Genomic DNA, 57671 nt, shown 5'->3' with positions numbered 1-57671 from the left:
TTACCGTGAATAATCGCCCCGGTGGTCACCATTTCGGTATAGAGCAACGTATTGCGGGAAAGCAGACGCAGGAAATAGCGGCAGTGTCTGTCCGTCCAGTCGAGCATAGGAGCAATCGAGAAACGGTGTGCGGGATAAGCGGTTTGTGATTCTGCTGACATGGCGATTTTTTAAGCATCCGGTGAATTTGGGGCGCTACTATAGCATAACGAATATGCGATCAGGCAATGTGACAGCTATGTCCCCTGTTCTCGGCGTTTAAGTGAGAACTATGGTAAAGTAAGGACATTCTTAACCCCACTTTGAGGTGCCCAATGGAAAAGACCACAACGCAGGAGTTATTAGCGCAGGCTGAGAAACTCTGTGCGCAGCGAAATGTGCGCCTGACCCCGCAGCGCCTGGAAGTGTTACGTTTGATGAGTCTGCAGGAAGGGGCAATCAGCGCCTACGATCTGCTTGATTTGCTGCGTGAAGCCGAGCCGCAAGCCAAGCCGCCAACGGTTTATCGCGCACTAGATTTTCTGCTTGAGCAGGGTTTTGTACATAAGGTGGAATCCACCAACAGCTATGTGCTCTGCCACCTGTTTGATCAACCAACTCATACCTCCGCAATGTTTATTTGCGATCGCTGCGGCGCAGTGAAAGAAGAGTGTGCGGAAGGTGTAGAAAACATCATGCATACACTGGCGGCAAAAATGGGTTTTGCCCTGCGGCATAATGTGATTGAAGCGCACGGATTATGTGCAGCGTGCGTGGAAGTAGAAGCGTGTCGCCATCATGATCAGTGCCAGCATGACCACTCTGTACAGGTGAAAAAGAAACCACGTTAAGAGGGCGTACGTCCTTGTACACATCGGGCAGGAGGGATTAATTACCAGCGGTAATCATGGCGTTTTTCCCAGCTATCAACCTCTTTCTCTGCCTGATCTTTCTGGTAACCGTAACGTTCCTGGATTTTACCCACTAACTGGTCACGTTTACCTTCAATGACCGTCATATCATCATCGGTCAGTTTTCCCCATTGCTCTTTCACTTTACCTTTGAACTGTTTCCAGTTACCGCCGACTTCGTCTTTATTCATATTCAAGTCCTCATCGTTAGGTGGTGAATGAGAGTACGCTCGCTTTTCTTCTGAACGTGGGATTAAGTGTAGTCAGGAATTTGGCTCAGGATTATTTATTCAGAATTTTTAACCATCACGTTTCAGCAAACCAGGTTCCATTGCGCCAATGACGCCGCCAGATAGCCGCCAGAGAAAGCCCGCGCAGAGCCAGAAAGACGGTTAATGCCAACCACAACCCATGATTACCCAACCACGGCAATGTGAGTAACGTAAGTGCAAAACCTGCCGCTGCCACTGCCATGCTGTTTCGCATTTCGGCGGCGCGCGTTGCGCCAATAAACATGCCATCCAGCAGATAACACCAGACTCCCACCAGCGGCAAAATGACCTGCCAGATAAGGTAACGCTCGGCCAGATTCTGAATTTGGGTTAACGAGGTCAGCAACGCGATAATGTGTTCCCCTGCCAGCAGATAAACTACAGAAAACAACAGTGCCACGACACCTGACTGGCGGCACGCTGCGCGCCAGATATCCAGCAATTGACTACCGTCACGCGCGCCATACGCCTGACCAGAATGCGCTTCAACGGCGTAGGCAAAGCCATCCAACGCATAGGCGGTGAAGGTGAGTAACGTCATCAGAACCGCGTTAACAGCGATAATATCGCTCCCCAGCCGCGCGCCAATAACCGTTATTGCGCCAAAGCAGAGTTGCAACAGCAATGAGCGAAGCATGATGTCGCGGTTAAGCGCCAGTAAGCGACGGAAGTTTCCTCGCCAGGCTGTTTTCAGCATTTCGCCGGAGATACCGCGCAGTTTGAGGATTTTACGTACCATGAGCAGACCAATCAGCAACGTCGCATATTCTGCAACAACCGTCGCCAGCGCTGCGCCCTGCACGTTCATATGCAGTCCCATCACCAGCCAGATATCCAGCACAATGTTGAGGATATTGCCAACCACTAACAAAATCACTGGCGCACGGGCATATTGCACACCGAGCAACCAGCCAAGCAGCACCAGATTCGCCAGCGACGCCGGGGCGCTTAGCCAACGGATTTCAAGAAAGCGCCGCGCCTGTTCCAGCACTGCTTCGCTACCACCAACAATATGCAGCGCCAGATCGATAATCGGCGTACGCAGTAGAGCAATCAACGCCCCAGCCCCCAACGCCAACAGCAACGGCTGCACCAGCGCCCGCGCTAATGCCTGAGGATTTTGAGCACCAAAAGCCTGTGCAGTAAGCCCGGTAGTACTCATACGCAAAAACAGCAACAGCATAAAGAGAAAGCTGGTCGCCGTTGCACCAACCGCCACGCCGCCCAGATAAACCGGACTATCAAGATGACCAATAACCGCCGTATCAACCAACCCCAGCAAAGGAACGGTAATATTGGAGAAGATCATGGGTAAGGCGAGATGCCAGAGCGCTTTATCAGATGAAGTGAGGAATGCCATGCCGACAAGCCTGATGAAGAGAGATGAAAAACAAACCGCGACGCCAGGCGGCATCGCGGTATCAGAGATATATTACAGCCAGTCGCCGTTGCGAATAACCCCAACTGCCAGCCCTTCAATAGTGAAGCTCTGCTGACGAAGGTCAACGACAATCGGTTTAAACTCACTGTTTTCTGGCAGCAGTTCGACTTTATTACCCTGCTTTTTCAGACGTTTAACGGTAACTTCGTCATCAATACGCGCGACAACGACCTGACCATTACGTACATCCTGGGTTTTATGCACTGCCAGCAGATCGCCATCCATAATGCCGATATCTTTCATCGACATCCCGCTGACGCGCAGCAGGAAATCGGCATTCGGTTTGAACAGGGAAGGATCGACCTGATAATGACCTTCAATATGCTGTTGCGCCAGAAGCGGTTCACCAGCAGCCACACGGCCTACCAGCGGCAGCCCTTCTTCCTCTTCATGCAACAGACGGATCCCGCGCGATGCGCCGGAAACAATTTCAATAACGCCTTTGCGTGCCAGCGCCTTCAGATGTTCTTCAGCCGCATTTGGGGAACGGAACCCCAAACGCTGCGCGATTTCCGCACGCGTCGGCGGCATACCTGTCTGGCTGATGTGATCACGAATGAGATCAAACACCTCTTGCTGCCTGGCCGTTAACGCTTTCATTCCGCCCCCTGGGTGTATATACAGTTATGCTGTGAGTATATACAGCAAAAGGTGATTTTGGAACCATAAACTGCACAATAAACCAGAGATTTATCGAATTCTGGAAGGGTTATCCAAAATGCGACCATAACAGGATGCACCAGGTAATCACTGCGACGATAATCGCGATCAACACCGCCGCGGACCCCATATCTTTCGCTCGCCCGGAAAGCTCATGGTATTCGGAGCCAATACGGTCAACTACGGCCTCGATGGCGCTATTGAGAATTTCTACGATCATGACCAACATGACGGAGCTAATAAGCAGTACGCGGGTTATCGCGTCCACATCCAGCCAGCAGGCGATGATCACCGCCAACAATACCGCAACGCCTTCCTGACGGAATGCCGCTTCGTTGATCCATGCTGCGCGTAACCCTTTCCAGGAATAGCCAGCAGCTTTGATAATTCGAGTGAATCCAGTGGTATTATTGGCCATTGAAAGAACCTTTTTACATTATGAGCGTCAATATCAGTGTACCGTTAAATCCGATGACTCGGGTTTGCATAACGCCGCGCGAAACATGAGCGGATACCACAGAATTTCCCATGACTTTCTGCTATCCTTGCCGCGCATTTGCATTATTAACCAGAGGCTTTACATCGTTTATGTCCGGCTGGCCACGAATTTACTACAAATTACTGAATTTACCATTAAGCATCCTGGTAAAAAGCAAGTCTATTCCGGCAGATCCTGCCCCGGAACTGGGACTCGATACCTCTCGTCCAATTATGTACGTTTTACCGTACAACTCAAAAGCGGATTTGCTGACGTTGCGCGCCCAGTGTCTGGCACATGATCTGCCCGACCCATTAGAGCCGCTGGAGATCGACGGCACGCTGCTGCCACGCTATGTGTTTATTCACGGCGGGCCGCGTGTTTTCACCTATTACACGCCAAAAGAAGAATCCATTAAGCTGTTCCACGATTATCTCGACCTGCACCGCAGCAACCCGAATCTGGATGTGCAGATGGTACCGGTATCGGTGATGTTTGGTCGTGCGCCGGGGCGCGAAAAAGGCGAAGTAAACCCACCGTTGCGTATACTCAACGGCGTGCAGAAATTTTTCGCCGTACTGTGGCTTGGTCGCGACAGTTTTGTGCGTTTCTCGCCGTCAGTTTCGCTGCGTCGCATGGCTGATGAACACGGCACGGATAAAATTATCGCCCAGAAACTGGCGCGCGTGGCACGTATGCACTTTGCCCGCCAGCGCCTTGCTGCCGTGGGTCCACGCCTGCCTGCCCGTCAGGACTTGTTCAATAAGCTACTTGCCTCCCGCGCCATTGCCAAAGCGGTAGAAGATGAAGCCCGCAGCAAAAAAATCTTCCATGAAAAAGCGCAGCAAAACGCTATTGCGCTGATGGAAGAGATTGCGGCGAACTTCTCTTACGAGATGATCCGCCTGACTGACCGTATTCTGGGCTTCACCTGGAACCGGCTTTATCAGGGCATCAACGTCCATAACGCCGAGCGCGTTCGCCAGTTGGCCCACGACGGTCATGAGCTGGTATATGTGCCTTGCCATCGCAGTCACATGGACTACCTGCTGCTCTCTTACGTGCTTTATCACCAGGGGCTGGTGCCGCCGCATATCGCCGCTGGGATCAACCTGAACTTCTGGCCTGCCGGGCCGATTTTCCGCCGTCTGGGTGCGTTCTTTATTCGCCGTACGTTTAAAGGCAATAAACTCTACTCCACAGTTTTCCGCGAATATCTCGGTGAACTGTTCAGCCGTGGTTATTCCGTTGAGTACTTTGTGGAGGGTGGGCGTTCGCGAACGGGGCGTCTGCTTGATCCAAAAACCGGCACCCTGTCGATGACCATTCAGGCGATGCTGCGTGGCGGTACACGCCCGATTACGCTGATTCCGATCTACATCGGTTATGAACACGTCATGGAAGTGGGGACTTACGCCAAAGAACTGCGCGGCGCGACGAAAGAGAAAGAGAGCCTGCCACAGATGCTGCGCGGCTTAAGCAAACTGCGTAATCTTGGACAGGGCTATGTCAACTTCGGTGAACCAATGCCGTTGATGACCTATCTCAACCAGCATGTGCCGGACTGGCGCGAATCAATCGACCCCATCGAAGCGGTGCGTCCAGCCTGGTTAACGCCGACGGTGAATAACATTGCCGCCGATCTGATGGTACGCATTAACAACGCAGGGGCGGCAAACGCCATGAACCTGTGCTGTACTGCGCTTCTGGCGTCACGTCAGCGCTCACTCACCCGCGAGCAGTTAACCGAACAACTCAACTGTTATCTCGATTTGATGCGCAACGTGCCTTACTCCGCGGATTCAACGGTGCCTTCAGCCAGCGCCAGTGAGCTTATCGATCACGCGCTGCAGATGAACAAGTTTGAAGTCGAGAAAGACACCATCGGTGACATCATCATTCTGCCGCGTGAGCAAGCGGTGCTGATGACCTACTATCGCAACAATATTGCGCATATGTTGGTTCTGCCTTCACTGATGGCGGCAATTGTAACGCAGCATCGCCACATCTCCCGCGACGTATTGATGGAGCACGTTAACGTGCTGTATCCAATGCTGAAAGCAGAGCTGTTCCTACGCTGGGATCGCGACGAATTACCGGGTGTGATTGATGCGCTGGCGAATGAAATGCAACGTCAGGGGCTGATTACGCTGCAAGATGATGAATTGCATATCAACCCGGCGCATTCCCGCACGCTTCAGTTGCTTGCCGCAGGTGCGCGCGAAACGCTGCAACGTTATGCCATCACTTTCTGGCTGCTGAGCGCCAACCCGTCAATCAACCGCGGTACGCTGGAAAAAGAGAGCCGCACCGTGGCACAACGTCTCTCTGTGCTACACGGCATCAACGCACCGGAGTTCTTCGACAAAGCGGTGTTCAGTTCTCTGGTGCTGACGCTGCGTGATGAAGGGTATATCAGCGACAGCGGCGACGCCGAACCGGCAGAGACGATGAAGGTGTACCAGTTGCTGGCGGAGTTGATTACATCCGATGTGCGTTTGACGATTGAGAGTGCGACGCAGGGCGAAGGGTAATTGGTGAGCGTTGCCGGATGCGGCGAAACCGCCTTATCTGGCCTACCATGACCTGCAAATTCAATAAATTGCGATGTGTTATGTAGAGCTGATAAGCGCAGCGCATCAGGCAGCTTTTCACAGAAAAAAGCCGGATAATGGACTGCACCCCAAAAGTTGGACACCCAACTGATTAAGGTGCAGTCCATAATCATCCGACTTTTTTTACATCATCAGAAATGCCAGTAACTCATTGCCAGCCCTAAAAATAGTACCAGGCCAACATAGTTATTATTCATAAACGCTTTAAAGCAGGCTTCACGCTCGCGGTTGGCAATCAGTTTTTGTTGATAAACAAACAGCGCGCCCGCTACCAGAATTGACCAGTAATATCCCCAGCCTAAGCCATTTAACTCGCCAATAATCGCCATCAGTACCAGTACGCCGACCTGCAAAATGCCGATAATCAACTTATCGTATTGACCAAACAAGATTGCCGTGGACTTAATGCCAATCTTTACGTCGTCGTCACGGTCAACCATCGCGTACTGAGTATCGTAAGCCACCGCCCAGAGAATATTGGCGAGGAACATCAGCCAGCAGCTTAACGGTACTGACTCACTCACTGCGGCAAAAGCCATTGGAATCGACCAGCCAAACGCCGCGCCCAGCACCACTTGCGGTAGATGGGTATAACGTTTCATAAATGGGTAAACCCATGCCAGCACCAGCGCAGCAATCGACAACAGAATGGTCATCGTATTCAGCGTCAGCACCAGTAAGAACGAAATTAGCACCAGCACCACAAACAGTGTGCGCGCCTCTTTCTCAGTCACCGCGCCACTGGGAAGCGGTCGGTTTGCCGTGCGCTTAACATGACCGTCAAACTTACGGTCAGCATAGTCATTCACTACACAACCGGCGGCGCGCATTAGCCAGACGCCAGCAACAAACACCGCCAGGATCCAGAGCTGGGGAACACCTGGTGTCGCCACCCACAGCGCCCACAAAGTTGGCCAGAGCAGCAGTAACGCGCCAATTGGCTTATCCGTACGCATTAAGCGGTGAAACGCCAGCAGCTTATTTTGCGTCAGACTCCACTCCATATTTTTTTCCTCTTAGTACAACGGTGATGCCGGTAAAAACAGTTCGGTCAGCAGCAGCGGTTTACCGCTTAATCGCAGGCGGGAACGTCGTCCCCACAGTCCGGCATCACGGCCTATCTCAATAAAGTCCCGGGTTAATGTCGATGATGTGAACAGATAGCGTCCTAACGGCGTTTTACCCAATTTTTGTAACGCCAGCTCAGGGCCACTTAACGTTGACACAGGAACGACGGTACGCCCGGCAAGCCAGGGTTCACCATCAGCACATAACAAAATTTCACGTAACCAGTAACGAGACTCTTTCGGCAGCAGCGGCAATTCTTCGGGGATTTCATTCTGCTCGACAAACCCTTCGCGGATCATCGTCACACTCACCGTTTTTCCCTGCTGTTCAAAACGTTTGGTCATGGAATCTTCCAGCAACAACCAGTCGAGCAGTTGCGGTTCCAGCGCAGGGATCTCTGCAAAATAGCGCAGCGCACGCAGTTGCGTTAACGCGGGGTGTGACATGCCGAACTCTCCGTTACATAACGTAAAGGCATTGTATCGCAGAAAAGCGTTAACGGGAGATGTAAAGCATATTAAGTGATCTAATACGCAACAATAACGCAACAATCACCAAGGGAGAGAAAAAAAAGGTGCATCAGAAGACGCACCAGTTGTTGCAAAATCAGCACTGTGGGGCGTAATTACCCCTTGCCTTTTACACTGCTGATAAAGGTGGAACGGGCAGATGTCGATCCCAGACGTTCAGCTTCATCAAGCAGTTTTAACGCCTTATCAACATCACCTTTCGCGACAGCGTTTTTGATCGCGGTATTAAAATAACTTTCCGTGTCGTTGAGCATAGGTTCGCTTTTCTTCGCTGACACTGGAGCAGGCGCAGCTACGGCTGGCGCTGCCGTGTTGCCTACCGTAACCGGAGCAGGAGCGGAAGAACCAAACAGCGGCCCTACCAACACGCTGGAGCTGGAGTTGGTCTTCACTTTCAGCTTCAGCAAGCCATCAGTGGTATGACGGGCAACCGGATCTGGAATATCCGGCACCGAGTTACCAACGCCTTTGGCATAGGCTTTTGCCGGGTCGAGCAGTTGGGTCGTCTGCTGGAGATCTTTTTCAGTGGTAAAGACCAGAACATAAAGTTTTTGCTGCCCCAGTGCTGGCGTCAGGCGCATAACCCCTTCCAGGCGATCGGCACTCATGACGCCGGGTTCCTGATAGGTGAAATAACTGCTGGGGAAGAAGGCCGATGGCGTCATGTTTTGATCAAGAATCAGCACATTCGGCGCAAATACGCTGGTTTGTTTGTTCACTTCACTGGTCAGCGTCAGAGTAAGCTCGCCAATATTGGCCGGAACGCTGTATGCGGCAACCGGGCCACTGATACCAGGGATGTTCAGTTGTTGGCCGCCGGTCGCCAGTTGGGTCGTCTGAGTCTTAGATTGGTCGACCGGTGTCCAGGTTAATTGTTGCAGCGCGGCAGATGGAATGGCTGGCGCGTCGCTGGTGTTTTGCGGTACGTAGTTGACGTTGGCCAGGCTGATTCCAGGCGCACTCGCCAGCACCCCTGCTGATAAACAGAGGGCGATGAGACTTTTATTCATTTTCATTGTTTTCACCTCAAAATCTGGAGTTCAGCGGTGGCCAGGCAATAGCGCGCTAAACCCGATAAACAGAGGGGCTTACGCCCTTTATAGATAATGACAACCTGTTTTTATGCCGGATGCGGTGCAAGCACCTTATCCGGCCTACATTCGGCTGCGGTTGTAGGCCTGATAAGACGCGACAGCGGCGCATCTGGCGTTGGTTGCCGGATGCGGTGCAAGCACTTTATCCGGCCTACATTCGGCTGCGGTTGTAGGCCTGATAAGACACGACAGCGTCGCATCAGGCATTGGTTGCCGGATGCGGTGCAAGCACCTTATCCGGCCTACATTCGACAGCGGTTGTAGGCCTGATAAGACGCGACAGCGTCGCATCAGGCGTTGGTTGCCGGATGCGGTGCAAGCACTTTATCCGGCCTACATTCGGCAGCGGTTGTAGGCCTGATAAGACGCGACAGCGTCGCATCAGGCGTTGGTTGCCGGATGCGGCGTAAACGCCTTATCCGGCCCAGGTTTTGCTATTACCACCAGATTTCCATCTGGGCACCGAAGGTCCACTCATCGCTATCGCCACGACCGAAACTACCGCCTTCGAAGTTCGCCGGAACAGCTTTGCCGTAGTTCGGGTTAGAAGAGGAACTACCGTTGTAGTCATAACCCCATTTCTCATCCCACTTGGCGTAGGTTGCGAAGACACGAATAGCCGGGCGTGACCAGATGCTGTCGCCAGCCTGCCATTGTTGTGCGAGGGTGATTTTGTACTGGTTGTTCTTGTCGCCAGTGCGCTGGGATTCGACGTTGTCGTAGCCGATCTCCATCAAGGTACTCATGATAGGCGTCCACTTGTACATCGGACGAATACCGACGGTCCACCATTTGGTGCCGTTGTCGTTATCCCAGTTGATGTCCTGATACATACCCACGTACATCATGTCCCAATTGTCACCCATAGAAATCGCACCGTGATCCAGGATACGCAGCAGGTGACCGTTGTTGTTGATGTTGTAAGCAAAGTGTTCGTTATCAAATGCGACGCCAGACCCTTGCGACAGCCCTTTGCCCTGTGAGGTCATAGAGTCTGTTGCGTACTGAACAACGAACTTGTTAAAGCCTTTCAGGATGCTCTGGGTATGCTCGGCAGTGAACATCCAGCCATCTTTCGATGCGCCATCAACCAGACGATAGTTATCACGCAGGTTGGCACGACCGTAGTCGACACCCAGCTCTAAGGTTCCGCCCGGGTTAATTTCCATCTGCGCTAAACGCACGTCAAAGACGTCGTTCGCTGTTTCGTTGGTATAGTCATAAATATTGTTGCTGGCGAAAGAGGAAGAACCGCCCGCTTCAGAAGAACGCGTTGCTGCCAGGGAAAGTTTACCGAAACCAACGTCGATGTTTTCCAGACCGGCACCAGGACCAGAAATATCCCAGTAGTAGAAGTCGATCATATGAACGTCATGACGCTGATAGAAACGTTTACCAGCCCAAATGGTGGCACCTGGCAGCCATTCAATCAGGTTTTTCCCCTGCACATTCGCTTCACGGAAAGCCGGATCGGTGGCCTCCCAGTCATTCTGTTGTGCTACGGAATAGGCCACGTTAGTGTCGAAATAGAAGCTCTTATCGCCCTCTTTCCACACTTCCTGACCCAATTTTAATTCAGCATAAGTTTCACATTCGTTGCCAAGACGGTATTTACTTTGAGCGCCAGTGGTCTGGAAACACTGTTGTTCACCGCCGCTCCCTGTCCAGCCGATACCGGAACGAGCGTAACCGTGGAAATCCACAGCCATTGCCTGAGCAGACATTACGCCCGCTGCGACGGCAACCGCCAGAGGAAGTTTGCGCAGAGTAATCATCATTCTATCTCCTGAGTCATTGCTTTTCTTTTTTCACATCACCTGTCACAGGCTCTGTGTCTTTTGTAGGATGCTTAAACGCCCGGTTCCTGATGCAGTCGACGACATGCAGTGCCATCCTCACGGAACAGATGGCAACGCTCTGGCGGCAGGCCGATAGCGAATGTGGCACCTTCTTCTACCAACACCACGTCAGACTGGCGGTACACCAGGTTTTGACGAATAGAAGGGATCTGGATATGAATTTGCGTTTCGTTGCCAAGCTGTTCGACCACCTGAACCTCACCCTCAAGGATGACGTCAGCGATATCGCTTGGCAGTAAATGTTCCGGGCGAATGCCCAGCGACATGTTGGCACCGACCTGAACATCGCGGCTTTCAACCGGAAGCCAGACTTGCTGGAGGTTTGGCATCGGCAGCTCAACCTGGACCTGATCGATTGCGGTAGCAGTTACTTTCACCGGCAGGAAGTTCATCTTCGGTGAACCAATAAAACCGGCGACAAAGCGGTCTGCCGGATAGTGATACAGTTCAAGAGGCTTCCCGACTTGCGCCACGCGACCGGCATCCAGCACCACGATTTTGTCGGCCAGCGTCATCGCTTCGACCTGATCGTGAGTGACGTAAATCATTGTGCGACCCAACCGTTTATGCAGACGGGAAATTTCGATACGCATCTGTACGCGCAGCGCTGCATCGAGGTTGGAAAGTGGTTCATCGAGTAAAAACACGCTTGGCTCGGCCACCAACGTACGACCAATCGCCACACGTTGACGCTGGCCACCGGAGAGCGCCTTCGGTTTGCGATCCAGCAAGTGCGCCAGTTGCAGCACTTCCGCTACCTGGTTAACACGCTGGTTGATGACCTCTTTCTTTGCGCCTGCTAATTTCAGGCCAAACGACATATTTTCTGCCACAGACAGATGGGGATAGAGCGCATAGGACTGGAACACCATGCCGACGCCGCGTTCTGCTGGCGGGGTGTCGTTCATTCGTTTTTCATCGATGAACAGGTCGCCGCTGGTGATCGTCTCAAGACCGGCAATCATGCGCAGTAAAGTGGATTTACCGCAGCCAGATGGTCCGACAAACACCACGAACTCACCTTCGTGGATGTCGAGATTGATATCTTTCGATACCACCACATCCCCCCAGGCCTTCGTTACATTTTGTAGCTGTACGCTCGCCATGCCCTTCTCCCTTCGTTACAACCTGTCATCGACAGCAACATTCATGATGCAGTGACTATGCGTCATCGGAAGATGGCTTAAATCCTCCACCCCCTGGCTTTTTTATGGGGGAGGAGGCGGGAGGATGAGAAGATGGTGTCTGCATACTAATCCGAGGAGAAGTAAGGAAATTCGTGATATTGCTTGCAAAAAACATGGCAATTTTGTGTGCGCCTCCCCGCAATACTGCTATTTCTGCGACGCAGATCACACAAAACGAGGGTGGGGCGTAGGGGCAAGGAGGATGGAAAGAGGTTGCCGTATAAAGAAACTAGAGTCCGTTCAGGCGTTTTCACAAGCACTTCACCAACAAGGACCAGAGATTATGAAAATAAAAACAGGTGCACGCATCCTCGCATTATCTGTTTTAACGACGATGATGTTTTCCGCCTCGGCTCTCGCCAAAATCGAAGAAGGTAAACTGGTTATCTGGATCAACGGCGATAAAGGCTACAACGGCCTCGCAGAAGTGGGTAAGAAATTCGAGAAAGATACCGGAATTAAAGTTACCGTTGAGCATCCAGATAAGTTGGAAGAGAAATTCCCCCAGGTTGCGGCAACTGGCGATGGTCCGGACATTATTTTCTGGGCGCACGACCGCTTTGGCGGCTATGCCCAATCTGGTCTGTTGGCTGAAATCTCCCCAGACAAAGCGTTACAGGACAAACTGTATCCTTTCACCTGGGATGCTGTTCGTTATAACGGCAAACTGATTGCTTATCCGATCGCAGTTGAAGCGTTATCGCTGATTTATAACAAAGACCTGCTGCCGAACCCACCGAAAACCTGGGAAGAAATCCCGGCTCTGGATAAAGAACTGAAAGCGAAAGGTAAGAGCGCGCTGATGTTCAACCTGCAAGAACCGTACTTCACCTGGCCACTGATTGCCGCCGACGGTGGTTATGCGTTCAAGTATGAAAACGATAAATACAACGTGAAAGACGTTGGTGTGGATAACGCTGGCGCGAAAGCGGGTCTGACCTTCCTGGTTGATCTGGTTAAAAACAAACACATGAATGCGGATACTGATTACTCCATCGCAGAGGCAGCCTTTAACAAAGGTGAAACTGCGATGACCATCAACGGTCCGTGGGCATGGTCCAACATCGATACCAGCAAAGTGAACTACGGCGTGACGCTGCTGCCGACCTTCAAGGGACAACCTTCCAAACCATTCGTTGGTGTTCTGAGTGCAGGCATTAACGCTGCCAGCCCGAACAAAGAACTGGCGAAAGAGTTCCTCGAAAACTACCTGCTGACCGACGAGGGTCTGGAAGCAGTGAATAAAGACAAACCGCTGGGTGCCGTGGCGCTGAAGTCTTACCAGGATCAGTTGGCGAAAGATCAACGCATTGCCGCCACCATGGATAACGCCAAAAACGGCGAAATCATGCCGAACATCCCGCAGATGTCCGCCTTCTGGTATGCCGTGCGTACCGCAGTGATCAACGCTGCCAGCGGTCGCCAGACTGTTGATGCCGCGCTGAAAGATGCACAGGGTCGTATCACCAAGTAATGCCGTTAAATGCCGGATGCGGCGTAAACGCCCTATCCGGCCAGGAAAACGAAACCTATGTAGGCCTGATAAGACGCGCCAGCGTCGCATCAGGCATTGATTGCCGGATGCGGCGTGAACGCCTTATCCGGCCTACGAAAACGAAACCTATGTAGGCCTGATAAGACGCGTCAGCGTCGCATCAGGCAGTTGTTGCCGGATGCGGCGTGAACGCCTTATCCGACCGAAAAAACGAAACCTATGTAGGCCTGATAAGACGCCTCAGTGTCGCATCAGGCAGTTGTTGCCGGATGCGGCGTAAACGCCTTATCCGACCGAAAAAACGAAACCTATGTAGGCCTGATAAGACGCACCAGCGTCGCATCAGGCAGTTGTTGCCGGATGCGGCGTAAACGCCTTATCCGACCGAAAAAACGAAACCTATGTAGGCCTGATAAGACGCCTTAGCGTCGCATCAGGCAGTTGTTGTCGGATGCGGCGTAAACGCCTTATCCGACCGAAAAAACGAAACGTATGTAGGCCTGATAAGACGCGCCAGCGTCGCATCAGGCAGTTGTTGCCGGATGCGGTGTAAACGCCTTATCCGACCTACGAAGCCGAAGCGTATGTAGGCCTGATAAGACGCGCCAGCGTCGCATCAGGCGGTTGTTGCCGGATGCGGTGTAATCATTTATCCGTCCTGGAATGAGGAAGAACCCCATGGATGTCATTAAAAAGAAACATTGGTGGCAAAGCGACGCGCTGAAATGGTCAGTGTTAGGTCTGCTTGGCCTGCTGGTGGGTTACCTTGTAGTTTTAATGTACGCACAAGGGGAATACCTGTTCGCCATTACCACGCTGATTTTGAGTTCAGCGGGGCTGTATATTTTCGCCAACCGTAAAGCCTATGCCTGGCGCTATGTCTATCCGGGAATGGCCGGAATGGGCTTATTCGTCCTCTTCCCTCTGGTCTGCACCATCGCCATCGCCTTCACCAACTACAGCAGCACCAACCAGCTTACTTTTGAACGCGCCCAGGAAGTTCTGTTGGATCGTTCCTGGCAAGCGGGAAAAACCTATAACTTCGGTCTTTATCCGGCAGGTGATGAGTGGCAACTGGCGCTTACCGATGGTGAAACCGGCAAGAATTATCTCTCCGACGCCTTTAAATTTGGCGGTGAGCAAAAACTACAGTTGAAAGAAAGCGCCACACTGCCTGAAGGCGAGCGCGCAAATCTGCGCGTGATTACCCAAAATCGTCAGGCACTGAGCAACATTACCGCCATTCTCCCGGATGACAACAAAGTGATGATGAGCTCCCTGCGCCAGTTCTCCGGTACGCAGCCGCTCTACACGCTGGGCGATGATGGTACGCTGACCAATAACCAGAGTGGTGTAAAGTATCGTCCGAATGACCAGACAGGCTTTTACCAGTCCATTACCGCCGACGGCAACTGGGGCGACGAAAAGTTAAGTCCGGGTTATACCGTAACCACCGGCTGGAAAAACTTTACCCGCGTCTTCACCGACGAAGGCATTCAGAAACCGTTCCTCGCGATTTTCGTCTGGACCGTGATGTTCTCACTGATCACTGTCTTTTTAACGGTGGCAGTCGGCATGGTGCTGGCTTGTCTGGTGCAATGGGAAGCGTTGCGCGGCAAAGCTATCTACCGCGTACTGCTGATTCTGCCCTACGCCGTCCCCTCATTTATTTCAATTTTGATTTTCAAAGGGTTGTTCAACCAGAGCTTCGGTGAAATCAACATGATGTTGAGCGCACTATTTGGCGTGAAGCCCGCCTGGTTCAGCGATCCAACCACTGCGCGGACGATGCTGATTATCGTCAACACCTGGCTGGGTTATCCGTACATGATGATCCTCTGCATGGGCTTGCTGAAAGCGATTCCAGACGATCTGTATGAAGCCTCTGCGATGGATGGCGCAGGCCCATTCCAGAACTTCTTTAAAATCACGCTGCCGCTGCTGATCAAGCCGCTAACACCGCTGATGATCGCCAGCTTCGCCTTTAACTTTAACAACTTCGTACTAATTCAACTGTTGACCAATGGCGGCCCGGATCGTCTTGGCACCACCACACCAGCCGGTTATACCGACCTGCTCGTTAACTACACCTACCGTATCGCCTTTGAAGGCGGCGGTGGTCAGGACTTCGGTCTGGCGGCAGCGATTGCCACGCTGATCTTCCTGCTGGTGGGTGCGTTGGCGATAGTGAACCTGAAAGCCACGCGAATGAAGTTTGATTAAGGGAGATAACAAAAATGGCAATGGTCCAACCGAAATCGCAAAAAGTACGTTTATTTATTACTCACCTGCTACTGCTACTTTTTATCGCGGCGATTATGTTCCCGCTGCTAATGGTCGTCGCCATCTCGCTGCGCCAGGGGAACTTCGCGACCGGCAGCCTGATCCCGGAGCAAATCTCGTGGGATCACTGGAAACTGGCGTTAGGTTTTAGCGTTGAACAGGCGGATGGTCGCGTTACGCCACCGCCGTTCCCGGTACTGCTATGGCTGTGGAACTCGGTGAAAGTCGCGGGGATTTCTGCGATAGGTATTGTGGCGCTCTCCACCACCTGCGCCTACGCCTTCGCCCGTATGCGCTTCCCTGGCAAAGCGACGCTGCTGAAAGGGATGCTGATTTTCCAGATGTTCCCGGCGGTACTCTCACTGGTCGCGTTGTATGCGTTATTTGACCGCCTGGGTGAGTACATTCCGTTCATCGGCCTGAATACCCACGGCGGCGTTATCTTTGCTTACCTGGGGGGGATTGCGCTGCACGTCTGGACGATCAAAGGTTATTTCGAAACTATCGATGGCTCGCTGGAAGAAGCGGCGGCGCTGGATGGCGCGACGCCGTGGCAGGCCTTCCGCCTCGTCCTGCTGCCGCTGTCAGTACCGATTCTGGCAGTGGTGTTCATCCTGTCATTTATCGCTGCTATTACTGAAGTTCCGGTCGCGTCGCTGTTACTGCGTGATGTGAACAGTTACACCCTGGCCGTGGGTATGCAGCAATACCTCAACCCACAAAACTACCTGTGGGGTGACTTTGCTGCCGCTGCTGTGATGTCTGCATTACCGATCACCCTCGTCTTCTTGCTGGCTCAACGCTGGCTGGTCAACGGCCTGACGGCGGGTGGTGTGAAAGGTTAAAGATGTTGTTATGCCAATGTTATGCCGCTGCACCCTCAACTTACGTTATCCTAACTTGTGACTGTTATTCGGCGCTCTTCGGAGCGCCTCTTTTTTACTCCCGCTTCAGCCGTTTCGAATTACACAGCCATAGAGTGATCACCAGTAACAGGATCGCTGCAGAGTAGATCAACACATCCAGTGGCGATTTATGATCGACGATGATCAAGCGCACAATGGCGGTGATCCCGATATAGACAAAGTAACGTAAGGGAAAGTGAAATCCGGACTGAAAATACTTCACAATCAGGGCGATAAATTCGAAATAGAGAAAGTAAACCACCAGCCCTTCCACCAGCTCATATTTGCTGGTTTGTTCTGGTGCGAACAGCACATCAGCCAGATGCACCGTTTCTTTGCCGAGAAAGACAACCAGAATCAAGCCCAGGCACAACAGGCCAAGATTGAGTACGGTCTGCAAAATAGTGGAGATAAACTCCACGCGGGGACGAGATAGCGACGTCATAACAGCCCTCCAACTCAGTGGCGAGCTTCCTGTATAACGTAAAAATGTGACGGAGATCTATATTTTTTGTGTATGTTTTGTTCAACCTGGATTTAGATGGCTCCTCCCGCCAGCGCCGGATGCGGCTCCCCGTAGGCCGGATAAACCGCGCCTGACTGTGCCTCCGGCAAGACACGCGCCCCCAAAAAATCACCCATTCAGGTGATTCCCAGCCACCAACAAAGCGCGAAAAATCGACAATGTTCCTCTGGAACAAATGAAACCTAACCTGATAAAGGTGGTAAAAATGAAGCCTTATTTTGCTGCTTTGTTGTTATCAGTCTCTGTTCTTCCTGCTTTTGCCGGTCCGCTCGGTACTGCTGATAAAGCCGACCTTCCGCAAAGCAATGTCTCCAGCCCAATGATGGCTCAGTCGCTCAGGCAACCAGACCTGCAACCTATATCGACGGACAGGAAGACAGAATGTTTTCGCCTTTACACACCAGATCGTAAACCGGGGGTGAACTGCGTTCCTGATGGCTCGACAGGCCATTAAGAATGAGGGTGCCAGTGATTGTGAAAGCTGGCACCTTTCCCATGACTTAACGGAAATTTACGCTACGATCGCTGGTCATATCATACAACTGGAACTTACGCCCAAGTTGCTGACCACCGTCGCGCGTCAGCGGTGTCCAACCAATTGCCGCACGACTGCGGGTCGGGCCGGACGAGAAGAGATCCAGCGGTACAGAGACATACACGCCTTTGGTGAAATCCCCTTCCCCGTACTCCTCTTTCGAAACGTTAGTGATCGTGGCATAGCCACCCACCACCACGCCGCTATCAAAACGTTTGGCAATCTCCAGCGTACCGCCTTTATCCCCTGCCAGATACTGCCCGACGCTCGCTTTGACTAACACATCCTGGGCGAAAGATGGCGTCCAGTACGCGGTCAGATGTCCGGTTTTCACGCTGTAATCGGTAAACTTCATCATATCTTTCGCGCTACGCCAGTCGCGCTGTTTCACATAGTTAGCATCCAGCCCAAACGCCCAGTTGCTATCCAGCGGACGATACAACACTTCTGCCCCCGCACCGCCAAACATGGTTTCGAGATAGCCGCCGTAGACCTGGCCATAGAAGCCGTTGCCCAGATGCTGGAAGTAGTTGGCTTGCAGGTTATTGACGTAAACATCGTTCTGCACATATTCACGAACATGAGTACGCACACGCGGCAGATGGGAGTCCTGCGGCGGGTTAGTGTAGTTAAACTTGTCGTAGTTATTCGCCAGGTTAGCAAACAGGCTGCCGGTAGTCAGCAGATGATCCGTTAGCCACAAATCCGCCGTCCCCATCACGCCAAGCTGGTACATATAGAAATTTTCCGGGCCACCAACTGACTGATTCAGTACTGGATCGATATGGAAATCAAAGCGCGATTTGTCAAAATACCAGCCTTGTTCAGTGGACTTCGGCACCACCGGTTCGACGCGTTTTTGCGCCAACGTTGTTTCATGACCCAGCGGCTCTCCGGCAAGATGATTTTTCAGGCTGGCGACATCCGTTTCGGTGGTCACCTGCGGCATATTAAGCCGATTTTCCGTTATACGGATCATGCGGATCCCATCCGGCAGATCGTTCATCACGATCCGATTGGCACGAATGATCCCTTCGCGCGAATCGCGATATTTCACCTGCTCGCCGGTAACATACAGCGTATCGCCTTTCACCTGGATCTGCGGATCGGCAAGCCCGGCGTTGTATTTCAACAGCGTTAACTGATTCGCCACCACCGAATGCTGCAAAATGGCATCCTGCGGCTGCGGCTGGTATTGCGGTCGGGCGTTATCGTTGTACGACGGGCGCAGATCGTTAAAGTTGGTGCGCAGCGTGACGCCAAACATAAAGGTGTTGCCACGTTCATAGCTAAGGTTAACGTCGGCCCAATCGGTAACGCGATAAATCGCCCCGACGTTAAACTTACTTTTTTGCTCCAGCTTCCCAGCAAAATCCTGCTGATAATTATTGCCTTCATACTCCAGTTTCAGGCGCAGCGGCTGCCAGGGCGTCTGGTATTCCACTCCCCCAAACAGCGAGGCCGGGCCGTGGAACATCTGGCTGCCGTCGATAGAACCCGCCTGTTTATAGCTGTTATCGCGATAGCAATATTTGTCACTGGCTGAACAGAGCGGATTTTTCACGTTACCGCTGGTGCCCAGATATCCCCACCCCAGGCCGAGCGTGAAATCGAACGGCCCCCAGGCTTTGCTGGCGACCAGATATTCCGCATCAAACAGCCCCGTACCGCCGATATCCCGCGCGCCAACAGCCACCTGCGGCATCCAGTAACTCTCTTCCCACAAACGCAGTTTAAGATCGAAGGCTTTATCTTTATACGTTTGGTCGCCAGAGAACGCTTCGACGCTGCTGTACTGTCTGGTACGCACGTCGGTATAGCGCAACGTCGTTTCCAGCCACGGGAAGAGTTGCACTGAAGCTGAGTAATAACGGTACTGATCATTATCGCGGTAGTTGAGACTAAGCTCCCCTTCCCGCGCCATACGGGCGGTGGGCGTTTGCAACAAACCGACGCCGCCGAAATCTGATTGCGACGGCCCGATAGGCGCAGGATACGTTTCGCCGTAGCAGGCCGCGCTAATGCCCAGCGCCAGTACGCTAAGCAGATGTCTTTTTTTCATTATTGGGGTATCCGCTGCGTCAGAATCTGAAGAATGTCGGCGTTCAGGGCGTCTGGCGTCTTACTCCAGACGGAGTCCGCCAGGCCAACATAAATAATGCTGCCGGGCATCGGCTCTACGTGACGCTTGTTCCAGTAAGCCACCGGCGCTTTTTGCGTGCGACCGTCTGGATAAATAACCCATGCGTAGCTGCGATCCGCACCACTAAGCAGGTTCTGACCGGAGAGGTAACTCGCCACGTCACGACCTGGGGTAAATGGCTGATTGCCTGGACGACTAATAAGCCCAAACAACGTGACCGTTGACGGCGGAGATCCGACCCACAGCGTGTAGTTGCCCTGCAACGGCGGGTTACCGCGTTCGGCAACGCGCACCATATCGGGATCAAGATTGATTTTTTGCCTGCCCGTCACTTTCAACGCCTGAATTTGCTGGCGTAAGGTGTTAATGGCGGCGGCATCATCACCGCTGGAATCTGCGGTCAACGCCGCCAGTCGTGCCAGCAACGCCTGCTGTTGACGCAATGCCGCCGCCGTTGCCAGCTCTTCGCTAATCACCGCACCGGGCCACCAGCTATTTGCCAGTCGTGGTTGCCCCACCAGATCGATTAAATACTCTGCGCCCGTCAGCGTTTTTGCCTCGCGACTACCATTGCTAAACACCTTGACGGTTCCCGCCGCCAAGACCGATGACATCCCTACGCTCAAAAGCAACGCTGCAATTGTTTGTTTAATCATTGTTTTGCTGCCTTGATGAGCGTGGTTTTCACCGGGAAATAATCTGCACCGAGATACTGTTCCGACTGGCGAATTTGTCCTTCGCTGTCGATCCAGTAACGGTTATGCCAGCACGCCTGATCGGTGGAGACTTCTTCATCCAGCACGCGAACCGGGGTTTCATCGCTGCCGACTTTGACGGTGTCAGTACCATCCCATTTAAAGACTGAACGAGCTGTGGCGTAGCGCACCTGCTGGTACTCGGTCCAGCCCATCGTGCGAGTCCAGGTTGTGCCATCAACGATTTGTGCGGGTTTGGTCAGCGGATCGGCAGCAAGATTATTTACTTCAATCAGGTTGTCGCCACCGAGCAGGGTTTTCACCAGACGACCATGTTGCGTAACGAGGGTGGCCTGATCCTGAGTAACCCATTTTTGTTGTCCGTCTTCAGCGAAGGCCAAAACGACAAATAACTGTGGACCGCCATTAAGCTGCATATACTGGCTGGCGTAGGGCATATTTTGAATATCATCGTCCGTAAGCTGAACGCCCGGCGTACCGAACAGGCTGTCCCACAGTGAGTTGCCCAGTTCTTGAGTAGTGGCTGAACAGGCCTGTAATAACAGGCAGATAAGAATGAGTGCAGGTCGCTTCACGACTCTTCTCCAGAGGGGCAGAATAACCACACCGGAGTGTGGTTATGGTAAATCCCTTCATACCTCAAGCCACAGATGCGATGACTCGAATTATTCTGGGGATACATACTTTATTACTGAGTACTGGTGGTCGTGGTTGTTGTGGTCCCGGTATTAGAACCATCACCGCCACCGGTTGCCGCGAGCGCGACGCCCACCGCCGAGCTTACGGTGCTGACGCTGGTCGCAGAGGAACTACCCGCTGAAACCGACGTTGCTGCTGACCCTGCCGCTTCGCCCACCTGTACAGGTGCAGCCCACGCAGAAGCCACCGCAAGCGCAGATATGGCAAAAATGCCATACAGAACTTTTTTCATAACAATTTCCCTTCATTGAATGAATGGAGATTTACCCAAAAACATTTCGGGCGGGATCGAGTATACACAACTAAAGCATGCGAATTACGCCGCGGGGAATTAGTGAAGGGGTTTTAGGATAATTGGAATGAATATCAACTATATATTTTTATAATATAAAAACAATCAGTTAAATCATTCAGTTAAAATAAATATAAAAATAAATTCCCTGCGTATTTTCTGAAATTAACACAGACTAAAAATATATTTTAGGATTAACCTCACGGTATGATTTTCGTTAAATCACCGGCAAGGGGATTTATCTGATAAAACAATGCCGACTTATAGTCGACATTGTTTTTAAGGCTATTTAGTCAATCGAGCTATGTATTAATTGCCGAATGCGATGTACATATCGGCATCGACCTGTAGGCCTGATAAGACGCGACCGCGTCGCATCAGGCACCGGTTGCCGGATGCGGCGTGAACGCCTTATCCGGCCTACATATCGGCATCAGAAATGCACGATGATTAACCGCGCCACGCTTTATAGCGGTTAATCAGACCATTGGTCGAGCTATCGTGGCTGCTGATTTCTTTATCATCTTTTAGCTCCGGCAGAATGCGGTTCGCCAGTTGTTTACCCAGCTCTACGCCCCACTGGTCAAAGGTGAAGATGTTCAGGATCACGCCCTGAGTAAAGATTTTGTGCTCATACAGCGCAATCAAGGCACCCAGACTGAACGGGGTGATTTCGCGCAGCAGAATGGAGTTGGTCGGGCGGTTGCCTTCGAACACTTTGAACGGCACAACATAATCGAGCGTCGCCGGATCTTTACCCTGATCACGGTATTCCTGCTCAACCACTTCGCGGGATTTACCAAACGCCAGAGCTTCGGTCTGAGCGAAGAAGTTAGACAGCAGTTTCTGGTGGTGATCAGAGAGCGGGTTATGGGTGATAGCCGGGGCGATGAAATCGCACGGCACCATTTTGGTTCCCTGGTGAATCAACTGGTAGAACGCGTGCTGACCGTTCGTACCTGGTTCACCCCAAATAATCGGGCCAGTCTGGTAATCCACCACGTTACCGTTACGGTCAACGTACTTACCGTTGGATTCCATATTGCCCTGCTGGAAGTACGCCGCAAAACGGTGCATATACTGGTCGTATGGCAGAATCGCTTCAGTTTCCGCGCCAAAGAAATTGTTGTACCAGATGCCGATCAGCGCCAGCAGTACAGGCAGGTTTTTCTCTGCCGGAGTAGTGGAGAAATGCTTGTCCATGGCGTGTGCACCGGAAAGCAGTTCAACGAAGTTATCAAAACCGATGGAGAGAACAATCGACAGACCAATCGCTGACCACAGAGAGTAACGACCGCCGACCCAATCCCAGAACTCGAACATGTTAGCGGTATCAATACCAAACTCGCCAACAGCTTTCGCGTTGGTGGAGAGCGCCGCAAAGTGTTTCGCAACGTGCTTCTCATCGCCAGCCGCTTTCAGGAACCAGTCACGCGCACTGTGGGCGTTGGTCATAGTTTCCTGAGTAGTGAAGGTTTTAGACGCCACCAGGAACAGGGTGGTTTCCGGATTCACTTTTTTCAGTACTTCTGCGATGTGAGTCCCATCGACGTTAGAAACGAAGTGCATGTTCAGGTGGTTTTTGTACGGGCGCAGCGCTTCAGTCACCATGTACGGACCAAGGTCAGAACCACCGATACCGATGTTTACCACGTCAGTGATTGCCTTGCCGGTATAACCTTTCCACTCACCAGAAATAATCGCTTCCGAGAAGGTTTTCATCTTCTCCAGCACCGCGTTGACTTCCGGCATCACGTCTTTGCCATCAACCAGAATCGGCGTATTGCTACGGTTACGCAGCGCCACGTGCAGTACAGCGCGGTTTTCGGTACGGTTGATCTTCTCGCCAGAGAACATCGACTTAATCGCGCCAGCCAGATCGCACTCTTTCGCCAGATCCTGTAATTTCGCCAGCGTCTCTTCAGTGATGCGGTTTTTGGAGTAATCCACCAGCATCTGATCGTCGAAGGTTGCGGAGAACTTAGAAAAACGATCGCCGTCTTTAGCAAAAAGCTCAGCGATCGTAACGTCTTTCATTTCATCGAAGTGTTTCTGTAGTGCCTGCCAGGCAGCGGTCTGCGTTGGATTGATATTTTTCATTAGCAATACTCTTCTGATATTGAGAATTGTGACTGTGGAAGATTGTAGCGCCAGTCACAGAAAAATGTGATGGTTTTAGTGTCTTTAGCTCGTTCAACCGCCGAAATGGATAAAACAGTATAGCTGTTATAAGCACAATTTCTGGCCACCAGCGCTGCATGAATAATCCGCATAATCCCAGCGTTGACACACTCCGCTACACCTTTTATTTATAAATACGGTCTGCGCCTGCACCGGTTTCTGTTTTGCCTTTGTGCCATGGTCGCTTCTTTCATTCCCTGACACGAGGTTGTTATGCCCGATATTGTTGTCTCCAAATTTGGTGGTACTAGCGTGGCTGATTTCGACGCCATGAACCGCAGCGCTGACATTGTGCTTTCTGATGTGAATGTGCGTTTAGTTGTGCTTTCCGCTTCCGCAGGGATCACCAATCTGCTGGTAGCACTAGCCGAAGGTCTGGAACCGGCTGAGCGTTTCGAAAAACTCGATGCCATTCGCAATATTCAGTTCGCTATTCTGGAACGCCTGCGTTACCCGAACGTCGTCCGTGAAGAGATTGAACGTCTACTGGAGAACATTACCATTCTGGCCGAAGCAGCGGCACTGGCAACCTCTCCGGCGTTAACAGATGAACTGGTCAGCCACGGCGAGCTGATGTCTACTCTGCTGTTTGTTGAGATCCTGCGCGAACGCAATGTTCAGGCACAGTGGTTTGATGTGCGTAAAGTGATGCGTACCAATGACCGATTTGGCCGTGCGGAGCCGGATGTTACTGCACTGGCGGAACTGGCTGCGTTGCAGTTGGCCCCACGACTCAGTGAAAGTTTAATCATCACTCAGGGATTTATTGGCAGAGAAAGTAAAGACCGTACCACAACACTTGGTCGTGGCGGCAGCGATTATACGGCAGCCTTGCTGGCGGAAGCTTTACACGCATCTCGTGTGGATATCTGGACTGACGTCCCCGGCATCTACACTACCGATCCGCGCGTGGTGCCCGCAGCAAAACGCATAGATGAAATTGCTTTTGAAGAGGCCGCTGAAATGGCGACCTTTGGCGCGAAAGTGCTGCATCCGGCAACGTTGTTGCCTGCAGTACGCAGCGATATTCCGGTATTTGTCGGCTCCAGCAAAGATCCGCGCGCTGGCGGTACGCTGGTGTGTAATACCACCGAAAATCCACCGCTATTTCGCGCCCTGGCCCTGCGCCGTAAACAAACGCTATTAACCCTACATAGCCTGAATATGCTGCATTCCCGCGGCTTCCTCGCGGAGGTTTTCGGCATCCTCGCGCGACATAATATTTCGGTAGATTTAATTACGACGTCAGAAGTAAGCGTGGCGTTAACTCTCGACACTACCGGATCAACATCTACCGGCGATACGTTGCTGACGCAATCCTTACTGATGGAGCTTTCGGCACTGTGCCGGGTAGAAGTGGAAGAAGGCCTGGCGCTGGTGGCACTGATTGGTAACGACCTGTCAAAAGCCTGCGGCGTCGGCAAAGAGGTCTTTGGCGTACTGGAACCGTTCAACATCCGCATGATTTGCTACGGCGCTTCCAGCCATAACCTGTGCTTCCTGGTGCCAGGCGCAGACGCCGATCAGGTGGTGCAGAAACTGCATAGTAATTTGTTTGAGTAAAAACAGTACGGCCCGGATGATATGCCCCGGGCCGTATTTATTTCCCCATCACTGTCGTCATCAACAGACGATCCAACTCCCTGACATCGCCTTCCCTGCTGTCCGGTAACACTGGTGGAATTTCCCCGCGCGCCAGTTCCGCACGAATAAACGCATGTAGCAATGGACGGCGCGGTCCATATTCCGCTTCTCCCGCGCGCTGTTTACGTTCCAGCAATTCATCTATTTCTGCACGTAAGGCCGCATCCAACTCACTTCCCGCCAGTAACTCAGCAAAGCACATTGGCGGTACGCCTTTACCCGCTTCAACCCAGCGCACGGCCAGCAGCGGGCGCAGCACGTAAAAATATTTTTTCAGCCGAACTTCGTCGCCCTGCAAATAGCCGCGGAAGTTTTTCTGCGCCATCGAATAGTAATGCCAGCGCGCACGTAGCGGAGAAAACCACTTCGGCACCATCGCCTTAAGCGCCGTTATCGTTTCTTCATCCTGCTGATAGACCACCGGCGAATCCAGCCATTCAATCAGCGTCGGGTTCGCGCCTTTCAATAATCCCAGCGCCTTGCGCCACTCCCAACCTGAAACATCCAGCTCGTCGTCGATGGGCAGTTCGATAACATCGCGTGGTGACTCTACCCGCAGATACCATTCCAGCGGGTGAACATACAAAAAACGCACATCGTAATCGCTGTCTGGCGAGGCAAATCCCCAGCCGCGACTCCCCGATTCGCAGGCGTACAGCACTTTCACGCCATACCGCCATTCAATTTCCTTTAACTGCTGCGATACCCGTTCACGCATCGCAGCACTGACTCCATTTAATGGCATTTGACTCATCCTTTGATATTAACTAACCCGCGCCAGACCACTGAAAACAGAAATGTTATCAATGCGATAGCGTTATTGCGAGAAACGAGCCAGAAATGGACCCTAAGATTTAACACCTTGAATAATAAAAGATTAATTAAATTTTAACAGTTACCAGTGAATTATTTCCGTTAAATTTTTATATGTATTTATCGCTAATTAGCTAAAAACATAAAAATAAAAGAGAACGCAAATGAATCTTATCGGTTCTGCTCGCAAATGAATTCCCGTACACTGAGCTATCCGATTAACAGAGGGCACCATCATGGCACTCCCCCGCATTACTCAAAAAGAGATGACTGAGCGTGAACAGCGCGAACTGAAGACGCTGCTGGATCGAGCGCGTATTGCACATGGCCGCATGCTGACCAACGCCGAAACCAACAGCATTAAGAAAGAGTACATCGATAAATTAATGGTTGAGCGTGAGGCTGAAGCGAAAAAAGCCCGCCAGTTGAAGAAAAAGCAGGCTTATAAACCGGATCCTGAAGCGTCATTCAGTTGGTCGGCAAATACGTCGACGCGTGGCAAACGCTGATTAACGACCTTTTTTCTTCCGCCCCGACGAGGCGAAACGCTTGCCGTTTGATGCCGGGCGGCCACCTTTTTCCGCTGTTTTCTCCACCTTCACCACCGGGCGTTTGATGCCTGCCGTTTTCGGTTTTGCCTTCGCTTTGGGCTTCGCCTCGGAAGAGGAATTTTCAATGAGTTTAAAGAGATCGATAAGCTCATCGTCGGTTAAATCACGCCATTCACCCAGCGGAATGCCGCTTAAGTTGACGTTCATAATGCGCGTACGTTCCAGCTTTTTCACTTCGTAGCCAAAATGTTCACACATACGACGGATCTGACGGTTCAACCCTTGCACCAGGGTAATACGAAAGACAAACGGCGCTTCTTTTTTAACTTTGCACTTTTTGGTCACTGTCCCGAGGATTGGCACCCCCGCACTCATGCTGCGAATAAACTCCTCGGTAATCGGTTTATCGACCGTCACCAGATATTCTTTTTCATGGTCGTTGCCAGCACGAAGGATCTTATTGACCAGATCGCCGTGATTAGTGAGGAAAATCAGCCCCTGGGAGTCTTTATCCAGGCGACCAATCGGGAACACGCGCTTGCTGTGATTGACGAAATCGACGATGTTATCGCGCTCGCCATCTTCCGTAGTGCTGACAATGCCCACGGGCTTATTCAGGGCGATAAGCACTAAATCTTCGGCTTCCCGCGGCTCGATCAACTGACCGTTTACTTTTACAACGTCACCGGGCTTTACCTGATCGCCAATAGTGGCACGCTTGCCATTAAGGAACACATTGCCTTGCTCGATATAGCGATCCGCTTCGCGGCGTGAGCAAATTCCGCTTTCGCTGATGTATTTATTTAAACGGACTGATGAGTCGGGCAGCATAAATTCTCCTCTGAAACGCGGAATATACCTTACCTCTTAGCGAGGAAAAACAGGGTTATGCGGCAACGTCGAAATTAAATGTGATCTGCCGCGCCTTTTATCACAAAAGTGTCGCCGCAAACCGGCTGCAATTTTGCGTGGTCAAAACCAGGATAATCAATGCATTACGAATTTCTGCACACCTGTGCTGATGACCGCTACACAGAGAAACAAATGTGCAAGATAAAGCGCCATTTCAGCCCAAACAAAGAGTGAAAAATCGCTTTTAAAGGCCACCATGATGGGGTTATATCAGATCAAGCGGTTAAAAAGCATATTTGCACAAATGTGCAAAATCAGGAGGCGGCGATGGAAAACAGTGACGATATCCGTTTGATTGTGAAGATTGCCCAACTCTATTACGAACAGGACATGACGCAGGCGCAAATTGCCCGCGAACTGGGTATTTATCGGACCACCATCAGCCGCTTACTTAAACGGGGCCGCGAGCAGGGTATTGTCACCATCGCTATCAACTATGACTACAACGAAAACCTCTGGCTGGAGCAGCAACTGAAGCAAAAGTTTGCCCTGAAAGAAGCCGTGGTGGTGTCGGGTCATGATGAAGAGGAAGATACACAACTGGCGGTGATGGGGTTACACGGCGCGCAGTTGCTGGATCATTTGCTGGAACCGGGTGATATTGTTGGTTTTTCCTGGGGCCGCGCGGTACGCGCACTGGTCGAAAATCTACCGCAGGCGGCGCAATCCCGGCAGTTAATCTGTGTGCCAATTATCGGTGGGCCATCCGGAAAACTTGAAAGCCGCTATCACGTGAACACATTAACCTACGGTGCGGCGGCGAAGCTGAAAGGGGAATCGCATCTCGCAGATTTTCCTGCCTTGCTGGATAACCCATTAATTCGTAATGGGATCATGCAGTCTCAGCACTTTAAAACCATCTCGGCCTACTGGGATAACCTGGATGTCGCCCTGGTAGGGATTGGTTCCCCGGCCATTCGCGATGGCGCTAACTGGCATGCATTTTATGGCGGCGAAGAGAGTGACGACCTGAATGCCCGCCAGGTCGCTGGCGATATTTGCTCGCGCTTTTATGATATTCACGGCGTAACGGTTGATACCAATATGAGTGAGAAAACGCTCTCAATCGAAATGAATAAATTAAAGCAGGCACGTTATTCCATCGGCATTGCCATGGGAGAAGAAAAATACAGCGGAATTATTGGCGCACTACGCGGAAAATATATTAATTGTCTGGTTACGAATAGCGACACAGCGGAACTGTTACTGAAATAAAAAATCTGCCCGACTTTTACCGTAATGAAAAATTACGGCGGGCCTCTGTTACCTAAAATCAGGAGTCTGTTATGCAAACGTGGTAAAATTTGCAGGATAAAACCATTATTGTCACCGGCGGCGCGTCCGGCATTGGCCTGGCAATTGTCGAAGAATTATTAGCACAAGGCGCAAACGTGCAGATGGCCGATATTCACGGTAGTGAGGGTCAATATAAAGGTCATAAAGGCTATCAGTTCTGGCCGACCGATATTTCCAGCGCCAAAGAGGTGAATCATACGGTAGCGGAAATTATTCAGCGCTTTGGACGCATCGACGGTCTGGTCAATAACGCTGGGGTCAATTTCCCGCGTCTGCTGGTCGATGAAAAAGCGCCTGCCGGGCAGTATGAACTTAACGAAGCCGCTTTCGAAAAAATGGTCAATATCAACCAGAAAGGCGTTTTTCTGATGTCTCAAGCAGTGGCGCGACTGATGGTCAAACAACACGATGGCGTGATTGTGAACGTCTCCTCGGAAAGCGGGCTGGAGGGTTCAGAGGGTCAGAGCTGCTACGCCGCCACCAAAGCTGCGCTCAATAGCTTCACGCGCTCCTGGTCGAAAGAGCTGGGTAAGCACGGTATCCGTGTGGTCGGCATCGCGCCGGGAATTCTGGAAAAAACCGGGCTGCGCACGCCGGAATATGAAGAAGCGCTGGCGTGGACGCGAAATATCACCGTTGAGCAACTGCGCGAAGGCTACACCAAAAATTCCATTCCTATTGGGCGTTGCGGAAGATTAGCGGAAGTAGCTGATTTTGTTTGTTATCTGCTGTCCGAACGCGCCAGCTACATCACCGGAGTAACCACTAACATTGCGGGCGGCAAAACGCGCGGCTAAGGAGGCTTTATGGTCAATGCCATTTTTTGCGCCCACGGCAAATTAGCCTGCGCCATGCTGGAATCAGTCCAGATGGTATACGGTGACGCCAGGGTCGAGGCAGTTGAATTTGTACCCGGCGAAAACGCCGGAGACATTGTGGCAAAGCTGGAAAAGTTAGTGAGTATTCACGGTCATTGCGAGTGGCTAATCGCCGTGGATTTACAGTACGGCAGCCCGTGGAATGCAGCAGCGACGCTTGCGATGCGCAATCCGCACCTGCGGGTGATCAGCGGCCTTTCCCTGCCACTGGCGCTCGAACTGGTCGATAACCAGGACAGCATGAATGTTGATGAACTGTGTGAACACCTGACGCAAATCGCCAGGCAAGCCTGCGTCGTCTGGAAACAACTGGCAACGGCAGAGGAGGATTTCTGATGAACATTACGCTCGCCCGCATTGATGACCGCCTGATCCACGGCCAGGTCACCACCGTCTGGTCGAAAGTGGCTAACGCCCAGCGCATTATTATCTGCAATGACGAAGTTTATAACGATGAAGTTCGCCGGACATTATTGCGCCAGGCCGCCCCGCCGGGAATGAAAGTTAACGTGGTCAATATTGAAAAAGCAGTCGCGGTGTATCACAACCCGCAATATCAGGACGAAACCGTTTTTTATCTTTTCACCCGACCTCAGGATGCCTTAGCGATGGTTCGCCAGGGCGTAAAAATCGGCACCCTGAATATTGGCGGAATGGCCTGGCGGCCCGGTAAAAAACAGTTAACCAAAGCGGTTTCATTAGATGACGATGATATTAACGCATTTCATGAGTTAAATAATCTTGGCGTCACGCTGGATTTACGCGTTGTCGCGTCAGATCCTTCAATCAATATTATTAACAAAATAAAAGAACACTTAGTCGCAAATTAAATAATAGCGCCTGTGTATATATGCTTTAACAGGCAGGGATGACGACACTTAAAAGGTGACACATAATGGAAATAAGTACCCTACAAATCATAGCCATATTTCTTTTTTCCTGTATTGCCGGAATGGGCAGCGTGCTGGATGAGTTTCAAACCCACCGCCCACTGATCGCCTGTACGGTTATCGGCTTAATACTCGGTGATTTAAAAACCGGCATTATGCTCGGCGGCACACTGGAGCTTATCGCGCTCGGCTGGATGAACGTCGGCGCGGCGCAGTCTCCGGATTCCGCGCTCGCCAGCATTATCTCCGCCATTCTGGTTATCGTTGGTCAGCAAAGCATCGCCACCGGAATCGCCATCGCGTTGCCTGTGGCTGCTGCAGGCCAGGTGCTGACGGTGTTTGCCCGCACCATCACCGTAGTGTTCCAACACGCGGCGGATAAAGCCGCGGAAGAGGCGCGGTTTCACACTCTCGATATTCTGCATGTCTCCGCGCTTGGCGTGCAGGCGCTGCGCGTCGCCATTCCGGCACTGATTGTCTCGCTGTTCGTCAGCGCCGATATGGTGAGCAATATGCTGAGCGCCATTCCCGAATTTGTAACCCGTGGATTGCAGATTGCTGGCGGTTTTATCGTGGTGGTCGGTTACGCCATGGTGCTTCGCATGATGGGCGTGAAATATTTGATGCCTTTCTTTTTCCTCGGTTTCCTCGCAGGTGGCTACCTCGATCTCAGTTTGCTGGCTTTCGGTGGCGTTGGCGTGATCATGGCCCTGCTCTACATCCAGCTAAATCCACAGTGGCGTAAAGCCGCACCGCAAACGCAGGTTACCTCTGCCACCGCCCTTGACCAGCTTGACGACTAACGGAGCCCATCATGGAACAGAGAAAAATTACACGCAGCGATCTGGTGAGCATGTTTCTGCGCTCCAACCTGCAACAGGCGTCCTTCAACTTTGAACGCATTCATGGGCTGGGCTTTTGCTACGACATGATCCCCGCCATCAAACGACTCTATCCATTAAAAGAGGATCAGGTTGCGGCGCTCAGGCGACACCTGGTGTTCTTCAATACCACGCCAGCCGTATGTGGTCCGGTCATCGGCGTGACCGCCGCCATGGAAGAAGCGCGGGCTAACGGTGCAGAAATTGATGACGGCACCATTAACGGCATCAAAGTCGGCTTGATGGGACCATTGGCAGGGGTTGGCGATCCACTGGTCTGGGGAACCCTGCGTCCGATTACCGCCGCGCTCGGCGCATCTCTGGCACTTTCGGGCAACATTCTCGGTCCGCTGCTGTTCTTCTTTATTTTCAACGCGGTGCGTCTGGCGATGAAGTGGTATGGCCTACAGCTCGGCTTTCGCAAAGGGGTGAATATCGTCAGCGATATGGGCGGGAATGTGCTGCAAAAACTCACTGAAGGCGCGTCGATTCTCGGACTGTTTGTGATGGGCGTGCTGGTCACCAAATGGACGTCGATCAACGTACCGTTGGTGGTTTCACAAACGCCTGCCGCCGATGGCTCCACCATCACCATGACCGTGCAGAACATTCTCGACCAACTTTGCCCTGGTTTGCTGGCGCTCGGTCTGACGCTGTTGATGGTGCGTCTGCTCAACAAAAAAATTAACCCCGTATGGCTGATCTTTGCCCTGTTTGGCTTAGGGATTATCGGCAATGCGCTGGGCTTCCTGTCCTGATTCTTCGCCCCGGCGCGGCTGCCGGGGCCATCGCTCAACATGAGGTGGTTTATGAAAACAACAGCTCTGCGTCTTTACGGTAAACGTGACCTGCGTCTGGAAACCTTTGACCTTCCTGAAATGCAGGAAGATGAAATTCTGGCGACAGTGGTCACCGACAGCCTGTGTCTTTCCTCCTGGAAAGAGACCAATCTGGGCGAAAACCACAAAAAAGTGCCCGACGATGTAGCAACCCATCCCATCATCATCGGCCATGAGTTTTGCGGCGATATTCTGGCCGTCGGTAAAAAATGGCAGCATAAGTTCCAGCCCGGCCAGCGCTATGTGATTCAGGCTAACCTGCAACTGCCGGATCGCCCGGACTGCCCCGGTTACTCCTTCCCGTGGGTGGGCGGCGAAGCCACACATGTGGTTATCCCAAATGAGGTTATGGAACAGGATTGCCTGCTGGCATACGACGGCGAAACCTACTTTGAAGGCTCGCTGGTTGAACCGCTTTCCTGCGTGATTGGCTCGTTCAACGCCAACTATCATCTTCAGGAAGGTAGTTATAACCACACAATGGGGATTCGCCCGCAAGGACGCTCGCTGATCCTCGGCGGCACCGGTCCAATGGGGCTGCTGGCGATTGATTATGCGCTGCATGGGCCGGTTAACCCGTCGCTGTTAATCGTCACCGATACCAATAACGACAAGCTGAGCTACGCGCGGAAACACTATCCGTCAGAGCCGCAAACGCTGATTCATTACCTCAATGCTGCCGACGCTTCGTATGAGACGCTAATGGCACTCAGCGGCGGGCAAGGTTTCGATGATATTTTCGTTTTCGTGCCCAATGAAGGGCTGGTTACCCTCGCCTCTTCGCTGCTGGCGGTCGACGGCTGTATGAACTTCTTCGCCGGGCCACAGGATAAACACTTCAGCGCGCCGATTAATTTCTACGATATGCATTACGCGTTTACCCACTACGTGGGCACGTCAGGCGGCAATACCGACAACATGCGCACGGCGGTCAAACTGATCGAAGAGAAAAAAGTGCAGGCCGCAAAAGTGGTAACACATATTCTTGGGCTGAATGCTGCGGGCAAAACCACGCTTGAATTGCCTGCCGTCGGCGGCGGGAAAAAGCTGGTGTATACCGGGAAATCTCTGCCGCTGACCTCACTCACGCAGATTCAGGATGAAGGACTGGCGGCGATTCTGGCGCGTCATCAGGGAGTCTGGTCCGGCGAGGCGGAGCAATACCTTCTCGCTCATGCAGAGGCGATTACCCATGATTAATCGCGAGACTCAACTGTGCATGTCGCTTGCCGGTCGCCCCGGCAACTTCGGCACGCGCTTTCACAATTATCTGTATGAAAAGCAGGGGCTGAATTTCATCTATAAAGCGTTCACTACCCAGGATATTGCAGCAGCGGTGAACGGCGTTCGCGCGTTGGGGATTCGCGGCTGCGCCGTGTCGATGCCGTTTAAAGAAAGCTGCATGCCCTTTCTCGATGCTATCGATCCGTCGGCAAAAGTCATTGATTCAGTGAATACTATTGTGAATGACGACGGCAGGCTGACCGGGTTTAACACCGACTACATCGCGGTGAAAAACCTGATTATTCACCACCAGCTTAATAGCGCCGCACGCGTGATGATTCGCGGCAGCGGCGGCATGGGCAAAGCGGTGATTGCCGCCTTTCGCGACGCGGGGTTTACGGATGTCGTCATCGCCGCCCGCAACTGCGAGAGCGGCCCGGCGCTGGCGAAGCAGTATGGGTTCCAGTGGCAGCCGCAACCGGAAGGTATCGCCTGCGACATTCTGGTTAACGTGCCCCCTGTCGGCATGAGCGGTGGTAAAGAGAGCCATGAGCTGGCCTTCAGCGAGGCAATGATCTCTACGGCAAGCGTCGTTTTTGACGTCGTGGCCTTGCCGCCGGAAACGCCACTCATTCGCCTGGCGCAACGGCTTGATAAGCAGACGATCAACGGCGCAGAGGTGATTGCTTTACAGGCCGTCGAGCAGTTCGCGATGTATACCGGTGTGCGACCTGATGCGCGGCTGATTACTGAAGCGGCACAATTTGCACGAGAAGGATAAGAAACATCAGCGCCTTAAGGGGCGCTCAGATTGGTGGCAAAGTGCACGTTGTTCATGCCGGATGCGGCGCAAACGCCTTATTCGGCCTACAAAATCGCGATAATTCAATATATTGCAATTATCTTGTAGGTCTGATAACCGTAGCGCATCAGGCAATGCTATGTTTGTCATCAGTCTCAGCGCCAGGTTCAATACGCGACATCGTGAGCCATGTCAGTAAGCGGTTAAATTCACAGTGGTAGCATGCCTTCCGTGATTTCTTACTAACCGGAGAAGTAATGGAACTGCTTTTATTGAGTAACTCGACGCTGCCGGGAAAAGCCTGGCTGGAACATGCGCTGCCGCTGATTGCTGAACAGTTGCAGGGTCGCCGTTCCGCGGTGTTTATTCCTTTCGCTGGCGTAACGCAAACCTGGGATGATTACACCGCCAAAACGGCTGCAGTTCTTGCCCCACTTGGCATTTCTGTCACCGGTATTCATAGCGTTGCCGATCCTGTTGCCGCGATTGAAAATGCGGAGATCGTGATTGTCGGCGGTGGCAACACTTTCCAGTTACTGAAAGAATGCCGTGTGCGCGGTCTGCTGGCACCGATTGTTGACGTAGTGAAACGCGGCGCTCTGTATATTGGCTGGAGCGCAGGCGCTAACCTCGCTTGCCCAACCATTCGCACGACCAACGATATGCCGATTGTCGATCCGCAGGGCTTCGATGCGCTGAATCTGTTCCCGCTGCAAATCAACCCGCACTTCACCAACGCGCTGCCGGAAGGTCACAAAGGTGAAACGCGCGAGCAGCGTATTCGCGAATTACTGGTGGTAGCGCCAGAACTGACGATTATTGGTCTGCCGGAAGGTAACTGGATCACCGTAAGTAAAGGTCACGCTACGCTTGGCGGCCCGAATACCACTTATGTGTTTAAGGCCGGTGAAGAAGCCGTGCCGCTGGAAGCGGGTCACCGTTTTTAAGTGAATTGCCGGATGCATGATCCGGCATCTTGTACATAGTGCCTGATGCGACGCTTAACGCGTCTTATCAGGCCTACAGGATTCACAATATTAATACTCGTCCCGTCCCTCATCTTCATCTGGCTGTTCCAGTACGCTGTAAGCCACCGAACAAAACAGCGAGTTCAGACGCAGCATATCTCCCAATAAACCTAAATGTAGCGAACTGGTTTCAATACTCTGCACGTTTTGCTGATGCAGGCGATCGACGTGGGCATGGGAATAGCGGCGATTAAGAATGCGAAAGCGATGCTTACTGCGACGTAAACGGCGAGCGCTGGTGACATCGCCAGAGAAGAACACCGACATTGCCAGTTTTAAATTGCTGAGCAATTGCTCATAGAGCGCATCCAGTTCCTTCAACCCATCAAGCGAAAACGCCCGCCGTGCTGCCAGTGATTTGTCGGCAATTTCGCTGCCCATGCGCTCGACAATATCGGAAGCCTGCTCAAGGTTGAGCGCCATTTCGATAATCTCCGCCCAGCGACGTGATTCTTCTTCCGCCAACTCTTCTTTTGGCATCCGCGCCAGATAAAGTTTAATCGCGGTGTAGAGGACGTTGATATCATCCGCCAGCTTGCGCAACTCCTTCTCTTCACGCGGTTCGCCGTGCATCACTTTATTCAGCCCTTCCATCATCTGTTCCATCGCGTCACCGATGCGCAGTGTTTCACGGGCGGCATTCGCCAGAGCAAGGGTCGGCGTATCCAGCGCGCTGACATCCAGATGTTTTGGTTTCAGATGGGCATCCAGTTCGGGTTCATCGCGAATAATGGTTTTGCAAAACCGTGCCATCGGGTCGACAAATGGCAGCATCGCCAGACAGCGCACAAGGTTATAGAAGACGTGGAAATAGATAACCAGTTCCGCTTTCGGCAAAGGCAGTTTATCCATTGATTCTGCCAGAACGTGGACAAACGGCAGGATAATCAGGCTCCCCACCAGCTTAAAAAGCAGGCTGCCCAACGCGACACGACGTGCGGCAGCATTAGCGGCGCTATTGTTGAGCATCGCCAGCAAGCCGGAACCAAGGTTAGCGCCAATAACCAGGCAGAGCGCCACCGGGAAAGAGATAATGCCCGCAGCAGTCAGAGTCGCAGTCAGCAGTACCGCGGCAAGGCTGGAGTAGCTGATAATGGCGAACATCGCGCCAATCAGCGCATCCAGCAGAATATCGCCGGTCAGCGAGGCAAAGATCACCTGAACACCGTTCGCCTGGGTGATCGGCGTTACGGCCTGCACAATCAACTCCAGTGCCAGCAAAATCAACCCAAGGCCAATACCGACGCGGCCCAGTTGCCCGGCGCGCGACTGCTTGCGTCCGAGGAAAAAAATTACGCCGATAAAAATAAGTAGCGGCGACAACCAGGATAAATCGAAGGTGAGAACCCGCGCCATCAGCGCCGTTCCGACGTCGGCCCCCAGCACAATCACCAGCGCAGGCGCGAGAGCAACCAGATCCTGGGCAACAAACGACGTCACCAGCATGGTGGTGGCATTACTGCTCTGCACCAGTGCCGTAACGCCAATCCCCGCACAGAAGGCGAGCGGCTTTTTTTCGACGCTCCGGCTAAGGACAGTACGCAGCCGTGCGCCAAAGACACGCATTACGCCTGTTCGAACAATATGCGTCCCCCAGACCAGCAGGGCGACGGCAGAAAGCAGGTGAAGCAGTGTTAACACGAGTTCAGGTTCTCCTTATCGTTATATGTGCCTGAAACAGTTCCGGAAGCGCTTTTCCGGTCTGATATAAGTCCAGTATATGTGTTTACTATCAATAAAGAGACAGATTTGTGAATCAGTCCGCGTCATACCCCAGATTCGGCGCCAGCCAGCGTTCAACATCAGAAACGCTCATACCTTTACGGCGGGCATAGTCTTCAACCTGATCGCGCTGAATTTGTGCCACTGCGTAGTACTTGCTGTCCGGATGGCTGAAGTACCAACCCGAAACTGATGCGCCAGGCCACATAGCGAAAGATTCCGTGAGTTTCATGCCGGTGTGTTTTTCCACTTCCAGCAGCTCCCAGATGGTGGCTTTTTCCGTATGTTCCGGGCAGGCCGGATATCCTGGTGCCGGGCGGATGCCCTGATAGTTTTCGCGGATCAGGTCTTCGTTGCTGAGATTTTCATTCGGCGCGTAGCCCCAGTAGACTTTACGCACGCGCTCATGAAGATATTCTGCAAAGGCTTCGGCTAAACGGTCGGCAAGCGCTTTCACCATGATTTTATTGTAATCATCGTGCTGCGCTTCGAAGGCATCAGCCAGCGCGTCCTCTTCCAGCCCGCCAGTTACGGCAAATGCACCGATGTAATCCGCTTTGCCGGAGAGTTTCGGTGCCACAAAATCAGCGAGGCAGTAGTTAGCAAAGCCGGTTTTTTCCGTCTGTTGGCGCAGATGGTGGCTGATATTAATCACATGCGTGCGTGTTTCATCACGATAGATTTCAATGTCGTCACCCACCCGGTTTGCCGGGAACAGACCAACCACGCCGCGCGGATTCAGCGATTTTTCAGCGCTTAATTTATCCAGCATGTCGTTAGCGTCTTTAAACAGGCGTTTTGCCTCTTCGCCCACCACTTCATCTTCCAGAATGCGCGGATACTTTCCGGCCAGCGACCAGGTCATAAAGAACGGCGTCCAGTCGATATAGTTACGCAGCGTTTCGATGCTGGCTTCGACTTCCTGCACGCCGAGACGGTGCGCTACAGGCGGCGTATAGGCCTGCCAGTCAAAAGCGAAATCGTTATCGCGCGCCACTTCCAGCGTGACCGGTGGCGTGCGCGGTTTCTTGCGCCCGTGCTGAATACGCACGGTTTCGTACTCTTTGCGGGTACGAGCGACAAAGTCGTCACGCTGAGTGTCGGAAAGCAGCGCCGCCACAACACCAACGGTGCGCGAGGCGTTTTGCACGTAAACCGTCGGGCCGCTGTAGTTTTGCTCGATTTTCACCGCTGTATGCGCTTTTGAGGTAGTCGCGCCGCCAATCAGTAGCGGAATGGTGAAGCCCTGACGCTCCATCTCTTTCGCCACGTTGACCATTTCGTCCAGCGACGGCGTGATCAGCCCCGAAAGACCAATCAAATCAGCATTCACCTCTTTGGCAGTGCGGAGGATTTTTTCCGCTGGCACCATCACGCCGAGATCAACAATTTCATAGTTGTTACATTGCAGCACCACACCAACAATATTTTTACCGATATCGTGCACGTCACCCTTCACGGTGGCGATCACCATCTTACCGTTGGTTTTACCCTGCTCTTTGCTGGCTTCAATATACGGTTCGAGATACGCCACCGCCTGCTTCATAACGCGTGCCGATTTCACCACCTGCGGCAAAAACATTTTCCCTTCACCAAACAGGTCACCGACGACGTTCATTCCGTCCATCAGCGGCCCTTCAATCACTTCAATCGGGCGAGCGGCTTGTTGACGAGCTTCTTCGGTGTCCTGTTCGATAAACTCAGTAATGCCTTTGACCAACGAGTACTCCAGGCGTTTCTTCACGTCCCACGAGCGCCACTCCGCCTGTTGGGCGTTGGCGGTGTCGTCGGTTTTACTGCCGCGATATTTTTCGGCAAGTTCCAGTAAACGCTCTGTACCATCGTCGCGACGGTTAAGGATCACATCTTCCACCGCGTCGCGCAGTTCCGCAGGCAGATCGTCGTAAATCGCCAGTTGTCCGGCGTTGACGATCCCCATATCCATACCGTTACGGATGGCGTAGTAGAGGAACACCGCGTGAATAGCTTCGCGCACCGGGTCGTTGCCACGGAACGAGAAGGAAACGTTGGAGACGCCACCGGAGATGAGTGCGTGCGGCAGTTCGCGTTTGATGTCTTCGCACGCGCCGATGAAATCCTGCGCGTAATTGTTATGCTCTTCAATCCCGGTGGCGACAGCGAAGATGTTCGGGTCGAAAATGATATCTTCCGGCGGGAAGCCGACTTCCTCGGTGAGGATTTTGTACGCCCGACGGCAAATCTCGATTTTCCGTGCGCGGGTATCGGCCTGGCCCTGTTCGTCAAAGGCCATTACCACCACTGCCGCACCGTAACGGCGTAATAATTTGGCATGATGGATAAAGGTTTCAACGCCCTCTTTCATCGAGATAGAGTTAACAATGCCTTTGCCCTGAATACACTTCAGTCCTTTTTCGATGACGTCCCATTTCGAAGAATCGATCATAATCGGCACGCGAGCGATATCCGGCTCGCCAGCAATCAGACTGAGGAAACGCACCATCGCCGCTTCGGCGTCGAGCATCCCTTCATCCATGTTGATATCGATAATCTGCGCGCCGTTTTCCACCTGCTGACGCGCCACGTCCAGCGCCTCGCTATATTTCTCTTCTTTGATCAGGCGTTTGAACTTAGCGGAACCGGTTACGTTAGTTCGTTCACCAACGTTAACAAACAAACTATCGTCGCCAATGTTCAGCGGCTCCAGTCCGGACAAACGGCAGGCTACGGGGATATCAGGCAGTTTGCGCGGTGCTAATCCTTCAACTGCACGGCTCATCGCAGCAATATGTTGTGGCGTCGTGCCACAGCAACCGCCGACAATATTCAGGAAACCCGATTCAGCCCATTCGCGAATCTGTTTCGCCATTGTGTCAGCATCGAGATCGTATTCACCAAAGGCGTTTGGCAGTCCGGCATTCGGGTGCGCGGTGACGTAGCATTCGGCAATACGCGAAAGTTCCTGCACGTACTGACGCAGTTCGTCTGGCCCCAGTGCGCAGTTGAGGCCAAAGGTCAGCGCTTCGGCATGCCGCAGGGAGTTGTAAAATGCCTCGGTTGTCTGACCGGAGAGCGTGCGCCCGGAGGCGTCGGTAATGGTGCCGGAAATCATAATCGGCAACTCCACACCCAGCGCTTCAAACTCGGTTTTCACCGCAAAGACCGCCGCTTTCGCGTTAAGAGTGTCGAAAACAGTTTCAATCAGAATCAGATCTACACCGCCTTCCACCAGCGCTTTGGTGGATTCACGATAAGCCGCCACCAGTTGGTCAAAGGTGATATTGCGAAATGCCGGATCGTTTACATCCGGAGAAATAGATGCTGTGCGATTGGTTGGGCCGAGAACACCAGCAACGTAGCGTGGTTTCCCCGGCGTGCGGGCGGTCCACTCGTCAGCGCAGGCACGTGCCAGTTTCGCTGCTGCAAAGTTGATTTCTGCTGACAGGGATTCCATCTGGTAATCCGCCATCGCAATAGTCGTGGAGTTGAAGGTGTTGGTTTCGATGATATCCGCGCCCGCTTCAAAGTAAGCGTTGTGGATCGCGGCAATCACATCAGGTTTACTGAGTACCAGCAGGTCGTTGTTGCCTTTTAGATCGCACGGCCAGTCGGCAAAACGCTCACCGCGAAAATCGGCTTCGTTCAGACGATAATTCTGGATCATGGTGCCCATACCGCCGTCCAGCACCAGAATACGTTCATTTAACTGCGCACGCAGTTGTTCAACTTTGCTGCTCACACTTGCTCCCGACACGCTCAACCCAGATTTAATAAAAATTCAACAAACCATACTGGCACAAACGCATCAGTGGTAAAAGCGACCACTACGCAACATGAGATTTGTTCAACATTAACTCATCGGATCAGTACAGCAACTGTTGCATTAGTTAACAATAAAAATGAAAATGATTTCCACAATACAGAAAAAGGAGGCTGTCATGGTCGCACCCATTCCCGCAAAACGCGGTAGAAAACCTGCCGCAACCAGCGCCCCCGCGACTGGGCAGGTTCAGTCTTTAACGCGTGGCCTGAAATTACTGGAGTGGATTGCCGAATCCAATGGCAGTGTGGCACTAACCGAACTGGCACAGCAAGCCGGATTACCCAATTCCACCACCCACCGTCTGCTAACCACTATGCAACAACAGGGCTTTGTGCGTCAGGTCGGTGAGCTGGGTCACTGGGCGATCGGCGCGCATGCATTTATGGTCGGTAGCAGTTTTCTCCAGAGCCGTAATTTGTTAGCTATTGTCCATCCTATACTGCGCGATCTGATGGAAGAATCTGGCGAAACGGTCAATATGGCGGTGCTCGATCAAAGCGATCACGAGGCGATTATTATCGATCAGGTGCAGTGTACGCATCTGATGCGAATGTCCGCCCCTATTGGCGGTAAATTGCCGATGCATGCTTCCGGTGCCGGTAAAGCCTTTTTGGCTCAACTGAGTGAAGAACAGGTGACAAAGCTGCTGCATCGCAAAGGGTTACATGCCTATACCCACGCGACGCTGGTTTCTCCTGTGCATTTAAAAGAAGACCTCGCGCAGACACGCAAACGCGGTTATTCATTTGATGATGAAGAACATGCGCTGGGACTGCGTTGCCTGGCTGCGTGTATTTTCGATGAACACCGCGAACCGTTTGCCGCAATTTCAATTTCCGGGCCGATTTCACGTATTACCGATGACCGCGTGACTGAGTTTGGCGCGATGGTAATTAAAGCGGCGAAGGAAGTGACGCTGGCGTATGGTGGAATGCGGTGACTTTTCGCCTCTGATTTATACAAACCGCACGCTAAACCGCTGTCTGCGCCGATATGCATAAACATCTTCCACATGTCCTTCGCGGATGCGGTTTTGTAGAGCGCGCCAGTAATCGGCGCGGAACAGGTCGGCGTGCATTTCCTCGAACAGTGGACCAATGCGTGGGTCGGCGCATAGCCAGTGGCGGAACTCTTCCGGGAAAACATCGCCCGGCGAGACGCTATACCACGGTTCGCTGGCGAGTTCGTCTTCCGGGTAGCGCAGCGGTGGGATGTCGCGGAAATTCACTTCCGTCATGTAGCAAATTTCATCGTAATCATAAAACACCACGCGCCCGTGTCGGGTGACGCCAAAGTTTTTAAACAGCATATCACCGGGGAAAATATTGGCGGCGGCAAGCTGGCGAATAGCGTTGCCGTACTCTTCTATAGCATCACGCAGTTGCTGACCCTCAACCTGTTCAAGCCAAATATTGAGAGGCACCATCCGCCGTTCGATATAGAGATGGCGAATCACAATTTGTTCGCCCAGATCGGTGATTTTTTCTGGCGCTTCCTGAAGCAGCAAATCCATTAATGACGGGGAAATATGTCGCTTCTCCAGTACAAAGTTTTCAAACTCCTGGGTATCCGCCATCCTTCCTACGCGATCGTGCTCTTTTACCAGTTGATAGCAGGCGCGGACGTGAGCCGCTGACATCTCTTTCTGCGGGGCGAATTTGTCTTTGATGACTTTGAATACCCGATCAAAGCCCGGCAGCGTGAACACCAGCATGACCATCCCACGAATGCCCGGCGCTTCAATAAACTGCTCATTACATCCTTGTAAATAAACGAGATATTCACGGTAACTTTCGGTTTTGGCATGCTTCTGGCAACCGATAGCCATATACAGTTCTGCGGTAGTTTTACCCGGCAGAATCTCCCGTAGCCACTCGACCAGTGCGGCAGGCAGCGGCGCGTAAACCATAAAATAGGATCGCGCGAAGCCAAAGACGATGCTCGCTTCGGCGGTCGTCGTCAGGCAGGTATCAATAAACAACTCGCCGTCGTCCGTCTGGTGGATCGGCAGCAAAAATGGCAACGTGCCGGAAGGCGTTATCAGTTTGCCCACCAGCCAGGCGGCTTTATTACGGTAAAACAGTTCGTTCGCCACCTGTAGATGACTTTCAGCGAGGTTATCTGTCCCCAGCGTTTCCGTCAGATGAAGAATGATATAGTTGATATCACGGCTTTTATTCTGCCAGCGCAGGCGTAGCGGCAAGTCGCTAATAACGCGCATCAGCAGTGATTCCCAGCCGTGATCGGGGTAAAAGTCTTTGGCCAGCGGGCGCGGAATGGTACGAAAGCGGCGTTCCGGCTGGGAGCTAAAGATAAAAAGCCGCTCGGGAGTAAGCGAGCGGTGGTCAAATAACCGACAGTATACGGAGTTGAAAAAACTCTCCGCAATCTCGAAGCGCGGGTAGTCCGGCAATAGCCGGGTGTAATGCTCTTTGACGTGCAGTAAAAATGCCGCATTCGTGCTTTGGCCGTTAGTAATGCAGCGTAACTGCTCCACCACCAGACCCACGTGATGATCGTAAAGATGGATACGATTTTTCATCGCCTGCTGGACAGCGTGCCAGTCGGCCTGTTCGAAACGCTGCTGCGCCCCGGAAGTCACTTCGAGGAATCGACCATACTGGGCATCGAAACCCTGCAAAATTGTTTGTGCAATCAGTAATTCCAGACCACGCGGCATTTGTTGCCCTCATCGGGAGCTGTGAATTGCCGGATAAGACGCACAAGCGTCACATCAGGCGTTGATTGCCGGATGCGGCGTAAACGCCTTATCCGGCCTACGCGTCTGCAACATTTGTAGGCCTGATAAGACGCGCAAGCGTCGCATCAGGCGCTCATTGCCGGATGCGGCGTAAACGCATTATCCGGTCTACGAGTCTGCAACATTTGTAGGCCTGATAAGACGCGTCAGCGTCGCATCAGGCGCTCATTGCCGGATGCGGCGTAAACGCATTATCCGGCCTACGCGTCTGCAACATTTGTAGGCCTGATAAGACGCGTCAGCGTCGCATCAGGCGCTCATTGCCGGATGCGGCGTGAACGCATTATCCGGTCTACAGCCAACAACAATTGTCGGTTGCTTAGAACTGCGATTCTTCGGTAGAGCCGGTCAGTGCGGTAACCGACGATGTGCCACCCTGAATAATGGTCGTCACTTTATCGAAATAACCCGTACCCACTTCCTGCTGGTGAGAAACGAAGGTGTAGCCATCTTTCGCAGCAGCAAATTCCGGCTGCTGCACTTTCTCAACATAATGCTTCATCCCCTCGCCCTGCGCATAGGCGTTTGCCAGGTCGAACATGTTGAACCACATGCTGTGGATACCCGCCAGGGTGATAAACTGGAATTTGTAACCCATATCCGACAATTGCTGCTGGAAGCTGGCAATAGTTTTGTCGTCGAGATTTTTCTGCCAGTTGAACGACGGCGAGCAGTTGTAGGCTAACATCTTGCCTGGATATTTCGCATGAATAGCGTCGGCAAAACGGCGCGCCAGTTCCAGATCTGGCGTAGAGGTTTCACACCAAACTAGGTCAGCATATGGCGCATAAGCCAGGCCACGGCTGATAGCTTGTTCAATGCCCGCATGGGTACGGAAGAAACCTTCATTAGTGCGTTCACCAGTGATGAATTCGCTGTCGTACGGATCGCAATCGGAGGTGATCAGATCCGCCGCATCGGCATCGGTACGAGCAACCAACAGGGTCGGAACTCCTGTAACATCCGCAGCCAGACGCGCCGCGACCAGTTTCTGGATCGCTTCCTGGGTTGGCACCAGCACTTTACCGCCCATGTGACCGCATTTTTTCACTGACGCCAACTGATCTTCGAAGTGAACTGCCGCTGCACCGGCTTCAATCATCGCTTTCATCAGCTCAAAAGCATTCAGGACACCACCAAAACCGGCTTCAGCATCGGCAACGATCGGCAGGAAATAATCAACATAACGCGGATCGCCCGGCTCAATACCTGCGGACCACTGGATCTGATCAGCTCGACGGAAGGTGTTATTGATCCGCTCCACTACCGCTGGCACTGAATTTGCCGGATAAAGTGACTGGTCCGGATACATGCTGGCCGCCAGGTTAGCATCCGCCGCTACCTGCCAGCCAGACAGGTAAACCGCTTCAATACCCGCTTTCGCCTGTTGCAGCGCCTGACCGCCAGTCAGTGCGCCGAGGCTGTTGATATAGCCTTTTTTCGATTCACCGTGCAGCAGTCGCCACATTTTTGCCGCGCCCAGTTGTGCCAGCGTGCATTCCGGATTGACCGAGCCGCGTAATTTCACCACGTCCTCCGCGCTGTATGGGCGGGTAATACCTTCCCAGCGCGGTTGAGTCCACTCTTTCTGTAATTCTTCAATTTGTTGTGTACGGGTTTTCATGTGCAGATGCTCCATAGTTATGTGGTGGTTTACGCTAACAGGCGGTAGCCTGGCAGGGTCAGGAAATCAATTAACTCATCGGAAGTGGTGATCTGTTCCATCAGGCGAGCAGCATCATCGAAGCGCCCACTATTGAAACGTTGTTCGCCCAATTCATGGGCAATCTCTTTCATCTCTTCAGCCAACATCTGGCGGAACAGTGCTTTGGTCACCGGTTTGCCATTGCTCAACGTTTTTTGATGGTGGATCCATTGCCAGATAGAGGTGCGGGAAATCTCTGCCGTTGCTGCGTCTTCCATCAGACCATAAATCGGCACACAGCCGTTGCCGGAGATCCATGCTTCGATGTACTGCACGGCCACACGAATATTGGCGCGCATGCCTTCTTCGGTGCGCTCACCGTCACAAGGAGCCAGCAGTTGTTCGGCAGTAACCGGTGCATCTTGCTCGCGCAGGACTTCTAACTGGTTTTTACGAGAGCCGAGGATGTCGTTAAATACCGCCATTGCGGTATCAGCAAGGCCTGGATGGGCGATCCACGTACTATCGTGACCGTTGTTGGCTTCTAGTGCTTTATCCGCTTTTACCTTGTTGAGCACCTGATTATTGCGCTCTTCATCTTTACTCGGGATAAAGGCCGCCATGCCGCCCATCGCGAATGCACCGCGTTTATGGCAGGTTTTAATCAGCAGACGTGAATAGGCACTGAGGAACGGTTTATCCATTGTCACTGCCTGGCGGTCTGGCAGGACGCGATCGGGATAGTTTTTTAATGTTTTGATATAGCTAAAGATGTAATCCCAGCGACCGCAGTTCAGACCGACAATATGGTCGCGCAGTGCGTGAAGGATTTCATCCATCTGGAATACAGCAGGCAAGGTTTCAATGAGTAACGTTGCCTTGATGGTGCCGCGCGGCAGGTTAAAGCGACCTTCTGCGTAAGTGAAGACTTCGCTCCACCATGCAGCTTCCTGCCAGGACTGAGTTTTTGGCAGATAAAAATAAGGACCACTGCCCTTTGCCAGCAGCGCCTGGTAGTTGTGGAAGAAGTAGAGAGCAAAATCAAACAGGCTGCCAGGGATTGCTTCACCACGCCAGGTAACATGTTTTTCCGGCAAGTGCAGGCCGCGTACCCGACAAATCAAAACCGCCGGATTGGGCTTGAGTTGATAAATTTTACCTGCTTCGTTGGTGTAACTGATGGTGCCGTTAACCGCATCGCGCAGGTTAATTTGCCCGTCGATCACTTTGTTCCAGTCCGGGGCCAGTGAATCCTCGAAGTCAGCCATGAAGACTTTCACATTAGCGTTTAGCGCGTTAATCACCATCTTGCGCTCAACGGGTCCGGTTATCTCTACCCGGCGATCTTGTAAGTCCGCAGGAATTCCGCGAATCTTCCAATTACTTTCTCGAATGGAAGTTGTTTCCGAAATAAAATCAGGCAACGTCCCGTTATCGATATCCTGCTGTTGCTGAATGCGCGCTGCCAGAAGTTTATTGCGTTGTGGCGTAAAATGCGTCACCAGCTCAGTCAGAAATTCTACCGCTTCGGCGGTGAGAACTTGCTTCTCCTGCTCGCCATACGGCCTTATGAAAGCCAGTTCATCGGTTGTTGTTGCCTGTTGAGTCATCGTGCAGCTCCTCGTCATGGATCCGAATACTTCCCCACTGTGAACGAAGGATCGTTGTGCGCTTTTCGTTCAGCACAACTAAGACTACTCATTTAAAATGCAAAATCAAAAACAATTTCCATTTTTAATTTAATTATCAATTAACCTATTGATAACAATAATAATAAAATTAATTCACTTGATGAGTGACGTTTCAGAAATAAAAAAGGCACCCGAAGGTGCCTGATGTAATGTGCTGAATCGCTTAACGATCGATCGCCGCAGAAGATTAATCCAGCGTTGGATTCATGTGGCGTAGATCGTATGGCGTAATCTGGTAGACGTAATAGTTGAGCCAGTTGGTAAACAGCAAATTACCGTGACTACGCCAGCTCGCACACGGTTTGTTTTGCGGATCGTTATGCGGGAAATAGTTATACGGTACATCCGGAGTTAGTCCGGCTTCTACATCGCGGAAATATTCCTGCGCCAGTGTTTGCGCATCGTATTCGGGATGGCCCGTCACAAAGGCAATGCGCTTGTCTTTGCTGGCAAACAAATACGCATCCCCTTCTTCTGTCTCTGCCAGAATCTCCAGATCGGTGTAATCACGAATCAACGCTGCCGGAAAGTCTGCATATCGCGAATGCGGTGCCAGAAATGAATCATCAAATCCACGCGTCAGAAGCGCATGAGGATGGAGAATGTGGTGCTCGTATACACCCGAAAGTTTGTCGGTGCGGGTTTGCTTGGGTATACCGTAGAGAATATTAAGCGCGGCCTGAACCGCCCAACAGACAAATAATGTCGAGGTGACGTGATCTCTCGACCACTCCAATACCTGTTTGATCTGCGGCCAGTAAGCGACGTCATTAAACTCCACCAGACCCAGCGGCGCGCCAGTTACAATCAGACCATCAAAGTTCTGTTCCTGTATATCTTCAAAGTTGCAGTAGAAGTTGTTCAGATGCTCTGCAGGCGTGTTGCGCGACTCGCGAGAATCGATGCGCAACAACTGAATATCGACCTGCAAAGGAGAGTTTGAAAGCAGGCGTAAAAACTGATTTTCAGTTTCGATCTTCTTCGGCATCAGGTTAAGGATAAGCACCTTTAGCGGACGAATTTCCTGACCAGACGCGCGCGAAGTTGTCATCACAAAGACGTTTTCTTCACGCAAGAAATTGACGGCGGGTAGCTCGTCCGGCACACGAATCGGCATAACCTGATTACCTCACTACATACGTTTAAACGTTTAGACATCCAGATAGCTGAAGATAACCAGAAAATTCGCCAATGTCGAGCCTGCATGTTCAAGGTGAGAAAGTTTCAAGAAAAAGGCTGAGTTAGAATATAAGTATGAATAAAAGGAGTGGAAATGGTTATTAGAATTCGCCGTTCACGGCATGAGGAAGGGGAAAAACTGGTTTCGATCTGGTGTCGTTCTGTCGATGCTACCCACCATTTTTTGTCTGCAGACTATCGGGTCGAACTGGAAGAGCTGGTAAGTTCGTTTCTGCCAGAAGCACCGCTGTGGGTTGCGGTTAATGAGCGGGATCAACCGATTGGTTTATGTTGCTAAGCGGGCAGCATATGGATGCGCTATTTGTCGATTCTGATGCGCGCGGGTATGGCGTAGGTCGACTACTGGTGGAACATGCTCTCTCGATGGCCACGGAACTGACAACCAACGTTAATGAGCAAAATGAGCAAGCAGTAGGATTCTATAAGAAGATGGGATTTAACGTTACCGGGCGTTCGGAAGTCGACGAGCTGGGGAAACCGTATCCGCTACTGAATCTGGCGTATGTGGGGGAATAATGCGCTGCTGACCCCTACCGTAACCCTGCGCAGGACAGATAAGGCTCGCCAGCATCGCATCCGGCATTTTTTCCGCACCAGCGCAAAAAGGCCATCCTTACGGATGGCCTTTCGCTTTATTTGATGCCTGGCAGTTCCCTACTCTCGCATGGGGAGACCCCACACTACCATCGGCGCTACGGCGTTTCACTTCTGAGTTCGGCATGGGGTCAGGTGGGACCACCGCGCTATCTCCGCCAGGCAAATTCTGTTTATTAACCCGCTTTCGCCGGCTAATCTAATCTGTATCAGGCTGAAAATCTTCTCTCATCCGCCAAAACATCTTCGGCGTTGTAAGGTTAAGCCTCACGGTTCATTAGTACCGGTTAGCTCAACGCATCGCTGCGCTTACACACCCGGCCTATCAACGTCGTCGTCTTCAACGTTCCTTCAGGAGACTTAAAGTCTCAGGGAGAACTCATCTCGGGGCAAGTTTCGTGCTTAGATGCTTTCAGCACTTATCTCTTCCGCATTTAGCTACCGGGCAGTGCCATTGGCATGACAACCCGAACACCAGTGATGCGTCCACTCCGGTCCTCTCGTACTAGGAGCAGCCCCCCTCAGTTCTCCAGCGCCCACGGCAGATAGGGACCGAACTGTCTCACGACGTTCTAAACCCAGCTCGCGTACCACTTTAAATGGCGAACAGCCATACCCTTGGGACCTACTTCAGCCCCAGGATGTGATGAGCCGACATCGAGGTGCCAAACACCGCCGTCGATATGAACTCTTGGGCGGTATCAGCCTGTTATCCCCGGAGTACCTTTTATCCGTTGAGCGATGGCCCTTCCATTCAGAACCACCGGATCACTATGACCTGCTTTCGCACCTGCTCGCGCCGTCACGCTCGCAGTCAAGCTGGCTTATGCCATTGCACTAACCTCCTGATGTCCGACCAGGATTAGCCAACCTTCGTGCTCCTCCGTTACTCTTTAGGAGGAGACCGCCCCAGTCAAACTACCCACCAGACACTGTCCGCAACCCGGATCACGGGTCAACGTTAGAACATCAAACATTAAAGGGTGGTATTTCAAGGTCGGCTCCATGCAGACTGGCGTCCACACTTCAAAGCCTCCCACCTATCCTACACATCAAGGCTCAATGTTCAGTGTCAAGCTATAGTAAAGGTTCACGGGGTCTTTCCGTCTTGCCGCGGGTACACTGCATCTTCACAGCGAGTTCAATTTCACTGAGTCTCGGGTGGAGACAGCCTGGCCATCATTACGCCATTCGTGCAGGTCGGAACTTACCCGACAAGGAATTTCGCTACCTTAGGACCGTTATAGTTACGGCCGCCGTTTACCGGGGCTTCGATCAAGAGCTTCGCCTTGCGGCTGACCCCATCAATTAACCTTCCGGCACCGGGCAGGCGTCACACCGTATACGTCCACTTTCGTGTTTGCACAGTGCTGTGTTTTTAATAAACAGTTGCAGCCAGCTGGTATCTTCGACTGATTTCAGCTCCACGAGCAAGTCGCTTCACCTACATATCAGCGTGCCTTCTCCCGAAGTTACGGCACCATTTTGCCTAGTTCCTTCACCCGAGTTCTCTCAAGCGCCTTGGTATTCTCTACCTGACCACCTGTGTCGGTTTGGGGTACGATTTGATGTTACCTGATGCTTAGAGGCTTTTCCTGGAAGCAGGGCATTTGTTGCTTCAGCACCGTAGTGCCTCGTCATCACGCCTCAGCCTTGATTCTCCGGATTTGCCTGGAAAATCAGCCTACACGCTTAAACCGGGACAACCGTCGCCCGGCCAACATAGCCTTCTCCGTCCCCCCTTCGCAGTAACACCAAGTACAGGAATATTAACCTGTTTCCCATCGACTACGCCTTTCGGCCTCGCCTTAGGGGTCGACTCACCCTGCCCCGATTAACGTTGGACAGGAACCCTTGGTCTTCCGGCGAGCGGGCTTTTCACCCGCTTTATCGTTACTTATGTCAGCATTCGCACTTCTGATACCTCCAGCATGCCTCACAGCACACCTTCAACGGCTTACAGAACGCTCCCCTACCCAACAACACATAGTGTCGCTGCCGCAGCTTCGGTGCATGGTTTAGCCCCGTTACATCTTCCGCGCAGGCCGACTCGACCAGTGAGCTATTACGCTTTCTTTAAATGATGGCTGCTTCTAAGCCAACATCCTGGCTGTCTGGGCCTTCCCACATCGTTTCCCACTTAACCATGACTTTGGGACCTTAGCTGGCGGTCTGGGTTGTTTCCCTCTTCACGACGGACGTTAGCACCCGCCGTGTGTCTCCCGTGATAACATTCTCCGGTATTCGCAGTTTGCATCGGGTTGGTAAGTCGGGATGACCCCCTTGCCGAAACAGTGCTCTACCCCCGGAGATGAATTCACGAGGCGCTACCTAAATAGCTTTCGGGGAGAACCAGCTATCTCCCGGTTTGATTGGCCTTTCACCCCCAGCCACAAGTCATCCGCTAATTTTTCAACATTAGTCGGTTCGGTCCTCCAGTTAGTGTTACCCAACCTTCAACCTGCCCATGGCTAGATCACCGGGTTTCGGGTCTATACCCTGCAACTTAACGCCCAGTTAAGACTCGGTTTCCCTTCGGCTCCCCTATTCGGTTAACCTTGCTACAGAATATAAGTCGCTGACCCATTATACAAAAGGTACGCAGTCACCCCATTAAAGAGGCTCCCACTGCTTGTACGTACACGGTTTCAGGTTCTTTTTCACTCCCCTCGCCGGGGTTCTTTTCGCCTTTCCCTCACGGTACTGGTTCACTATCGGTCAGTCAGGAGTATTTAGCCTTGGAGGATGGTCCCCCCATATTCAGACAGGATACCACGTGTCCCGCCCTACTCATCGAGCTCACAGCATGTGCATTTTTGTGTACGGGGCTGTCACCCTGTATCGCACGCCTTTCCAGACGCTTCCACTAACACACACACTGATTCAGGCTCTGGGCTCCTCCCCGTTCGCTCGCCGCTACTGGGGGAATCTCGGTTGATTTCTTTTCCTCGGGGTACTTAGATGTTTCAGTTCCCCCGGTTCGCCTCATTAACCTATGGATTCAGTTAATGATAGTGTGACGAATCACACTGGGTTTCCCCATTCGGAAATCGCCGGTTATAACGGTTCATATCACCTTACCGACGCTTATCGCAGATTAGCACGTCCTTCATCGCCTCTGACTGCCAGGGCATCCACCGTGTACGCTTAGTCGCTTAACCTCACAACCCGAAGATGTTTCTTTCGAACCATCATCGTGTTGCGAAAATTTGAGAGACTCACGAATAATCTTTCGACTATTCAGTGTTTCAATTTTCAGCTTGATCCAGATTTTTAAAGAGCAAATATCTCAAACATCACTCGTAAGTGAGTTTTGAGATACAGTGGCCGGCGACTTTCACTCACAAACCAGCAAGTGGCGTCCCCTAGGGGATTCGAACCCCTGTTACCGCCGTGAAAGGGCGGTGTCCTGGGCCTCTAGACGAAGGGGACGTATCAGTCTGCTTCGCAAGACGCCTTGCTTTTCACTTTCTATCAGACAATCTGTGTGAGCACTTCAAAGAACGCTTCTTTAAGGTAAGGAGGTGATCCAACCGCAGGTTCCCCTACGGTTACCTTGTTACGACTTCACCCCAGTCATGAATCACAAAGTGGTAAGCGCCCTCCCGAAGGTTAAGCTACCTACTTCTTTTGCAACCCACTCCCATGGTGTGACGGGCGGTGTGTACAAGGCCCGGGAACGTATTCACCGTGGCATTCTGATCCACGATTACTAGCGATTCCGACTTCATGGAGTCGAGTTGCAGACTCCAATCCGGACTACGACGCACTTTATGAGGTCCGCTTGCTCTCGCGAGGTCGCTTCTCTTTGTATGCGCCATTGTAGCACGTGTGTAGCCCTGGTCGTAAGGGCCATGATGACTTGACGTCATCCCCACCTTCCTCCAGTTTATCACTGGCAGTCTCCTTTGAGTTCCCGGCCGGACCGCTGGCAACAAAGGATAAGGGTTGCGCTCGTTGCGGGACTTAACCCAACATTTCACAACACGAGCTGACGACAGCCATGCAGCACCTGTCTCACAGTTCCCGAAGGCACCATCCCATCTCTGGAATGTTCTGTGGATGTCAAGACCAGGTAAGGTTCTTCGCGTTGCATCGAATTAAACCACATGCTCCACCGCTTGTGCGGGCCCCCGTCAATTCATTTGAGTTTTAACCTTGCGGCCGTACTCCCCAGGCGGTCGACTTAACGCGTTAGCTCCGGAAGCCACGCCTCAAGGGCACAACCTCCAAGTCGACATCGTTTACGGCGTGGACTACCAGGGTATCTAATCCTGTTTGCTCCCCACGCTTTCGCACCTGAGCGTCAGTCTTCGTCCAGGGGGCCGCCTTCGCCACCGGTATTCCTCCAGATCTCTACGCATTTCACCGCTACACCTGGAATTCTACCCCCCTCTACGAGACTCAAGCTTGCCAGTATCAGATGCAGTTCCCAGGTTGAGCCCGGGGATTTCACATCTGACTTAACAAACCGCCTGCGTGCGCTTTACGCCCAGTAATTCCGATTAACGCTTGCACCCTCCGTATTACCGCGGCTGCTGGCACGGAGTTAGCCGGTGCTTCTTCTGCGGGTAACGTCAATGAGCAAAGGTATTAACTTTACTCCCTTCCTCCCAGCTGAAAGTACTTTACAACCCGAAGGCCTTCTTCATACACGCGGCATGGCTGCATCAGGCTTGCGCCCATTGTGCAATATTCCCCACTGCTGCCTCCCGTAGGAGTCTGGACCGTGTCTCAGTTCCAGTGTGGCTGGTCATCCTCTCAGACCAGCTAGAGATCGTCGCCTAGGTGGGCCGTTACCCCGCCTACTAGCTAATCCCATCTGGGCACATCCGATGGCAAGAGGCCCGAAGGTCCCCCTCTTTGGTCTTGCGACGTTATGCGGTATTAGCTACCGTTTCCAGTAGTTATCCCCCTCCATCGGGCAGTTTCCCAGACATTACTCACCCGTCCGCCACTCGTCAGCAAAGAAGCAAGCTTCTTTCTGTTACCGTTCGACTTGCATGTGTTAGGCCTGCCGCCAGCGTTCAATCTGAGCCATGATCAAACTCTTCAATTTAAAAGTTTGATGCTCAAAGAATTAAACTTCGTAATGAATTACGTGTTCACTCTTGAGACTTGGTATTCATTTAGCGTCTTGCGACGTTAAGAATCCGTATCTTCGAGTGCCCACACAGATTGTCTGATAAATTGTTAAAGAGCAGTTGCGACGCAGCTTTCAGCTCACTGTCGCGAGGTGGCGTATATTACGCTTTCCTCTTTCAGAGTCAACCCTGAATTTCAGGATTTTTTCTCTTCAACCGAACCGGCTGTTTGTGTGAAGTGATTCACATCCGCCGTGTCGATGGAGGCGCATTATAGGGTGTTCTCCGTAGGCCGCAATAGAAAAATTGCAAAAAAATGACTGACTGCTGCATTCCCCAGCAAAACCCCGCTTTATACCTTTTTACACACAGAGTTATCCACAATCATCAGCGTTATTTCTGTATTCCTGAACCGCTAATGGCAATCAAAATCGAGATCACCATCGAAACAAAAAAATTCGCGAGCGTTGCGCAAACGTTTTCGTTACAATGCGGGCGAAAAATAAAGATGCCCCGTTAGGGGCGTTAGCTGAGTTTTTTGCGAAAAATTCAGCTAACGCTCTCTGTAATAGTCAAATCCAGGGGATTTACCATGCAACAACGTCGTCCAGTCCGCCGCGCTCTGCTCAGTGTTTCTGACAAAGCCGGTATCGTCGAATTCGCCCAGGCACTTTCTGCACGCGGTGTGGAGCTGCTGTCTACAGGGGGCACTGCCCGTCTGTTAGCAGAAAAAGGCCTGCCGGTGACCGAAGTTTCCGATTACACCGGTTTCCCGGAGATGATGGATGGACGCGTGAAGACCCTGCATCCAAAAGTGCACGGCGGTATTCTGGGCCGTCGCGGTCAGGACTATGCCATTATGGAAGAACATCAGATCCAACCTATCGATATGGTGGTCGTTAACCTGTACCCATTCGCCCAGACCGTGGCCCGTGAAGGCTGCTCACTGGAAGATGCGGTTGAGAACATCGATATCGGCGGCCCAACCATGGTGCGCTCCGCCGCCAAGAATCATAGAGATGTCGCTATCGTTGTTAAGAGCAGCGACTATGACGCTATTATTGAAGAGATGGATGCCAACGAAGGTTCTCTGACTCTCAATACCCGTTTCGACCTCGCCATCAAAGCCTTCGAACATACCGCCGCCTATGACAGCATGATCGCCAACTACTTCGGTAGCATGGTTCCGGCTTATCACGGCGAGAGTAAAGAAGCGGCTGGCCGCTTCCCGCGCACACTTAACCTGAACTTCATTAAGAAGCAGGATATGCGCTACGGTGAAAACAGCCACCAGCAAGCTGCCTTCTATATAGAAGAGAATGTGAAAGAAGCCTCCGTTGCCACCGCAATCCAGGTTCAGGGTAAAGCCCTTTCCTATAACAACATCGCTGATACCGATGCGGCGCTGGAATGCGTGAAAGAATTTGCGGAGCCAGCCTGTGTGATTGTGAAGCACGCTAACCCCTGCGGTGTCGCCATCAGCAGCACGATCCTTGATGCTTACGATCGCGCGTATAAAACCGACCCAACCTCCGCATTCGGCGGCATTATCGCTTTTAACCGTGAGCTGGATGCTGAAACCGCGCAGGCTATTATCTCCCGTCAGTTTGTTGAAGTGATCATTGCGCCGTCCGCCAGCGAAGAAGCCCTGAAAATCACCGCCGCCAAACAGAACGTGCGCGTCCTGACCTGTGGTCAGTGGGGCGAGCGTGTTCCGGGCCTCGATTTCAAACGCGTGAATGGCGGTTTGCTGGTTCAGGATCGCGATCTGGGCATGGTTGGCGCAGAAGAACTGCGCGTGGTGACTAAACGCCAGCCGACCGAGCAGGAACTACGTGATGCGCTGTTCTGCTGGAAGGTGGCGAAGTTCGTGAAATCCAACGCCATCGTCTATGCCAAAAACAATATGACCATCGGGATTGGCGCGGGCCAGATGAGCCGCGTGTACTCCGCGAAAATCGCCGGTATTAAAGCCGCCGATGAAGGTCTGGAAGTGAAAGGTTCCTCGATGGCTTCTGACGCGTTCTTCCCGTTCCGCGACGGTATTGATGCCGCCGCCGCTGCGGGCGTGACCTGCGTAATCCAGCCTGGCGGTTCTATCCGTGATGACGAAGTGATTGCTGCCGCCGACGAGCACGGTATTGCGATGCTCTTCACCGACATGCGCCACTTCCGCCATTAATGGAGCGACAGATGAAAGTATTAGTGATTGGTAACGGCGGGCGCGAACACGCGCTGGCCTGGAAAGCGGCGCAATCGCCGCTGGTTGAGACCGTATTTGTCGCACCAGGTAATGCGGGAACGGCGCTGGAACCTGCGCTGCAAAACGTCGCTATCGGCGTGACCGATATCCCGGCGCTGCTGGATTTCGCGCAAAACGAAAAGATCGACCTAACCATCGTCGGCCCGGAAGCACCGCTGGTGAAAGGCGTGGTTGATACCTTCCGCGCCGCTGGGCTGAAAATCTTCGGCCCAACCGCAGGTGCCGCACAACTGGAAGGCTCGAAAGCATTTACTAAAGATTTCCTGGCCCGCCATAAGATCCCTACGGCGGAATACCAGAACTTCACCGAAGTAGAACCTGCATTAGCGTATCTGCGTGAGAAAGGCGCACCGATCGTTATCAAAGCGGACGGTCTGGCCGCCGGGAAAGGTGTTATCGTGGCGATGACACTGGAAGAAGCTGAAGCGGCTGTTCACGATATGCTGGCGGGCAACGCTTTTGGCGACGCGGGTCATCGCATTGTGATCGAAGAGTTCCTCGACGGCGAAGAAGCGAGCTTTATCGTGATGGTGGACGGCGAACATGTGCTGCCAATGGCCACCAGCCAGGATCACAAACGCGTAAGCGATAAAGATACCGGGCCGAACACCGGCGGGATGGGTGCTTACTCTCCTGCGCCAGTGGTGACCGATGAAGTTCATCAGCGCACGATGGAACGCATCATCTGGCCAACCGTAAAAGGCATGGCGGCGGAAGGCAACACCTACACCGGTTTTCTCTACGCGGGTTTGATGATCGACAAACAGGGTAATCCGAAGGTTATCGAGTTTAACTGCCGCTTTGGCGATCCGGAAACCCAGCCGATTATGCTGCGCATGAAGTCCGATCTGGTTGAACTCTGCCTGGCGGCCTGTGAAGGCAAGCTGGACGAGAAAACGTCCGAGTGGGATGAACGTGCTTCTCTCGGCGTGGTGATGGCTGCGGGTGGATATCCAGGGGATTACCGCACCGGCGATGTGATCCACGGCCTGCCGCTGGAAGAAGTGGAAGACGGCAAAGTGTTCCATGCGGGTACGAAACTGGCAGATGACGAGCAGGTGATCACCAGCGGCGGGCGCGTACTGTGCGTCACCGCGCTGGGTCATACCGTGGCAGAAGCGCAGAAACGCGCTTATGCCTTAATGACCGATATCCACTGGGATGATTGCTTCTGCCGGAAAGATATCGGCTGGCGCGCCATCGAACGCGAGCAGAACTAACGCGACAGTTTTGCCAATAGCGTTTTGCGCGTGATCCCTAACTGGCGGGCGGCTTCGGTTTT

Annotated in this window: 45 protein-coding genes, 1 tRNA gene, 3 rRNA genes and 1 pseudogene (2 of these 50 running past the window's edge); 21 read left to right on the top strand and 29 right to left on the bottom strand. The window is 52.4% G+C overall.

Translation table 11 applies throughout. The annotated features are described in order from the left end of the window. Positions 1-161, bottom strand: partial view of a tRNA dihydrouridine(20/20a) synthase DusA gene (gene dusA, locus C1192_RS18560; protein WP_038355655.1) — the beginning only. Its footprint begins 835 nt before the window's first position; the window shows 161 of its 996 coding nt (coding positions 1-161); its start codon is at positions 159-161; its stop codon lies beyond the left edge, outside the window. Between the two features lie 153 nt (positions 162-314). Here dusA and zur point away from each other — a divergent pair, with 153 nt between their 5' ends. Continuing rightward, the gene (gene zur, locus C1192_RS18555; protein ID WP_038355654.1) at positions 315-830 is read left to right on the top strand and encodes a zinc uptake transcriptional repressor Zur; all 516 of its coding nucleotides are present in this window, start codon (positions 315-317) and stop codon (positions 828-830) included. Between the two features lie 41 nt (positions 831-871). On the opposite strand, the gene C1192_RS18550 is transcribed toward zur, so the two are convergent. The 4 genes from C1192_RS18550 to dgkA all read right to left on the bottom strand — a co-directional run bounded on the left by C1192_RS18550 (position 872) and on the right by dgkA (position 3681). Further along, positions 872-1081, bottom strand: coding sequence for a CsbD family protein (locus C1192_RS18550; protein WP_001030602.1), 210 nt, complete (start codon positions 1079-1081; stop codon positions 872-874). Between the two features lie 115 nt (positions 1082-1196). Beyond that, on the bottom strand, positions 1197-2522 hold the full coding sequence (dinF, locus tag C1192_RS18545) for an MATE family efflux transporter DinF (protein ID WP_038355653.1): 1326 nt from the start codon (positions 2520-2522) through the stop codon (positions 1197-1199). A 72-nt stretch (positions 2523-2594) separates the two neighbouring features. Beyond that, positions 2595-3203: a transcriptional repressor LexA gene (gene lexA / locus C1192_RS18540; protein WP_000646076.1), complete on the bottom strand. Its 609-nt coding sequence runs from the start codon at positions 3201-3203 to the stop codon at positions 2595-2597. 109 nt (positions 3204-3312) lie between these two features. Further along, complete coding sequence (gene dgkA, locus C1192_RS18535) at positions 3313-3681, bottom strand: diacylglycerol kinase (protein WP_000002905.1); 369 nt, start codon at positions 3679-3681, stop codon at positions 3313-3315. Positions 3682-3851: 170 nt separating this feature from the next. Here dgkA and plsB point away from each other — a divergent pair, with 170 nt between their 5' ends. Next, a complete protein-coding gene (plsB, locus tag C1192_RS18530; protein ID WP_038355652.1) occupies positions 3852-6275 on the top strand; it encodes a glycerol-3-phosphate 1-O-acyltransferase PlsB in 2424 nt (807 codons plus the stop codon). A gap of 212 nt (positions 6276-6487) precedes the next feature. Here plsB and ubiA read toward each other — a convergent pair whose 3' ends face one another. The 5 genes from ubiA to malK all read right to left on the bottom strand — a co-directional run bounded on the left by ubiA (position 6488) and on the right by malK (position 12013). Next, on the bottom strand, positions 6488-7360 hold the full coding sequence (gene ubiA / locus C1192_RS18525) for a 4-hydroxybenzoate octaprenyltransferase (protein ID WP_000455236.1): 873 nt from the start codon (positions 7358-7360) through the stop codon (positions 6488-6490). 12 nt (positions 7361-7372) lie between these two features. Beyond that, a complete protein-coding gene (gene ubiC, locus C1192_RS18520) occupies positions 7373-7870 on the bottom strand; it encodes a chorismate lyase (RefSeq protein ID WP_000019214.1) in 498 nt (165 codons plus the stop codon). 179 nt (positions 7871-8049) lie between these two features. After that, positions 8050-8970, bottom strand: a complete 921-nt coding sequence (gene malM / locus C1192_RS18515; RefSeq protein WP_001517567.1) for a maltose operon protein MalM — start codon at positions 8968-8970, stop codon at positions 8050-8052. Positions 8971-9485: 515 nt separating this feature from the next. Continuing rightward, positions 9486-10826: a maltoporin LamB gene (gene lamB / locus C1192_RS18510; protein ID WP_001517566.1), complete on the bottom strand. Its 1341-nt coding sequence runs from the start codon at positions 10824-10826 to the stop codon at positions 9486-9488. Positions 10827-10897: 71 nt separating this feature from the next. Further along, a complete protein-coding gene (gene malK, locus C1192_RS18505) occupies positions 10898-12013 on the bottom strand; it encodes a maltose/maltodextrin ABC transporter ATP-binding protein MalK (protein WP_000179158.1) in 1116 nt (371 codons plus the stop codon). A gap of 364 nt (positions 12014-12377) precedes the next feature. On the opposite strand from malK, the gene malE reads away from it, so the two are divergent. The 3 genes from malE (at position 12378) to malG (ending at position 16717) form a co-directional block, all read left to right on the top strand. Then, positions 12378-13568 (top strand): maltose/maltodextrin ABC transporter substrate-binding protein MalE, encoded by a 1191-nt coding sequence (gene malE / locus C1192_RS18495; RefSeq protein ID WP_000695404.1) that lies wholly within the window; start codon positions 12378-12380, stop codon positions 13566-13568. A 699-nt stretch (positions 13569-14267) separates the two neighbouring features. Next, a complete protein-coding gene (gene malF / locus C1192_RS18490; protein ID WP_001517565.1) occupies positions 14268-15812 on the top strand; it encodes a maltose ABC transporter permease MalF in 1545 nt (514 codons plus the stop codon). A gap of 14 nt (positions 15813-15826) precedes the next feature. Then, the gene (malG, locus tag C1192_RS18485) at positions 15827-16717 is read left to right on the top strand and encodes a maltose ABC transporter permease MalG (protein WP_001252091.1); all 891 of its coding nucleotides are present in this window, start codon (positions 15827-15829) and stop codon (positions 16715-16717) included. A 94-nt stretch (positions 16718-16811) separates the two neighbouring features. On the opposite strand, the gene psiE is transcribed toward malG, so the two are convergent. Beyond that, positions 16812-17222 carry a phosphate-starvation-inducible protein PsiE gene (gene psiE, locus C1192_RS18480; RefSeq protein WP_000202902.1) on the bottom strand — a complete coding sequence of 137 codons (411 nt, stop codon included), beginning with the start codon at positions 17220-17222 and terminating at the stop codon, positions 16812-16814. Positions 17223-17478: 256 nt separating this feature from the next. Between psiE and C1192_RS18475 the strand changes: the two genes are divergently transcribed. After that, positions 17479-17757 (top strand): hypothetical protein, encoded by a 279-nt coding sequence (locus C1192_RS18475; RefSeq protein WP_000804022.1) that lies wholly within the window; start codon positions 17479-17481, stop codon positions 17755-17757. Between the two features lie 46 nt (positions 17758-17803). On the opposite strand, the gene C1192_RS18470 is transcribed toward C1192_RS18475, so the two are convergent. The 5 genes from C1192_RS18470 to pgi all read right to left on the bottom strand — a co-directional run bounded on the left by C1192_RS18470 (position 17804) and on the right by pgi (position 23788). Continuing rightward, a complete protein-coding gene (locus tag C1192_RS18470) occupies positions 17804-19900 on the bottom strand; it encodes a YjbH domain-containing protein (protein WP_001517556.1) in 2097 nt (698 codons plus the stop codon). After that, positions 19900-20637: a capsule biosynthesis GfcC family protein gene (locus C1192_RS18465; protein ID WP_038355651.1), complete on the bottom strand. Its 738-nt coding sequence runs from the start codon at positions 20635-20637 to the stop codon at positions 19900-19902. The genes C1192_RS18470 and C1192_RS18465 overlap by 1 nt, the downstream gene beginning before the upstream one ends. Continuing rightward, positions 20634-21272, bottom strand: a complete 639-nt coding sequence (locus tag C1192_RS18460; protein ID WP_001517554.1) for a YjbF family lipoprotein — start codon at positions 21270-21272, stop codon at positions 20634-20636. The genes C1192_RS18465 and C1192_RS18460 overlap by 4 nt, the downstream gene beginning before the upstream one ends. 113 nt (positions 21273-21385) lie before the next feature. Beyond that, a complete protein-coding gene (gene yjbE, locus C1192_RS18455) occupies positions 21386-21628 on the bottom strand; it encodes an exopolysaccharide production protein YjbE (RefSeq protein ID WP_038355650.1) in 243 nt (80 codons plus the stop codon). Between the two features lie 510 nt (positions 21629-22138). Continuing rightward, on the bottom strand, positions 22139-23788 hold the full coding sequence (pgi, locus tag C1192_RS18450) for a glucose-6-phosphate isomerase (RefSeq protein WP_000790017.1): 1650 nt from the start codon (positions 23786-23788) through the stop codon (positions 22139-22141). 294 nt (positions 23789-24082) lie between these two features. Between pgi and lysC the strand changes: the two genes are divergently transcribed. Then, complete coding sequence (gene lysC, locus C1192_RS18445; RefSeq protein ID WP_038355649.1) at positions 24083-25432, top strand: lysine-sensitive aspartokinase 3; 1350 nt, start codon at positions 24083-24085, stop codon at positions 25430-25432. 37 nt (positions 25433-25469) lie between these two features. Here the strand turns inward: lysC and C1192_RS18440 are convergent, their stop codons facing one another. Then, on the bottom strand, positions 25470-26258 hold the full coding sequence (locus C1192_RS18440; protein ID WP_038355648.1) for a nucleotidyltransferase domain-containing protein: 789 nt from the start codon (positions 26256-26258) through the stop codon (positions 25470-25472). Between the two features lie 304 nt (positions 26259-26562). Between C1192_RS18440 and C1192_RS18435 the strand changes: the two genes are divergently transcribed. After that, positions 26563-26835 carry a YjbD family protein gene (locus tag C1192_RS18435; protein WP_038355647.1) on the top strand — a complete coding sequence of 91 codons (273 nt, stop codon included), beginning with the start codon at positions 26563-26565 and terminating at the stop codon, positions 26833-26835. On the opposite strand, the gene rluF is transcribed toward C1192_RS18435, so the two are convergent. Further along, positions 26836-27708, bottom strand: coding sequence for a 23S rRNA pseudouridine(2604) synthase RluF (gene rluF, locus C1192_RS18430; protein ID WP_038355646.1), 873 nt, complete (start codon positions 27706-27708; stop codon positions 26836-26838). 348 nt (positions 27709-28056) lie between these two features. Between rluF and C1192_RS18425 the strand changes: the two genes are divergently transcribed. The 9 genes from C1192_RS18425 to pepE all read left to right on the top strand — a co-directional run bounded on the left by C1192_RS18425 (position 28057) and on the right by pepE (position 35546). Beyond that, entirely contained in the window at positions 28057-29004 is a 948-nt protein-coding gene (locus tag C1192_RS18425; protein WP_038355645.1) for a sugar-binding transcriptional regulator, read from the top strand. An 89-nt stretch (positions 29005-29093) separates the two neighbouring features. Continuing rightward, entirely contained in the window at positions 29094-29882 is a 789-nt protein-coding gene (locus tag C1192_RS18420) for an SDR family oxidoreductase (protein WP_038355644.1), read from the top strand. A 9-nt stretch (positions 29883-29891) separates the two neighbouring features. Then, entirely contained in the window at positions 29892-30299 is a 408-nt protein-coding gene (locus tag C1192_RS18415; RefSeq protein WP_038355643.1) for a mannose/fructose/sorbose PTS transporter subunit IIA, read from the top strand. Beyond that, positions 30299-30793, top strand: a complete 495-nt coding sequence (locus C1192_RS18410; RefSeq protein ID WP_038355642.1) for a PTS sugar transporter subunit IIB — start codon at positions 30299-30301, stop codon at positions 30791-30793. The genes C1192_RS18415 and C1192_RS18410 overlap by 1 nt, the downstream gene beginning before the upstream one ends. 65 nt (positions 30794-30858) lie before the next feature. Continuing rightward, complete coding sequence (locus C1192_RS18405; RefSeq protein ID WP_038355641.1) at positions 30859-31656, top strand: PTS mannose/fructose/sorbose transporter subunit IIC; 798 nt, start codon at positions 30859-30861, stop codon at positions 31654-31656. A gap of 11 nt (positions 31657-31667) precedes the next feature. Continuing rightward, the gene (locus tag C1192_RS18400) at positions 31668-32492 is read left to right on the top strand and encodes a PTS system mannose/fructose/sorbose family transporter subunit IID (protein WP_038355640.1); all 825 of its coding nucleotides are present in this window, start codon (positions 31668-31670) and stop codon (positions 32490-32492) included. A 51-nt stretch (positions 32493-32543) separates the two neighbouring features. Beyond that, the gene (gene sorE / locus C1192_RS18395; protein ID WP_038355639.1) at positions 32544-33773 is read left to right on the top strand and encodes an L-sorbose 1-phosphate reductase; all 1230 of its coding nucleotides are present in this window, start codon (positions 32544-32546) and stop codon (positions 33771-33773) included. After that, a complete protein-coding gene (locus C1192_RS18390; protein WP_038355638.1) occupies positions 33766-34578 on the top strand; it encodes a shikimate 5-dehydrogenase in 813 nt (270 codons plus the stop codon). Before sorE ends, C1192_RS18390 begins: the two co-directional genes overlap by 8 nt. A gap of 278 nt (positions 34579-34856) precedes the next feature. Beyond that, positions 34857-35546, top strand: coding sequence for a dipeptidase PepE (gene pepE, locus C1192_RS18385; RefSeq protein WP_000421749.1), 690 nt, complete (start codon positions 34857-34859; stop codon positions 35544-35546). Between the two features lie 90 nt (positions 35547-35636). Here pepE and C1192_RS18380 read toward each other — a convergent pair whose 3' ends face one another. Together C1192_RS18380 and metH are read right to left on the bottom strand one after the other, a co-directional pair. Continuing rightward, positions 35637-37268 (bottom strand): Na/Pi cotransporter family protein, encoded by a 1632-nt coding sequence (locus tag C1192_RS18380; protein WP_038355637.1) that lies wholly within the window; start codon positions 37266-37268, stop codon positions 35637-35639. A 115-nt stretch (positions 37269-37383) separates the two neighbouring features. Then, positions 37384-41067, bottom strand: a complete 3684-nt coding sequence (gene metH / locus C1192_RS18375; RefSeq protein WP_016249460.1) for a methionine synthase — start codon at positions 41065-41067, stop codon at positions 37384-37386. Between the two features lie 199 nt (positions 41068-41266). Here metH and iclR point away from each other — a divergent pair, with 199 nt between their 5' ends. Next, positions 41267-42091 carry a glyoxylate bypass operon transcriptional repressor IclR gene (iclR, locus tag C1192_RS18370; RefSeq protein WP_000226393.1) on the top strand — a complete coding sequence of 275 codons (825 nt, stop codon included), beginning with the start codon at positions 41267-41269 and terminating at the stop codon, positions 42089-42091. A 15-nt stretch (positions 42092-42106) separates the two neighbouring features. Here the strand turns inward: iclR and aceK are convergent, their stop codons facing one another. From aceK to metA, 4 genes are all read right to left on the bottom strand, one after another. Further along, complete coding sequence (aceK, locus tag C1192_RS18365) at positions 42107-43831, bottom strand: bifunctional isocitrate dehydrogenase kinase/phosphatase (RefSeq protein ID WP_038355636.1); 1725 nt, start codon at positions 43829-43831, stop codon at positions 42107-42109. A 400-nt stretch (positions 43832-44231) separates the two neighbouring features. Beyond that, entirely contained in the window at positions 44232-45536 is a 1305-nt protein-coding gene (aceA, locus tag C1192_RS18360; protein ID WP_038355635.1) for an isocitrate lyase, read from the bottom strand. Between the two features lie 29 nt (positions 45537-45565). After that, positions 45566-47167: a malate synthase A gene (gene aceB, locus C1192_RS18355; protein ID WP_038355634.1), complete on the bottom strand. Its 1602-nt coding sequence runs from the start codon at positions 47165-47167 to the stop codon at positions 45566-45568. Positions 47168-47435: 268 nt separating this feature from the next. Next, positions 47436-48365, bottom strand: coding sequence for a homoserine O-acetyltransferase MetA (gene metA / locus C1192_RS18350; RefSeq protein ID WP_001122799.1), 930 nt, complete (start codon positions 48363-48365; stop codon positions 47436-47438). A 156-nt stretch (positions 48366-48521) separates the two neighbouring features. On the opposite strand from metA, the pseudogene C1192_RS18345 reads away from it, so the two are divergent. Next, positions 48522-48964: pseudogene (locus C1192_RS18345) on the top strand (acetyltransferase). Positions 48965-49089: 125 nt separating this feature from the next. Here the strand turns inward: C1192_RS18345 and rrf are convergent. The 4 genes from rrf to C1192_RS18325 form a co-directional block, all read right to left on the bottom strand. Then, positions 49090-49205, bottom strand: a 5S ribosomal RNA gene (gene rrf / locus C1192_RS18340). A 93-nt stretch (positions 49206-49298) separates the two neighbouring features. Beyond that, positions 49299-52203 (bottom strand): 23S ribosomal RNA (locus C1192_RS18335). A gap of 195 nt (positions 52204-52398) precedes the next feature. Beyond that, a tRNA-Glu gene (locus C1192_RS18330) sits at positions 52399-52474 on the bottom strand. Positions 52475-52559: 85 nt separating this feature from the next. Next, positions 52560-54101 (bottom strand): 16S ribosomal RNA (locus tag C1192_RS18325). The 16S, 23S and 5S rRNA genes sit together here with 1 tRNA gene alongside, the layout of an rRNA operon. 617 nt (positions 54102-54718) lie before the next feature. Here C1192_RS18325 and purH point away from each other — a divergent pair. After that, on the top strand, positions 54719-56308 hold the full coding sequence (gene purH / locus C1192_RS18315) for a bifunctional phosphoribosylaminoimidazolecarboxamide formyltransferase/IMP cyclohydrolase (protein ID WP_038354683.1): 1590 nt from the start codon (positions 54719-54721) through the stop codon (positions 56306-56308). An 11-nt stretch (positions 56309-56319) separates the two neighbouring features. Beyond that, positions 56320-57609, top strand: coding sequence for a phosphoribosylamine--glycine ligase (gene purD / locus C1192_RS18310; RefSeq protein ID WP_038354684.1), 1290 nt, complete (start codon positions 56320-56322; stop codon positions 57607-57609). Here purD and zraR read toward each other — a convergent pair. Beyond that, positions 57606-57671 carry the 3' end of a sigma-54-dependent response regulator transcription factor ZraR gene (gene zraR, locus C1192_RS18305; protein ID WP_038354685.1) on the bottom strand. It continues 1260 nt past the right edge of the window, so only the last 66 of its 1326 coding nucleotides appear in the window; its start codon lies beyond the right edge, outside the window; the stop codon is at positions 57606-57608. The two genes, purD and zraR, sit on opposite strands and share 4 nt — an antisense overlap.

Origin of the sequence: Escherichia marmotae (assembly GCF_002900365.1) — a bacterium.
Lineage (GTDB): Bacteria > Pseudomonadota > Gammaproteobacteria > Enterobacterales > Enterobacteriaceae > Escherichia > Escherichia marmotae.
Note: the sequence above shows the minus strand (reverse complement) of the source record. Positions and strands in the feature narration are given on the sequence as shown.

Bases quoted from the DNA above. Each gene is read 5' to 3' on its own strand.
- C1192_RS18435 (WP_038355647.1), top strand. From the start codon at position 26,563: ATGGCACTCCCCCGCATTACTCAAAAAGAGATGACTGAGCGTGAACAG.
- C1192_RS18550 (WP_001030602.1), bottom strand. From the start codon at position 1,081: ATGAATAAAGACGAAGTCGGCGGTAACTGGAAACAGTTCAAAGGTAAA.
- lexA (WP_000646076.1), bottom strand. From the start codon at position 3,203: ATGAAAGCGTTAACGGCCAGGCAGCAAGAGGTGTTTGATCTCATTCGT.
- purH (WP_038354683.1), top strand. From the start codon at position 54,719: ATGCAACAACGTCGTCCAGTCCGCCGCGCTCTGCTCAGTGTTTCTGAC.
- malF (WP_001517565.1), top strand. From the start codon at position 14,268: ATGGATGTCATTAAAAAGAAACATTGGTGGCAAAGCGACGCGCTGAAA.
- C1192_RS18390 (WP_038355638.1), top strand. From the start codon at position 33,766: ATGATTAATCGCGAGACTCAACTGTGCATGTCGCTTGCCGGTCGCCCC.
- iclR (WP_000226393.1), top strand. From the start codon at position 41,267: ATGGTCGCACCCATTCCCGCAAAACGCGGTAGAAAACCTGCCGCAACC.
- C1192_RS18475 (WP_000804022.1), top strand. From the start codon at position 17,479: ATGAAACCTAACCTGATAAAGGTGGTAAAAATGAAGCCTTATTTTGCT.
- malE (WP_000695404.1), top strand. From the start codon at position 12,378: ATGAAAATAAAAACAGGTGCACGCATCCTCGCATTATCTGTTTTAACG.
- ubiC (WP_000019214.1), bottom strand. From the start codon at position 7,870: ATGTCACACCCCGCGTTAACGCAACTGCGTGCGCTGCGCTATTTTGCA.
- plsB (WP_038355652.1), top strand. From the start codon at position 3,852: ATGTCCGGCTGGCCACGAATTTACTACAAATTACTGAATTTACCATTA.
- dinF (WP_038355653.1), bottom strand. From the start codon at position 2,522: ATGGCATTCCTCACTTCATCTGATAAAGCGCTCTGGCATCTCGCCTTA.
- yjbE (WP_038355650.1), bottom strand. From the start codon at position 21,628: ATGAAAAAAGTTCTGTATGGCATTTTTGCCATATCTGCGCTTGCGGTG.
- lysC (WP_038355649.1), top strand. From the start codon at position 24,083: ATGCCCGATATTGTTGTCTCCAAATTTGGTGGTACTAGCGTGGCTGAT.
- purD (WP_038354684.1), top strand. From the start codon at position 56,320: ATGAAAGTATTAGTGATTGGTAACGGCGGGCGCGAACACGCGCTGGCC.
- malG (WP_001252091.1), top strand. From the start codon at position 15,827: ATGGCAATGGTCCAACCGAAATCGCAAAAAGTACGTTTATTTATTACT.
- C1192_RS18425 (WP_038355645.1), top strand. From the start codon at position 28,057: ATGGAAAACAGTGACGATATCCGTTTGATTGTGAAGATTGCCCAACTC.
- malK (WP_000179158.1), bottom strand. From the start codon at position 12,013: ATGGCGAGCGTACAGCTACAAAATGTAACGAAGGCCTGGGGGGATGTG.
- ubiA (WP_000455236.1), bottom strand. From the start codon at position 7,360: ATGGAGTGGAGTCTGACGCAAAATAAGCTGCTGGCGTTTCACCGCTTA.
- metA (WP_001122799.1), bottom strand. From the start codon at position 48,365: ATGCCGATTCGTGTGCCGGACGAGCTACCCGCCGTCAATTTCTTGCGT.
- C1192_RS18400 (WP_038355640.1), top strand. From the start codon at position 31,668: ATGGAACAGAGAAAAATTACACGCAGCGATCTGGTGAGCATGTTTCTG.
- rluF (WP_038355646.1), bottom strand. From the start codon at position 27,708: ATGCTGCCCGACTCATCAGTCCGTTTAAATAAATACATCAGCGAAAGC.
- C1192_RS18470 (WP_001517556.1), bottom strand. From the start codon at position 19,900: ATGAAAAAAAGACATCTGCTTAGCGTACTGGCGCTGGGCATTAGCGCG.
- C1192_RS18415 (WP_038355643.1), top strand. From the start codon at position 29,892: ATGGTCAATGCCATTTTTTGCGCCCACGGCAAATTAGCCTGCGCCATG.
- aceB (WP_038355634.1), bottom strand. From the start codon at position 47,167: ATGACTCAACAGGCAACAACAACCGATGAACTGGCTTTCATAAGGCCG.
- aceA (WP_038355635.1), bottom strand. From the start codon at position 45,536: ATGAAAACCCGTACACAACAAATTGAAGAATTACAGAAAGAGTGGACT.
- C1192_RS18440 (WP_038355648.1), bottom strand. From the start codon at position 26,258: ATGCCATTAAATGGAGTCAGTGCTGCGATGCGTGAACGGGTATCGCAG.
- dgkA (WP_000002905.1), bottom strand. From the start codon at position 3,681: ATGGCCAATAATACCACTGGATTCACTCGAATTATCAAAGCTGCTGGC.
- C1192_RS18405 (WP_038355641.1), top strand. From the start codon at position 30,859: ATGGAAATAAGTACCCTACAAATCATAGCCATATTTCTTTTTTCCTGT.
- psiE (WP_000202902.1), bottom strand. From the start codon at position 17,222: ATGACGTCGCTATCTCGTCCCCGCGTGGAGTTTATCTCCACTATTTTG.
- pgi (WP_000790017.1), bottom strand. From the start codon at position 23,788: ATGAAAAATATCAATCCAACGCAGACCGCTGCCTGGCAGGCACTACAG.
- zur (WP_038355654.1), top strand. From the start codon at position 315: ATGGAAAAGACCACAACGCAGGAGTTATTAGCGCAGGCTGAGAAACTC.
- aceK (WP_038355636.1), bottom strand. From the start codon at position 43,831: ATGCCGCGTGGTCTGGAATTACTGATTGCACAAACAATTTTGCAGGGT.
- lamB (WP_001517566.1), bottom strand. From the start codon at position 10,826: ATGATGATTACTCTGCGCAAACTTCCTCTGGCGGTTGCCGTCGCAGCG.
- C1192_RS18410 (WP_038355642.1), top strand. From the start codon at position 30,299: ATGAACATTACGCTCGCCCGCATTGATGACCGCCTGATCCACGGCCAG.
- C1192_RS18465 (WP_038355651.1), bottom strand. From the start codon at position 20,637: ATGATTAAACAAACAATTGCAGCGTTGCTTTTGAGCGTAGGGATGTCA.
- malM (WP_001517567.1), bottom strand. From the start codon at position 8,970: ATGAAAATGAATAAAAGTCTCATCGCCCTCTGTTTATCAGCAGGGGTG.
- pepE (WP_000421749.1), top strand. From the start codon at position 34,857: ATGGAACTGCTTTTATTGAGTAACTCGACGCTGCCGGGAAAAGCCTGG.
- sorE (WP_038355639.1), top strand. From the start codon at position 32,544: ATGAAAACAACAGCTCTGCGTCTTTACGGTAAACGTGACCTGCGTCTG.